46 protein-coding genes (2 of these 46 cut by a window edge) are annotated in these 57,671 nt (G+C 73.3%); 27 read left to right on the top strand and 19 right to left on the bottom strand.

The genetic code is table 11. The features are described 5' to 3' along the window. Together FHS22_RS07410 and FHS22_RS07405 are read right to left on the bottom strand one after the other, a co-directional pair. Positions 1-706 carry the 5' portion of a pentapeptide repeat-containing protein gene (locus FHS22_RS07410; RefSeq protein WP_184939548.1) on the bottom strand. 542 nt of this gene lie to the left of the window's left edge, so the window shows 706 of its 1,248 coding nt (coding positions 1-706); it begins with the start codon at positions 704-706; the stop codon falls past the left edge of the window. Between the two features lie 104 nt (positions 707-810). Then, on the bottom strand, positions 811-2,670 hold the full coding sequence (locus FHS22_RS07405) for a beta-galactosidase (protein ID WP_184939547.1): 1,860 nt from the start codon (positions 2,668-2,670) through the stop codon (positions 811-813). A 40-nt stretch (positions 2,671-2,710) separates the two neighbouring features. Between FHS22_RS07405 and FHS22_RS07400 the strand changes: the two genes are divergently transcribed. From FHS22_RS07400 to FHS22_RS07360, 9 genes are all read left to right on the top strand, one after another. After that, positions 2,711-5,035 carry a glycosyl hydrolase family 95 catalytic domain-containing protein gene (locus FHS22_RS07400; protein ID WP_184939545.1) on the top strand — a complete coding sequence of 775 codons (2,325 nt, stop codon included), beginning with the start codon at positions 2,711-2,713 and terminating at the stop codon, positions 5,033-5,035. 15 nt (positions 5,036-5,050) lie between these two features. Beyond that, on the top strand, positions 5,051-7,384 hold the full coding sequence (locus FHS22_RS07395) for a TIM-barrel domain-containing protein (protein ID WP_184939544.1): 2,334 nt from the start codon (positions 5,051-5,053) through the stop codon (positions 7,382-7,384). A gap of 75 nt (positions 7,385-7,459) precedes the next feature. After that, positions 7,460-8,776: an ABC transporter substrate-binding protein gene (locus FHS22_RS07390; protein WP_184939542.1), complete on the top strand. Its 1,317-nt coding sequence runs from the start codon at positions 7,460-7,462 to the stop codon at positions 8,774-8,776. Positions 8,777-8,792: 16 nt separating this feature from the next. Further along, positions 8,793-9,737 (top strand): carbohydrate ABC transporter permease, encoded by a 945-nt coding sequence (locus FHS22_RS07385; protein ID WP_184939540.1) that lies wholly within the window; start codon positions 8,793-8,795, stop codon positions 9,735-9,737. Between the two features lie 31 nt (positions 9,738-9,768). Next, positions 9,769-10,584, top strand: a complete 816-nt coding sequence (locus FHS22_RS07380) for a carbohydrate ABC transporter permease (protein WP_184939539.1) — start codon at positions 9,769-9,771, stop codon at positions 10,582-10,584. 149 nt (positions 10,585-10,733) lie between these two features. Next, on the top strand, positions 10,734-13,760 hold the full coding sequence (locus FHS22_RS07375) for a glycoside hydrolase family 3 protein (protein ID WP_184939537.1): 3,027 nt from the start codon (positions 10,734-10,736) through the stop codon (positions 13,758-13,760). 195 nt (positions 13,761-13,955) lie between these two features. Next, on the top strand, positions 13,956-14,399 hold the full coding sequence (locus FHS22_RS07370) for an Hsp20/alpha crystallin family protein (protein WP_184939536.1): 444 nt from the start codon (positions 13,956-13,958) through the stop codon (positions 14,397-14,399). A 70-nt stretch (positions 14,400-14,469) separates the two neighbouring features. Continuing rightward, the gene (locus FHS22_RS07365) at positions 14,470-14,775 is read left to right on the top strand and encodes a MerR family transcriptional regulator (protein WP_184939534.1); all 306 of its coding nucleotides are present in this window, start codon (positions 14,470-14,472) and stop codon (positions 14,773-14,775) included. A 131-nt stretch (positions 14,776-14,906) separates the two neighbouring features. Further along, entirely contained in the window at positions 14,907-16,448 is a 1,542-nt protein-coding gene (locus FHS22_RS07360) for an FG-GAP-like repeat-containing protein (RefSeq protein WP_184939532.1), read from the top strand. Here FHS22_RS07360 and FHS22_RS07355 read toward each other — a convergent pair. Then, positions 16,405-17,187 carry a TioE family transcriptional regulator gene (locus FHS22_RS07355; protein WP_260407728.1) on the bottom strand — a complete coding sequence of 261 codons (783 nt, stop codon included), beginning with the start codon at positions 17,185-17,187 and terminating at the stop codon, positions 16,405-16,407. The genes FHS22_RS07360 and FHS22_RS07355 overlap by 44 nt on opposite strands. 91 nt (positions 17,188-17,278) lie before the next feature. On the opposite strand from FHS22_RS07355, the gene FHS22_RS07350 reads away from it, so the two are divergent. Beyond that, positions 17,279-18,454 (top strand): erythromycin esterase family protein, encoded by a 1,176-nt coding sequence (locus FHS22_RS07350; RefSeq protein WP_184939531.1) that lies wholly within the window; start codon positions 17,279-17,281, stop codon positions 18,452-18,454. 15 nt (positions 18,455-18,469) lie between these two features. Here the strand turns inward: FHS22_RS07350 and FHS22_RS07345 are convergent, their stop codons facing one another. The 7 genes from FHS22_RS07345 to FHS22_RS07315 all read right to left on the bottom strand — a co-directional run bounded on the left by FHS22_RS07345 (position 18,470) and on the right by FHS22_RS07315 (position 26,085). Continuing rightward, a complete protein-coding gene (locus FHS22_RS07345; protein ID WP_221473312.1) occupies positions 18,470-20,707 on the bottom strand; it encodes an ATP-binding protein in 2,238 nt (745 codons plus the stop codon). Positions 20,708-20,801: 94 nt separating this feature from the next. Further along, positions 20,802-21,152 (bottom strand): DUF3703 domain-containing protein, encoded by a 351-nt coding sequence (locus FHS22_RS07340; protein WP_184939529.1) that lies wholly within the window; start codon positions 21,150-21,152, stop codon positions 20,802-20,804. Beyond that, positions 21,149-21,877, bottom strand: a complete 729-nt coding sequence (locus tag FHS22_RS07335; protein ID WP_184939527.1) for a cation efflux transmembrane domain-containing protein — start codon at positions 21,875-21,877, stop codon at positions 21,149-21,151. The genes FHS22_RS07340 and FHS22_RS07335 overlap by 4 nt, the downstream gene beginning before the upstream one ends. Continuing rightward, positions 21,874-22,272, bottom strand: a complete 399-nt coding sequence (locus FHS22_RS07330) for an ArsR/SmtB family transcription factor (protein ID WP_184939526.1) — start codon at positions 22,270-22,272, stop codon at positions 21,874-21,876. Before FHS22_RS07330 ends, FHS22_RS07335 begins: the two co-directional genes overlap by 4 nt. A gap of 162 nt (positions 22,273-22,434) precedes the next feature. Further along, positions 22,435-23,331, bottom strand: a complete 897-nt coding sequence (locus FHS22_RS07325) for a carbohydrate ABC transporter permease (RefSeq protein ID WP_184939524.1) — start codon at positions 23,329-23,331, stop codon at positions 22,435-22,437. After that, positions 23,328-24,377 (bottom strand): ABC transporter permease, encoded by a 1,050-nt coding sequence (locus FHS22_RS07320; RefSeq protein WP_260407758.1) that lies wholly within the window; start codon positions 24,375-24,377, stop codon positions 23,328-23,330. Before FHS22_RS07320 ends, FHS22_RS07325 begins: the two co-directional genes overlap by 4 nt. 31 nt (positions 24,378-24,408) lie before the next feature. Then, positions 24,409-26,085, bottom strand: a complete 1,677-nt coding sequence (locus FHS22_RS07315; protein ID WP_338047642.1) for a type 2 periplasmic-binding domain-containing protein — start codon at positions 26,083-26,085, stop codon at positions 24,409-24,411. A gap of 210 nt (positions 26,086-26,295) precedes the next feature. Between FHS22_RS07315 and FHS22_RS07310 the strand changes: the two genes are divergently transcribed. The 3 genes from FHS22_RS07310 (at position 26,296) to FHS22_RS07300 (ending at position 31,717) form a co-directional block, all read left to right on the top strand. After that, the gene (locus tag FHS22_RS07310; protein WP_184939520.1) at positions 26,296-27,501 is read left to right on the top strand and encodes an ROK family transcriptional regulator; all 1,206 of its coding nucleotides are present in this window, start codon (positions 26,296-26,298) and stop codon (positions 27,499-27,501) included. A 216-nt stretch (positions 27,502-27,717) separates the two neighbouring features. After that, positions 27,718-30,651 (top strand): glycoside hydrolase family 3 protein, encoded by a 2,934-nt coding sequence (locus tag FHS22_RS07305; RefSeq protein WP_184939518.1) that lies wholly within the window; start codon positions 27,718-27,720, stop codon positions 30,649-30,651. 46 nt (positions 30,652-30,697) lie between these two features. Further along, positions 30,698-31,717, top strand: coding sequence for a LacI family DNA-binding transcriptional regulator (locus FHS22_RS07300; protein WP_184939517.1), 1,020 nt, complete (start codon positions 30,698-30,700; stop codon positions 31,715-31,717). Positions 31,718-31,871: 154 nt separating this feature from the next. On the opposite strand, the gene FHS22_RS07295 is transcribed toward FHS22_RS07300, so the two are convergent. The 3 genes from FHS22_RS07295 to FHS22_RS07285 all read right to left on the bottom strand — a co-directional run bounded on the left by FHS22_RS07295 (position 31,872) and on the right by FHS22_RS07285 (position 36,006). Further along, positions 31,872-33,236, bottom strand: coding sequence for a hypothetical protein (locus FHS22_RS07295; RefSeq protein WP_184939515.1), 1,365 nt, complete (start codon positions 33,234-33,236; stop codon positions 31,872-31,874). Between the two features lie 148 nt (positions 33,237-33,384). Next, a complete protein-coding gene (locus FHS22_RS07290; protein WP_184939514.1) occupies positions 33,385-35,160 on the bottom strand; it encodes an acetyl/propionyl/methylcrotonyl-CoA carboxylase subunit alpha in 1,776 nt (591 codons plus the stop codon). A gap of 111 nt (positions 35,161-35,271) precedes the next feature. After that, positions 35,272-36,006, bottom strand: coding sequence for an SDR family NAD(P)-dependent oxidoreductase (locus FHS22_RS07285; protein WP_184939512.1), 735 nt, complete (start codon positions 36,004-36,006; stop codon positions 35,272-35,274). Between the two features lie 159 nt (positions 36,007-36,165). Here FHS22_RS07285 and FHS22_RS07280 point away from each other — a divergent pair, with 159 nt between their 5' ends. Continuing rightward, the gene (locus tag FHS22_RS07280; protein ID WP_184939510.1) at positions 36,166-36,435 is read left to right on the top strand and encodes a WXG100 family type VII secretion target; all 270 of its coding nucleotides are present in this window, start codon (positions 36,166-36,168) and stop codon (positions 36,433-36,435) included. A 67-nt stretch (positions 36,436-36,502) separates the two neighbouring features. Here the strand turns inward: FHS22_RS07280 and FHS22_RS07275 are convergent, their stop codons facing one another. Next, complete coding sequence (locus FHS22_RS07275) at positions 36,503-41,398, bottom strand: FtsK/SpoIIIE domain-containing protein (RefSeq protein ID WP_184939508.1); 4,896 nt, start codon at positions 41,396-41,398, stop codon at positions 36,503-36,505. A 241-nt stretch (positions 41,399-41,639) separates the two neighbouring features. Beyond that, positions 41,640-42,017, bottom strand: coding sequence for a hypothetical protein (locus FHS22_RS07270; protein ID WP_184939507.1), 378 nt, complete (start codon positions 42,015-42,017; stop codon positions 41,640-41,642). Positions 42,018-42,353: 336 nt separating this feature from the next. On the opposite strand from FHS22_RS07270, the gene FHS22_RS07265 reads away from it, so the two are divergent. From FHS22_RS07265 to FHS22_RS07205, 13 genes are all read left to right on the top strand, one after another. Continuing rightward, positions 42,354-43,058, top strand: a complete 705-nt coding sequence (locus FHS22_RS07265) for a hypothetical protein (RefSeq protein WP_260407727.1) — start codon at positions 42,354-42,356, stop codon at positions 43,056-43,058. Position 43,059: 1 nt separating this feature from the next. After that, positions 43,060-43,884 carry a CpaE/TadZ family protein gene (locus FHS22_RS07260; RefSeq protein ID WP_184939504.1) on the top strand — a complete coding sequence of 275 codons (825 nt, stop codon included), beginning with the start codon at positions 43,060-43,062 and terminating at the stop codon, positions 43,882-43,884. Between the two features lie 130 nt (positions 43,885-44,014). After that, on the top strand, positions 44,015-45,316 hold the full coding sequence (locus tag FHS22_RS07255; protein WP_184939502.1) for a TadA family conjugal transfer-associated ATPase: 1,302 nt from the start codon (positions 44,015-44,017) through the stop codon (positions 45,314-45,316). Then, positions 45,313-46,200, top strand: a complete 888-nt coding sequence (locus tag FHS22_RS07250) for a type II secretion system F family protein (RefSeq protein WP_184939501.1) — start codon at positions 45,313-45,315, stop codon at positions 46,198-46,200. The genes FHS22_RS07255 and FHS22_RS07250 overlap by 4 nt, the downstream gene beginning before the upstream one ends. Before the next feature lie 48 nt (positions 46,201-46,248). After that, positions 46,249-47,211: a type II secretion system protein gene (locus tag FHS22_RS07245; protein WP_184939499.1), complete on the top strand. Its 963-nt coding sequence runs from the start codon at positions 46,249-46,251 to the stop codon at positions 47,209-47,211. Between the two features lie 2 nt (positions 47,212-47,213). Next, the gene (locus FHS22_RS07240; RefSeq protein WP_184939497.1) at positions 47,214-47,465 is read left to right on the top strand and encodes a Flp family type IVb pilin; all 252 of its coding nucleotides are present in this window, start codon (positions 47,214-47,216) and stop codon (positions 47,463-47,465) included. Beyond that, positions 47,449-47,868, top strand: a complete 420-nt coding sequence (locus FHS22_RS07235) for a TadE/TadG family type IV pilus assembly protein (RefSeq protein ID WP_184939496.1) — start codon at positions 47,449-47,451, stop codon at positions 47,866-47,868. Before FHS22_RS07240 ends, FHS22_RS07235 begins: the two co-directional genes overlap by 17 nt. Continuing rightward, the gene (locus tag FHS22_RS07230; protein ID WP_184939494.1) at positions 47,859-48,320 is read left to right on the top strand and encodes a TadE/TadG family type IV pilus assembly protein; all 462 of its coding nucleotides are present in this window, start codon (positions 47,859-47,861) and stop codon (positions 48,318-48,320) included. Before FHS22_RS07235 ends, FHS22_RS07230 begins: the two co-directional genes overlap by 10 nt. 1 nt (position 48,321) lies before the next feature. Beyond that, the gene (locus tag FHS22_RS07225; RefSeq protein WP_260407726.1) at positions 48,322-48,765 is read left to right on the top strand and encodes a pilus assembly protein TadG-related protein; all 444 of its coding nucleotides are present in this window, start codon (positions 48,322-48,324) and stop codon (positions 48,763-48,765) included. 74 nt (positions 48,766-48,839) lie between these two features. Continuing rightward, positions 48,840-51,692: a BTAD domain-containing putative transcriptional regulator gene (locus tag FHS22_RS07220; protein WP_184939493.1), complete on the top strand. Its 2,853-nt coding sequence runs from the start codon at positions 48,840-48,842 to the stop codon at positions 51,690-51,692. A 176-nt stretch (positions 51,693-51,868) separates the two neighbouring features. Next, a complete protein-coding gene (locus FHS22_RS07215) occupies positions 51,869-52,540 on the top strand; it encodes a hypothetical protein (protein ID WP_184939491.1) in 672 nt (223 codons plus the stop codon). Beyond that, on the top strand, positions 52,537-53,463 hold the full coding sequence (locus FHS22_RS07210) for a hypothetical protein (protein WP_184939489.1): 927 nt from the start codon (positions 52,537-52,539) through the stop codon (positions 53,461-53,463). The genes FHS22_RS07215 and FHS22_RS07210 overlap by 4 nt, the downstream gene beginning before the upstream one ends. Before the next feature lie 115 nt (positions 53,464-53,578). Continuing rightward, positions 53,579-54,064: a VOC family protein gene (locus FHS22_RS07205; protein ID WP_338047641.1), complete on the top strand. Its 486-nt coding sequence runs from the start codon at positions 53,579-53,581 to the stop codon at positions 54,062-54,064. Between the two features lie 80 nt (positions 54,065-54,144). Here FHS22_RS07205 and FHS22_RS07200 read toward each other — a convergent pair whose 3' ends face one another. The 4 genes from FHS22_RS07200 to FHS22_RS39560 form a co-directional block, all read right to left on the bottom strand. Continuing rightward, positions 54,145-54,645 carry a methylated-DNA--[protein]-cysteine S-methyltransferase gene (locus FHS22_RS07200; RefSeq protein WP_184939488.1) on the bottom strand — a complete coding sequence of 167 codons (501 nt, stop codon included), beginning with the start codon at positions 54,643-54,645 and terminating at the stop codon, positions 54,145-54,147. Positions 54,646-54,773: 128 nt separating this feature from the next. Further along, positions 54,774-56,351 (bottom strand): Ada metal-binding domain-containing protein, encoded by a 1,578-nt coding sequence (locus FHS22_RS07195; protein WP_184939486.1) that lies wholly within the window; start codon positions 56,349-56,351, stop codon positions 54,774-54,776. Between the two features lie 162 nt (positions 56,352-56,513). Next, on the bottom strand, positions 56,514-57,455 hold the full coding sequence (locus FHS22_RS07190; protein WP_184939484.1) for an NYN domain-containing protein: 942 nt from the start codon (positions 57,453-57,455) through the stop codon (positions 56,514-56,516). Between the two features lie 101 nt (positions 57,456-57,556). Beyond that, a protein-coding gene (locus tag FHS22_RS39560) for an acyl-CoA carboxylase subunit epsilon (RefSeq protein WP_184939482.1) crosses the window boundary here: on the bottom strand, positions 57,557-57,671 show its 3' portion. 83 nt of this gene lie beyond the right edge of the window; only the last 115 of its 198 coding nucleotides appear in the window; its start codon lies beyond the right edge, outside the window — the gene reads right to left on this strand; the stop codon is at positions 57,557-57,559.

Raw genomic sequence — 57,671 nt, 5'->3', positions numbered from 1 at the left:
CCCCGGCCAGATCCGCCTGGGTGAACTCGGCCTCGGTCGCGTCGGCGTCCTTGAAGACGGCGTAGTTCAGGCGGGCCTGGCCGAACTTGGCCTCGCGGAGCTTGGCCCGGGTGAAGTCCGCCTTGCGTCCCTTGATCTGGCCGGGCGTGCTCTCGGTGAGGTCGGCGTCGACGAGCTTGGCGCTGGTGAAGTTGGCCTGGGTGAGCACGGCCCGGGTCAGGGTGGCGCCGGTCAGGTCCGCGTACGGGAACTCGGCCTGCCCCGCCTCGGCGTCGATCAGGATCGCGCCGCGCAGGTCGGCGTGGTCGGCGTGCATCTGGCCGAGGTCGGCCTCGGTGAAGTCGGCCTCGCGCATGTCGGCGTACTTCAGCGTGGCCTGGGTGAACCGGGTCCGCTTGAGCGAGGCCCCCCGCAGGATCGCCCCGGTCATGTCCTCCTGGACGAACTCGATGTCGTCCAGCTTGGCCCCGGTCAGGTCGGCGCAGCGCAGGTCGTCGGGGAGCTGGGCGCCGCCGGTGAAGTCGCGGCCCCGGAGGTTGAGGCGCTGGCCGGGCTTGCACGGCCCGGCCGAGCCCTGTCCGGCCGTCGCGTGCTGCCCGGCCGAGCCGGTCCCGGCATGGGCCGGCGAGGTGGCGAGCCCCGACAGCGCGAGAGTCGCGGCGGCAAGGGTCAGGGGGACGAGGGCCAGGGGAGCGGGACGACGCACGGGATGCCTCCTTCAAGACGGCCCCGAGCGTGCCAGCAGATCATTTCATCCTGCTGGACTTCTGCTTGAACCTCGGCTACAGCGTCGCGGCCGGGGCTCCCGGCTCAGGCCGGAGGCACCTTGGCCACCGCGTAGCCGCCGGGGGGCAGCAGCAGATTACCGGGGATCTCCCGTTCCCGGTCGCCGTGGTTGACGGCGAACAGCCACTCGCCGCGCCGTACCAGCTCGACGGGGGCGACGGGGCCGAGTCCGAGCAGGCGGGCGTAGGCCTCGTCGGACAGCCGGGTGGACAGATAGGTGACCCGGCCGGAGCGGGTGATCGCGGGAGTGCCGTCCGGGTAGCGGGCCAGCGCCCGGGCTCCGGCCAGGTGCACGTGCTCGGTCCAGACGGAGGCGCTCTCCCCGGTGTCCAGCGTCACAGGGGAGCCGATCGGATGGAACTCCTCGACCCGGACGCCGAGCAGGTCGCGCAGGGCGCCGGGATAGCCGCCGAGCCGGATCCGCGCGTGCTCGTCGGCGACGCCGCTGAGGAAGGAGACCAGGAGGGTGCCGCCGGTCTCGGCGTAGCGGCGCAGGCCGTCGGCGGCGTCGTCGGAGATCAGGTAGAGGCTGGGGACGATCACCAGTTCATATGCCGATAAATCAGCTGAAGGGTGGACGAAGTCGGCCGTGACGCCGTGCCGGTAGAGCACCCGGTGCGCCTGCCGTACCGCCTCCAGGTAGCCGATCTCGGTGGACGGCAGGCCCGGGGCCTGGAGCGCCCAGCCCGCCTCGGGGTCCCAGAGGATCGCGGCCGTCGCCTCGACCGGCGCCTCGCAGGCCTCGGCCAGAGCGGGCAGGAGCCCGCCGAGGTCGCGGATCTCGCGGAAGATCCGCGAGTCCGGCCCGGCGTGCGGGACCATCCCGCCGTGCCAGAGCTCGGACCCGCCCCGCGAGGCCCGCCACTGGAAGAACATCGCCCCCCGCGAGCCCCGGGCGATGTGGGACAGGCTCAGCCTGGCGATCTCCCCGGGCCGCTTGGCGGCCATGCGCGGCCCGGTGTAGGTCACCACCGCCTGCTCCATCAGCAGCCAGGGCCGCCCGCCCGCCCAGCCGCGCGCCAGGTCGGCGGCGAAGGCCGTCTCCTCCGGCGGGTTCTCCGCGGGGTAGTGGTCGATCGCGACCAGGTCCACCTCCTTCGCCCAGTCCCACTGGTTCACCGGGACCCAGTCGCCGAAGACGAAGTTCGTGGTGACCGGGACGTCCGGGGTGAGCTCCCGCAGGACCGCCTTCTGCTCGCGGAAGTGCGCGAGCATCTCGTCGGAGAGGAACCGGCGGAAGTCGAGGACTTGGGCCGGGTTGGGCAGGTACTGGGTGGCGCGGGGCGGCATGACCTGCTCCCACGCGGAGTAGTGCTGGCTCCAGAACGCGGTGGTCCAGGCGTCGTTGAGCGCCTCCAGGGTGCCGTGCCTGCCCCGCAGCCAGGTGCGGAAGGCGGCGGCGGCGTGGTCGCAGTGGCACCGGGTGCCGTACTCGTTGTGCACGTGCCACATGGCCAGCGCGGGGTGGCCCGCGTAGCGCTCGGCGAGCGCGCGGGCGATGCGGACGGAGGCCTCGCGGTACGGCGGGGCGGCCACGCAGTAGGTGTCGCGGCTGCCGTGGGTCAGCCGGGTCCCGTCGGCGGCGACGGCGAGCGCGTCCGGGTGGGCCAGGGAGAACCAGGGCGGCGGGGAGGCGGTGGGCGTGGCCAGGTTGACCCGCACCCCGCCCTCGTGGAGCAGGTCGAGGACCCGGTCCAGCCAGCCGAAGTCGTGGACCCCTTCGGCGGGTTCGAGCCGCGCCCAGGAGAACACGCCGACGCTGACCAGGTTGACCCCGGCCTGCCGCATCAGCGCGACGTCCTCCTCCCAGACCTTCTCGGGCCACTGCTCGGGGTTGTAGTCCCCGCCGTAGCACAGTCCCTCAAGACCTTTGGGCCAGCGCACTCTGGTTCCTTTGTTTGGATGACACCTAAACTAATTATCCATGGAGCATGGATTCGTCTCAAGGGTGGCGACCGCCGACTGGGAGCGGGCCCTGATCACGGGCAACGGCCGCCAGGGCGCCCTCGTGTACGGCGGGCCCTGCGGGCCGGCGGGGTCCGGCGGGCAGGACGGCGGCGGGGCGGGAGGACCGGGCGGCGCGGGCGGACCCGGCGACCTGAGGGTGACGCTCTCCCACGAACGCCTGTTCCTGCCGGTCACCGAGCCCCTGCCGCCCCCGTACACCGCCCCCGTCCTGCCGGAGCTGCGCGCTCTGCTGTACGGCGGGCGCCCCCGCGAGGCGGCCGGGAGGGTCGTCGCGCTCGCGGAGGAGGAGCATCCCGGCTACGCGGACACCCGCTGGATCGACCCCCTGGTCCCCTCCGCCACCCTGGCCTTCATCCCGGACTCCCCGGCCGGGGACCACCTCAGGAGCTGCGACTTCGCGACCGGCCTGGTGACGCAGGAGTGGGGCGGGACGCGGCAGGAGGTGTTCGTCTCCCGCCCGGCGGACGTGGTGGCGATCCGCTTCTCGGGGGCCCGGGGGCTGCTGAGGCTGGCCCCGATCGGGGAGGAGCCGCCGGTCCCCGTCCGGTTCGCCTCGGCCGCGGGGGCCGGCCGGCTGGTCCTGGACGCGGAGTTCTCCGCGCGGTGGCCGGGGGCGATCGAGGGGTACACGGTCGAGTGCCGGGTCGTCGGCCCGGCGGAGCCGCTCTCCGGCGGCCTCGCCGTGTCCGGCGACGTGCTCGTGCTCGCCCGCACCGTGATCCGCGGCGACCGGCCGGATCCGATCGAGGAACTCCCCGCCGACTTCGACCTCCTGCTCCGCGAGCACGCGACCGTCCACGGCGACCTGTTCGCCCGCTCCTCCGTCCGCCTCGGCCGCCGCGCGCAGGCGCCGCAGGAGCGGCAGGGCGGGGGGCCGGGGATCGAGCGGCTGTTCCAGGCGGGGCGGTACGCGGTGATCTCCAGCTCGGGAGGGCTCCCGCCGACCCTGCAGGGGGTGTGGAGCGGGACGTACGACCCGCCGTGGTGCAGCGGGTTCACCCTGGACGGGAACCTGGCCTCGGCGGTGGCGGGGCCGGCGGCCACCGGCACGCCGGAGCTCGTGCTCCCGGTGTTCGACCTGCTGGAGAGCATGATGGAGGACTTCAGGGAGAACGCCCGCAGGCTGTACGGCTGCCGCGGCATCCTGGTCCCCGCCCACATGTCGGCGCACGGCCTGCACAACCACTTCGGGCCGGTCTGGTGCCTGACCTTCTGGACGGCCGGGGCGGGCTGGCTGGCCAGGCTCTACCACGACCACTACGCGCACACCGGAGACCTGGCCTTCCTGCGGGAGCGGGCGTGGCCGTTCATGACCGAGGCGGCCCTGTTCTACGAGGACTTCCTCACCGGGAACGGCGACTTCGCGCCGTCCTACTCGCCGGAGAACACCCCCTCGGGCGGCGACTCCCAGGCGTGCGTCAACGCGACCATGGACGTCGCGGTCGCCCGGGACCTGCTGCGCAACCTCGTGCACGCCTGCGAGCGCCTCGGCCTCGACCCGGCCAGGTGGGAGCGGCTCCTGGAGCGCCTGCCCGGCTACCGGATCGCGCCGACCGGGGAGCTGGCCGAGTGGGTCGGCGCGGCGGACCCCCCGGACTTCCCGGACGCCCCGGGAGGGCCCGCGGGGGCGGGCGGGCCGGCGGCCGGGGGGATCCCGGTGGCGGACAACCACGCCCACCGGCACGCCTCGCACCTCTACCCGCTCTGGTACGAGCGGGACCCGGCCTTCGACGACCCCGCGCTGGAGGCGGCGGCCGTGCTCGCGGTCCGGCGGCGGCTGGCGTGGTGGCGGGGGGCCGGCAGCGACGAGATGGCGTTCGGCCTGGTCCAGCTCGGGCTGGCGGCGGCCGCGCTCGGGCTGGCGGAGGAGGCGCACGAGGCGCTCACGCTGCTGGCCGCGCGGTACTGGCGGGAGGAGAACCTGGTCTCCACCCACAACCGGGACGCGATCTTCAACGTGGACGTCTGCGGCGGGCTGCCCGCACTGGTGGCCGCCATGCTCGTGCGCTCCTCGCTGCCGCCCTCCGGATACGGCCGGGTGGACCTGCTGCCCGCGCTGCCGGGCGCGTGGCCGTACGGCGAGGCGCGCGGGCTGAGCGTGCGCGGGGGGACCGTCGACCGGCTGACCTGGGAGCCGGGCCGGGTGGAGGCCGTGGTGACCGCCTGGGCGCCGCTCCTGGTCATCTGCGGCCCGCAGCGGGCACGGGTGCTCCCCGGGGAGACGGTCCCATTGACGTTTGTTGGTTTGGACGTAAAACTAATTCCGGAACTGGAAGCCTGAAGCGCTGGAGCACCCATGCCCTACCGTCCCCCTCTGATCGCGCACGAGTACTTCGTCGCAGACCCGCCGGAGTTGCCCGTGCGCTCGCACGGCGAGGGCGGGCTGTCGGCGCTGACGGCGGCGGAGCCGGTGGCGGCCGACGAGGCCGGGGTCACCCTGAAGGCCTCGACCTCGGCCGGGGAGACCCTGGTGGTCCAGGTGGGTGCGGCGGGAGAGGGAGTGATCCGGGTACGGCTCGGCCAGGACGCCGACGCGCGGACCCGGTCGGCCCGGGCGATCTCCATGGTCACCCCGGGCACGTTCGCCGGGGCGCGGGTGGAGGGCCTCGGCACGGCCGGAGGGAGCGGCGAGGTGTCCGCCCGCGCGGGCGGCGCCGCCGGGGCCCCGGGTGGCGGCGGGCCGGAGGCGCCCGGGACGATCGTGGTCGACGCGGGCGCGGTCCGGGCGGAGATCACCCTCTCCCCGTGGCACCTGCGCTTCACCGACGCCGCCGGGCGGACCCTGCTGGAGCAGGACCCGGGCCACACCGACATCAGCGGCCGGCTGCGCACGCTCCCGTTCGGCCGCTCGCTCGCCGGCGGCGGGGTCGCCGGGTACCACGAGAGCTTCGCAGCCCCCGCCGACGAGGCGTTCACCGGCTTCGGCGAGTCGTTCACCCCGCTCGACAAGCGCGGCCAGCGGCCGGTCATGTGGAACTTCGACGCCTTCGGCGCGGAGTCCCAGCGCGCCTACAAGAACGTGCCGTTCTACCTGTCCAGCCGGGGGTACGGCGTGCTGGTCGACAGCGGCGCGCCGGTGGAGTTCGACGTGTGCCAGTCCACCCACAGCTGCGTGCAGATCGTCGTCCCGGACGACCTGATCGACTACTACGTGATCGCCGGGCCGACCCCGCCGGAGATCCTCGACCGCTTCGACAGGCTGACCTGCCGCCCGGCGCTCCCGCCGAAGTGGGCGTTCGGCACCTGGATCTCCTCGGGGTTCTTCGTGGACACCCAGGAGCGGGTGATGAACCGGGCCCGGACCATCCGCGAGCGCGGCATCCCGTGCGACGTGCTCCACCTGGACACCTACTGGCAGACCGACGGCCACTGGTCCGACCTGCGCTGGGACGAGGCCGGCTTCCCCGACCCCGCCGGGATGCTGGCGGAGCTGAAGGAGATGGGCTTCAAGGTCTGCCTCTGGATGAACCCGTACGTCTCCCACCTGAGCCCGGCCTTCCCCGCCGCCGCCGAAGCCGGATATTTCCTGAAAAAGCAGGATGGTGAGGTCTACGTCGCCGACTCCTGGCACGGCTCCTACCCGGCCTGCGGCATCGTCGACTTCACCAACCCCGCCGCCGTCGAGTGGTTCCGCGGGCTGCTCCGCCCGCTGCTGGAGCAGGGCGTGCAGGTCTTCAAGACCGACTTCGCCGAGGGCGTGCCGCACGACGCGGTCGCGGCCAACGGCATGACCGGGACCGACCTGCACAACGTCTACACGCTGCTCTTCAACGACGTGGTCTCCGAGGTGACCCGCGAGGCCACCGGGCACGGCATGGTCTGGGCGCGCTCGTCGTTCCTCGGCGGGCAGCGGCACTCGGCCCAGTGGAGCGGCGACACCTACACCGGCTACCCCGCGATGGGCAGCACCCTGCGCGGCGGCCTGGCCCACGGCCTGTCCGGCATCCCGTTCTGGAGCCACGACGCGGGCGGCTTCACCGGCCGCCCCACCGACGACCTCTACGTCCGCTGGACCCAGTTCGGCGCCTTCTCCCCGCTGCTGCGGCTGCACGGCACCACCAGCCGGGAGCCGTGGGAGTTCCCCGAGGTGGAGGCCGAGGCCGTGGCCGCGCTGAAACTGCGCTACCGGCTCATGCCGTACCTCTACACCGCCGCCGTCGAGGCCGCGCGGACCGGCGCGCCGATGATGCGGGCCCTGTGCGTGGACCACCCGGACGACCCGGTCGCCTGGCAGGCCGACCTGGAGTACCTGCTCGGCCGCGACCTGCTGGTGGCCCCGATGACCTCCCCGGACGGGACCCGGCGGGTCTACCTGCCGGCCGGGGACTGGGTGGACCACTGGACCGGCGAGGTGCACGCGGGCGGGCGGTACATCACGGTCTCGGCGCCGCTGGCCGAGATCCCGCTGTTCGTCCGGCACGGCGCGCTGATCCCCGTCCTCGCCGAGCCCGGCCAGGCGGTCGGCGACGGCCCGTTCGGGGAGATCACCCTCGTCGGGTACGGCACCGCGACCGGGACCGCGGTGATCTCCGACGTCGACGGCGACACCACCGTCACCGTGACCGCCGACGGGATCCGCGTGGACGGTCCCGCGCGGATCGCGGGCGCCGAGCAGGCCGCCGGCCGGTAGCCCGGCCGCGGGCGGACCGGGGCGCGGCGCCCGCCACCAGAGATCTCGGGGAACCCCCCACAGGAAGAGAGAACGATGTCCAAGGTGAGAACCGGCATCGCCGCGCTGGCCGCGGCGGCGATGCTCACGGCGCCGGCCGCCTGCGGGAGCGCCGAGCCGGAGGCGGGCAAGGCCGCCGCCTCCGACGGCCCCCGCGTGCTGAAGCTCTGGCACTACGAGAGCGCCGACGGCGCGATGGGCAAGGCCTGGGCCGAGGCGATCAAGCAGTTCGAGGCCTCGCACCCCGGGGTGAAGGTCCAGTTCGAGGAGAAGGCGTTCGAGCAGATCCGCCAGTCGGCGGGCATGATCCTCAACTCAGACGAGGCCCCGGACGTCATGGAGTACAACAAGGGCAACGCCACGGCCGGGCTGCTGTCCAAGCAGGGGCTGCTGACCGACCTGACCTCCGAGGCCGCCAAGCGGGGCTGGGACAAGCTGCTCAGCCCGTCCCTGCAGACCACCGCGAAGTACGACGAGCGCGGCGTCATGGGCGCGGGCAACTGGTACGGCGTGCCGAACTACGCCGAGTACGTGATGGTCTACTACAACAAGGACCTGTTCGCCAAGCACAAGGTCGAGGTGCCGAAGACCTTCGACGAGTTCACCGCGGCCATGGACGCCTTCGTCAAGGCGGACGTCACCCCGCTGGCGGTCGGCGGTGCCGAGTACCCGGCGCAGCAGATCTTCTACCAGCTCGCCCTCTCCAAGGCGCAGCGGCCGTGGGTCGACAACTTCCAGCTCTACAAGGGCAAGGTCGACTTCCACGGGCCGGAGTTCACCTACGCGGCCGAGACGATGGCCGACTGGGTGAAGAAGGGCTACATCGCCAAGGACTCGGCCGCCATCAAGGCCGAGGACATGGGCGTGTCGTTCATGGGCGGCAAGTACCCGATCGTGGTCACCGGCTCGTGGTGGTACGGGCGGTTCGCCGGCGAGATCAAGGACTTCGAGTGGGGCTCGTTCCTCTGGCCGGGCAACACCATGAGCGCCGGGTCGAGCGGGAACATCTGGGTCGTCCCGGAGAACGCCGAGAACAAGGACCTGGCCTACGACTTCATCGACATCACGATGAAGAAGGAGATCCAGAACCTGCTCGGCAACTCCGGCGGCGTCCCCGTCGCGGCCGACCCCGCCGCGATCACCGACCCCAAGAGCAAGGAACTGATCGAGAACTTCACCATGCTCTCGGGGAGCGACGGGCTCGCGTTCTATCCCGACTGGCCCGCGCCGGGCTACTACGACGTGCTGGTCGCCGGGGTGCAGAACCTGATCAACGGCAGCAAGACGCCCGCCGAGGTGCTCGACGAGCTCGCTGGGCCGTACGAGGAGAACCTCGCCGACATCGGCAACTGACCCCGGAAGAGGACAGATGGCAGTGCACGCTCCGGCCGCGCGGCCGAAGGCGGCCCGCGAGCCGGAGCCGCGCCCCCGGCGCCGGCGCAGCGGTGGCTACCGGGTGTTCCTGCTGCCCAGCGCAGTGCTGTTCACCGCGGTGATCGTGGTACCGCTCCTGATGAACATCGGGATCTCCTTCACCCGGTGGCAGGGGATCGGCGACCCGAGGTGGCTCGGGCTCGACAACTACACGCGGCTGCTGGCCGACGAGCGGTTCTGGTCGTCGTTCCGCAACAACGTCGCACTGATCGTGGCGATGGCGATCGTGCCCACGGTCGTCGGGCTGGTCCTGGCGGCGACGCTCTTCGACTACGTGGGCAAGAAGTTCGGCCCCCGTACGGCGAGCGTGCTGCGGGCCGCCTACTACCTGCCGCAGGTGCTCCCGGTCGCCATCGCCGGGATCGTCTGGGGGTGGATCATGCACCCCCGGTTCGGCGCGCTCAACGCCTTCCTCGGGCTGTTCGGCATGGAACCGCGGAGCTGGCTCGGCGACCCGGACTGGGCGCTGCCCAGCGTGATGCTGATCATGGTGTGGTTCCAGATCGGCTATCCGGTCGTCATCTTCATGGCGGGCCTGCAGCGGGTGGACCCCGCGCTGTACGAGGCCGCGGAGATGGACGGGGCCTCGTGGTGGCGGCGCTTCGCGCACATCACGATCCCGCAGATCAGACCGGAGATCTACGTCGTCCTGCTGACCTGCACGATCGCCGCGCTCAAGGTCTTCGGCCCGATCTTCGTGCTCACCCGGGGCGGCCCCGGCGGGGCCACGCTCGTGCCGTCGTACTTCAGCTACCAGAACTTCTTCGAGAAGGCCAACGTCGGGTACGGCGCCGCGATCGCCACCGTGCTCACCCTCGTGATCATCGTGGTCACGGTGTTCTTCCTGCGGGTGCAGGACAACGAGGAGCGGGACTCATGACCCCCTGCCCGCTGCTCCCGAGGAGCGTTCGATGATCCGGAAATACTCGGTCCTGGTCTCGCTGGCCGTACTGGCCGTCGTGATGCTGGTGCCGTTCGCCATCGTCGCCCTCAACGCGGTGCGGTCCCCGGAGGACTACGCCGCCAACGGGCCGCTGAGCCTGCCCGACGGCCTCTACCTCGACGGGATCGCCGAGTTCTGGAACCGGGTCGACTTCGGCGGGAAGCTCTGGAACAGCCTGCTGATCAGCGGCTCGGTGGCGGTGCTCGCGGTGGTGCTCTCGGTGCTCAACGCCTACGCGCTGGGCATCGGCCGGGTGCGGGGACGTGTCTGGATCATGGTCGTCTTCCTGGTGGCCAACACGCTGCCGCAGGAGGCGCTGGTCTACCCGCTGTACTACCTGGGCAAGCAGGCGGGCCTCTACGACACCCGGCTCGGAGTCATCATCATCTTCACGGTGATCCAGAGCGCGTTCGGGACCTACCTGCTCTCCTCGGTGCTCGGCCGCTTCCCGCACGAGATCCTGGAGGCCGCCGCGATCGACGGGGCCGGGAAGTGGCGGGCGCTCTGGCGGATCGTGGTCCCGGTCAGCCGTCCGACCCTCTCCGTGCTGCTGATCTTCTTCTTCATCTGGACCTGGAACGAGTTCTTCCTCCCGCTGGTCTTCCTCGTCTCCAACGAGAACCAGACCGTCCCCGTCGCGCTGGGCGTGCTGCAGGGCGACAAGATGATGGACGCGACCATGTCGAGCGCCTCGGCGCTGCTCGGCGTGCTCCCGGCCGTCGTCTTCTTCCTGATCTTCCAGCGCACCCTCACCCGCGGCGTGACCGTGGGAGCGATCAAGTAGGCCCCGGGACCGGCGGCCTGTCCATCGGGGGAGAGGCCGCCGGTCCCGGTAGCGAATCGAAGCGCTTCGACCCCCGACCTGGAGGCGCAGTGTCCCCCCGCACGTCCCCCCGCACGTCCCCCCGCACGTCCCCCCGCACTTCTCCCCTGATGTCCCCACCCGCGTTTTCGCGCAGGCCGTCCCGCGCCTCCTCGTGGAGAGCCCTCCGCAGGCCCGCGGCGGCGGCGGCCGTACTCGCCCTGGCCCTCGGGCTGGGCGCGGCCCCGGCGCAGGCGGGCGCCGAGTACCCCTTCCGCGACCCCGCGCTCCCGCTCCAGCAGCGGATCGACGACCTGCTCGGCCGGCTGACCCTGGCGGAGAAGGTCTCCTGGCTCCACCAGTACCAGCCCGCCGTGGACCGGCTCGGCATCGGCCTGTTCAAGACCGGAACCGAGGCCCTGCACGGCGTCGCCTGGTCCACCGACGTCGACGACGGCGGCAACGTCGTCACCGCCAGGGGTACGGTCTTCCCGCAGGCCGTCGGCCTGGCCAGTACCTGGAACCCGGACCTCGTCAGGCGGGTCGGCTCCGCCGTCGGCGACGAGGCCCGCGGCCACCACGCCGAGAACCCGCGTGTGTGGGGCCTGCAGCTCTGGGCGCCCGTGGTCAACCTGCTGCGCGACCCGCGCTGGGGCCGCAACGAGGAGGGCTACTCCGAGGACCCGCTGCTCACCGGGGCCATCTCCACCGCGTACGGCAGGGGCGTCCAGGGCGACGACCCCGACCACCTCAAGGCCGCCCCGGTGCTCAAGCACTTCATGGCCAACAACAACGAGATCCGCCGGGACACCGCCAACTCCAGCCTGCGCCCGAGGGTCATGCAGGAGTACGAGCTCCCGGCGTTCCGGGCCGCGATCTCGGCCGACGCCGCCACCGGAGTGATGACCTCCTACAACCTGGTCAACGGCCGCCCCGCCACGGTCACCGACCTCAACGCGAGCGTGCGGAGGTGGACGGACCGCGCCCTGTTCAACGTCTCCGACGCCGGCGGCCCGAACAACCTCACCGGCTCGCAGCGCTACTTCGCCACCCAGCCCGAGGCCGCCGCCGCGATGGTCAAGGCCGGGGTGGACAGCTTCACCGTGGACAACACCAACGGTGCCCCGACCGTCGCCTCGGTCAACGCGGCGCTGGAGCAGGGCCTGCTCACCGAGGCCGACATCGACCGGGCGGTGCGCAACATCCTCGGCGTGCGGTTCCGGCTGGGCGAGTTCGACCCGGACGGCGGGCCGTACGGGAAGATCACCAAGGCCGTGGTGGACAGCCCCGCGCACCGCGCGCTGAACCGTCGGGCCGCCACCGAGGCGACGGTCCTGCTCAAGAACTCCGGCCTGCTCGAGGACTCCGGCGGGGAGGACCCCGGGAGGGGCTCCGGGAAGTCCCGGGGGACGCTCCCGCTCGACCCCTCCGCGAAGGTCGCGGTCGTCGGCCCGCTCGCCAGGACCCTCTACACCGACTGGTACTCCGGCGCGCTGCCGTACCAGGTCACCCCGCTCGACGGGATCAGGGAGCGGGCCGCGGGCACGGTCGACACCGAGGGCGTCGACCGGATCGCGCTCAAGGCCGGCGGAAAGTACCTCACCGCCCCGACCGGCGCGGGCGGCGACCTGAGGCTCTCGGCGGCCGCGGCGGGCGAGACCGAGCAGTTCGACGTCTTCGACTGGGGCGAGGGCGTCGTGACCCTGCGCAGCGTCGCCAACGGCAAGTACGTCAGCCGCGCCAACTGGTCCACCCTCGCCAACACCCAGAACCAGCCCACCGGCTGGTTCGTGCAGGAGCAGTTCACGCTGGAGACCCGGGCCGACGGCTCCACGCTGCTGCGCTACGCCGGCTACGAGACCGCCGAGCCCTGGTTCGGGCCGAACGTCTACGTGAAGGCCGCCGCCGACGGCACGCTCTCGCTCACCACGGCCGAGAACGCCACCCCGTTCACGAAGGAGACCGTGCGCAGCGGGATCGACGAGGCCGTCGCGGCCGCGAAGAGCGCCGACGCGGCGGTCGTCGTGGTCGGCAGCATGCCGTTCATCAACGGCCGCGAGGCCCACGACCGCACCGACCTGAACCTCGCCGCCGGGCAGCAGGCCCTGGTCGAGGCCGTGCACGCGGCCAACCCCCGCACCGTGGTGGTCCTGGAGAACAGCTACCCGGCGACGATCGACCGGCTGGCGGAGAAGGTCCCGGCGATCCTGTGGACCACCCACGCGGGCGCCGAGACCGGCCACGCCCTCGCCGACGTCCTGTACGGCACCGCCAACCCGGCCGGCCGCCTCACCCAGACCTGGCCCCGCGCCGGGACCGGGCTGCCGGACATCCTCGACTACGACATCATCAAGACCGGCTCGACCTACCTCTACTCGAAGGAGAAGCCGCTCTACGCCTTCGGCCACGGGCTGAGCTACACCACGTTCGGGTACCAGGGGCTCCGCGCGGTGCGCGACGGCGACGGCCACCGGGTGAGCGTGAAGGTGACCAACACAGGATCGCGCGCCGGGGACGAGGTCGTGCAGCTCTACACCCACCAGCACGCCTCGCGGGTGGAGCAGCCGGTCAAGCAGCTGCGCGGGTTCGAGCGGGTGAGCCTCGCCCCGGGCGAGTCGAAGACGGTGACGTTCCGGGTGAAGACCGCCGACCTGGCGCTGTGGGACGTGACCCGCAACCGCTTCGCGGTCGAGGGGTCCACCCACGACGTGCTCGTCGGCTCCGCCTCCGACCGGATCCGCCAGCGCACGACGATCCGGGTGGACGGCGAGCGCATCCCCGCCCGCGACCTGACCCGGACGGTCCGGGCCGCCGACTTCGACGACTACGCCGGGGTGGAGCTGGTCGACGAGACCAAGGCGAGCGGAGACGCGGTCGAGGCGGCCTCCGGTGAGTGGATCGCCTTCGAGGACGCCGACCTCGGCCGGGGCGCCACCGGGATCACGCTGGGCGTCGCCGCGACCGCCGCCTCCTCCGTCGAAGTCCGCCGGGGCTCCCCGACCGGCAGGCTCCTGGGCACGGTCCAGGTCCCGGCCACCGGTGGGCTCTACCGGTGGGGCACGGCCGCCGCTCCGATCGCCGGGGCCTCCGGGAAGCAGGACCTCTACCTGGTCTTCCGGGGCGGCCTGCGGATCAGGGACCTCGTCCTGACCCGGTAGGCCCGTTCTCCGTACGGCCCGCGCCCGTGCTCCACGGGGCGCGGGCCGTACGCGCGTCCGGATCCGGCGAGCCGGGCGCAAAAAATCTTGAAGAGATCACTTGCATTCATGGCTACTGAAAACCTATAAATGAAGTGTGAGGTTTTCGGTAAGGCAGGCATGAGGAAACCTGCCTGCTCAACGGAGGTGAACACCATGCTGCTGACGTCGATCGACCCGTTCGTCCAGGAGTTCGACCGTCAGTTCGACAGGCTCGCACGCCAGGCCTTCGGCTGGGGCAACGGCGGCACGAGCGCGGTCATGCCCCTCGACGGCGTCCGCCGCAAGGACGACGTCCTGCTCAAGTTCGACCTGCCCGGCATCGACCCCGCCAGCATCGAGGTCACCGTCGACCGCGGGGTCCTGTCGGTGAGCGCCCGGCGCGAGGAGGAGTACGGGCAGGACGAGCGCCTGTTCGTCCGCGAGCGCCAGACGGGCACCTTCACCCGCCGGGTCTACCTCTCCGAGCACCTCGACAGCGAGAAGATCGACGCCGCCTACACCAACGGCGTCCTCGCGGTCCGCATCCCGGTGATCGAGAAGGCCAGGCCTCGCAAGATCGAGATTCAGCAGGCCGACCAGAAGTCCATCAAGGCCTGACGGGCGTGACCGGGGTGGGCGCCGATATCCTGGCGCCCACCCCGGTGCTTTCAGGGAGGGAAGGGCGGAGATGGCCAGGCTGCCGTTCGACGACGAGCACGCGCCGCTGTACTCCGTGGGCCAGGTGGCCGAGATGCTCCAGATCCAGCAGGCCTTCCTGCGCCGCCTCGACGAGCACGACGTCGTCCGGCCCTCCCGCTCCGCCGGCGGCCAGCGCCGCTACAGCCGCTACGAGATCACGGTCGTCCAGACCGTGATCGAGCTCGTCGACGAGGGCATGACCCTCGTCGCCGTCCGCCGCATCTTCGAGCTCGAACAGCAGGTCCGCGAGCTGAAGGCCGAGCTCGCCCGGGAACGCGCCGCCCGCGGGAGATAGCGCCGGCGACTCCGGGCCCCGCCGGCAGGGCGCCGGCCGCGCCGCCTCTCCGCAGGCCCCCGCGGGGCGCTGATCAGGCAGCCCTTCCAGCTCCAAGTGATCCGCAAGCGGCCGTGCCCACAGTGCAGACCATGCATGCCGAGAAAATCACGCGGGCGGCGGTCCTGCTCGCCCTGGTGGCGGCGCTGGGAGGCGCGGCCGTTCCGGCGCAGGCGGCCACCGCCGCCCCGCCGAACTCCGACTTCAACGGTGACGGCTACAACGACCTGGCCGTCGGCAGTCCCCACTACCCCGGTTACGCCGGAGGCGAGACCTCCGGCATGGTGGCCGTGCTGTACGGCGGCCCGAACGGGCTCAACGGCCGGCACATCCTGCGCCCCCAGGCCGGGTGCATAGGCGGGGACCACTACGGCCAGCCCCAGCCCTGCAGCTGGTGGGGAAGAAGCCTGGCCGCGGCCGACGTGGACGCCGACGGCAGGGCGGATCTGCTGCACGCGGGTCTCTACGACATGGAGGTCCGCTCCTGGAAGCCGCTGGGAATCACCGCGATCGAGCGCCGCACCCACATTCCCAACCACAGTGCCGGGCTCGCAGGCGGTCAGTTCGACGACCGGCCGGGAACCGACATCGTCATCGGGTCGAAGCCCGGCTACGGGGGGAGGATCGGCGGTTGGTACAACAGGTCGGCGTCCTACATCAGCCAGGCCATGGAGAACGGCAGCCACAGCCAGATCGAGGCGGCCGGGTTCGGTGACATCAACGGCGACGGCAGGATGGAGGCGGTGGTCGTCGCCGAGAAGTACATGATCGGTACCGGGGGGAAGGAGGCCTTCCTCTGGCTCCTGGAGGACCTGCACCGGTCTCCGCTGAAGCTCACCGAGCTGGGAGCGCAGGCCACCTGCACCCTGCCGCCCTCCTTCGGCCGGGGCTGCCCCATGCGCGACTCCAAGGTGGCGGTGGGCAACGTCAACGGCGACGGGCACCCCGACGTGGTGATGATCACCCCGGGTGCCGCCTCCCTGCAGGTCTGGTACGGCTCGGCCGCCGGCCTGCGTCGCGACCCCGGCTACACCGCCGACCTGTCATGGCTGGCCCCCGGCGCCGAGATCGGTCCCGGCCTGGCCGTGGGCGACGTCGACGGCGACGGCTTCGCCGAGATCGCCGTCGGCGCCTCCAAGGTCGCCGTCTCCGGGCACGACGAGGCCGGCGCCATCGCGGTGATCCCCGGCTCCGCGAACGGCCCGGTGCTCAAACACTCCAAGATCATTACTCAGGACGGCGTCGGTTCCACCGGTGACGGGATCCCCGGCACCCCGCCTCCGGCCGCGACGCCGGCCCCGGACCCCGGCCGGACCCCCGTTCCGGAGCCGACCTGGGACCCGCAGCCCACCGGCACCCCCGAGCCGGTCGCCGGCCCGCTTCCCGACCCGATCAGTGAGCAGTCCCAGGCCGGCGACCACTTCGGCGAGGCCGTCACGATCATCGACGTCACCGGGGACGGCAAGGGCGAGGTCATCGTCGGCGCTCCCGCCAAGAACGGCGGCGCCGGCATGCTGACCGTCCTGCGCGGCTCCGGCACCGGGGTGGCCACCGCCGACGCGCAGATCGTCCACCCGCGGCCGGTCGGTGTCACCTATCCCCAGGCGGCGTTCGGACTGGTCCTGCTGCGCTGAGACCCGAGCCGGGCCCGCCGACAGGCCCGGCTCCCGACGCGGACGCGGCCCGGCCCCGGGGTTCGCGGGCGCAGAGGTACGCGTCCAGGGCGGCGGCGCCCTCGAGCATGGCGCGGCCCCGGGCGGACAGGCGGGCCTGCCAGTCGCGCAGGGCCGACTCCAGCGGGGCGACGCCTCCGGCGGAGCGGACCTGGGAGATCAGCGGGGCGATCTGCTCCAGCAGGTAACCGCCCCGCCGGAGCTGGTGGGCCAGCCGGACGTCCCGCACGTCGGCCGCGCTGTAGACCCGGTACCCCGTCCGCGGGTCGCGGCGCGGCCGGACCAGCCCGGCGTCCTCCCATTTGCGCAGGGTGGCGGGGCGGACGCCGAGCCTCCTGGCCAGGGGGCCGATGAACGTGCCGCCGCGTTCCTGCGGCACGGGCGCCATGTCGCGGAGCGCAGCCTCGACGGCCTGGAGGGTGCGGCGGTCGTCGAGGAGCCGGCCGTGGCTCTCGTCGATGAGCCGCAGCGCCTCCTCGGTGGCGCCCCGGCCGACCGCCTGCATGATCGACGCGGCCGCCTGGTGGCCGTGCCCGGGGACGAGGGCGAGGAACGCGCGCAGGGCCTGCGCGTGCAGCGGCGTGTAGGTGCGGTAGCCGTGGACGGTGCGTCCGGCGGCGGGCAGGATGCCGGCGTCCTCGTAGTTCCTGACCGCCTGGGTGGACAGGCCGTGCTCGCGCGCCAGGTCCACCGGCCTCATGGATGCACCGCCGATTGAAGGTTTTCCGCGATCGGAATGAGGGTTCTCGCGGAAAAGTTTACACCGAGTGTTCAAAGATACCGTTGACGGTATGGACATCAAGGACACGGCCCGGCCGCTCGACGGCGCGGGCGTCTCGGCGTTCCTGCGGTCGCTTCCCGCCGAGCCCCTGCTGCTCGGCCTGGGCGAGGCCAGGCACTTCGTGGGGGAACTGGGCGAGGTGCGCAACGAGATCTTCCGCCATCTGGTCGAGCACGAGGGCTACCGGTCGTTCGCCATCGAGAGCGACTGCCTCATGGGCCTCGTGGTGGACGGCTACCTCGCGACGGGCGAGGGCACGCTCGACGACGTCATGGAACGCGGCTTCAGCCACGGCTTCGGGGCGTCCCCGGCCAACCGCGACCTCGTGCGCTGGATGCGGGCGTACAACGAGGAGCATGACGGGAAGCTCCGGTTCTTCGGCTTCGACGGACCTCTGGAGTACTGGGCGGCGAGCCCGCGCCAGGCGCTCACCGGCCTCTACGACCTCCTCGACGGCCCGCTCCCCCGGACGGTGGTGGCCAGGGAGACTCTCGACACGCTGCTCGGCCCGGACGACGGGTGGGCGAACGAGGCCGCGGCCATGGATCCGTCCCGGTCGATCGGCCGGTCAGCCGGTGCCCGGCGGCTGCGGCTGATCGCCGACGACCTGGTGGCGCTGCTCGACACGCAGGCACCGCAGCTGAGCGCGCAGGACAGGGAACGGGCGGAGCTGTACGGGCGCACCGCCACCGGCCTGCTCCGCTACCACTACTGGATGGCCGACGCGTCCCCGGCGCGGTGGACCCGGCTGTCGGCCCTGCGGGACGCGATGATGGCCGCCAATCTGCGTGCCGTCGCCGAGCACGGCCCGGCCCTGGTCTTCTCCGGCAACCTCCACCTGCAGCGGAACAAGAGCCTCATGCCGCTCGGCGACCAGCGGCTGGAGTGGTGGAGCGCGGGAGCGATCACCGCGACGCACCTGGGCGACCGGTACGCCTTCCTGGCCTCGGCCCTCGGCACGCTCGGCGACGACATCCCGGCCCCGGACACCGTCGAGGGCATCCTGTCCGCGCTCCCGTGGGACCGCTCCCTCGTCGACGCCCGCCGCCTGGCCGAGGCCGTCACGGAGCCCGCCGCGCGTGTCTCGCGCGATTTCGCCTATTTCCCGCTGGACCCGGCCCGGCTCGACACGATCGACGGCGTCGTCTTCCTCAGGCAGGCCGTCGACCTGGCGATGCCGGGTTGACGGGGCGCATACGCGTCAGGCGCCGTTCTGCGCGCCCGGGTCGTTCTGTGCGCCTGGGCCGTTCTGTGCGTCCGGGCCGTCCGCGGCGGGCAGGGTGAAGTGGAACCGCGCGCCCCCGCCGGGGTTGTCCTGCACGCCGATCGTGCCGCCGTGCCGCTCGACGATGCGTTTGCAGATGGCCAGGCCCAGGCCGCTGCCGGTGTAGGAGCCGCCCTCGTGCGCCCGGTGGAAGTTCTCGAAGATCGCCCCATGCTGTCCGGCCGGGATGCCGATGCCGCGGTCGGCGATCTCGGTCCGGATCCACCCCGGCCGCTCCGGTGCGGAGGTGACGGTGATCTCGGCCGGGACTCCGGGGGCGGTGTACTTGACCGCGTTGCCGATCAGGTTGTCCAGCAGTTGCCGTACCAGCGCCCTGTCGGCCCGGACCACGTCCAGATCGCCGATATGGAAGACGGGCGCCCGCACCTGCCCGCAATCCTGCGGGACGTCGCCGCGGGCGGCGGCGATCTCCCGCACCATCGGCCCGAGGTCGACCGGTACCGGGGTGAGCACCGCGTCCCGGGCGGTGGCGTGCGCCAGCAGGTCCTGGATCAGCTCCTGCATCCGGGCCGACGCCCGCTGGATGTGGGCGATGCTGTCGCCTGCCCCTCCTGCCCCTCCTGCCCCTCCTGCCCCGCCTGCCCCTCCTGCCCCGCCTGCCCCGTCCGGCGCGTCATCGCAGGCCGCGGCCTCCACGTCGTCGGCCAGGATCTGCAACCAGCCGTCGATGGTGGTCAGCGGGTTGAGCAGGTCGTGGGCCACCACCCCGGCGAAGGCGGCCAGCTCGTCGCGGTGCCGCCGCTCGGCGGTGACGTCGCGGAAGACCACGACCGCCGCGTCGCCGTCCGGCGGCAGACGGGTGGCGCTGACGTTGAGCATGCGCTCCTGGTTCAGGCCGGGGACCCGTACGAGCACGTCCATGCCGCGCACCTTCTGCCCGGCCAGGGCCAGCCGGTACGGCATCCGCTCCGCGCCGATGGGCGTCCCGTCCGGGTGGAACAGCCGGTGGTCGGCGACGCTGCCCGTGACACCGGCGACGCCGAGCAGGTGCTGGGCGGCCGGGTTGCTCATGAGGAACCGCCCGCCGGGGTCGAGGACGACCAGTCCGTCGTGCATCGACTCCACGATCGCCGACAGCATCCCGGCCTGCTCGGAGGCCTCCTTCTCGGCGGTGGCCAGCCGGTGCACGAGCCGCTCCCGCTCGTCGCGGTTGAGCGCCAGCGCCAGCCCGATCACCGTGACCATCCCGACGAAGACCTGTGACACCAGAACCCGGGGGGCGGGTGAGCCGATCACGGCGAACGGGCCGCTGCCGTACACCGTGAAGACGATCGCGACCGCGCCGGTGACCAGGCTGTGCAGGGCCACGACGGTGGTGCTGAACCGTACGGAGGCCCAGACCGTCACCGCGAGCAGCAGGAACGCCAGCGGCAGCTCGTGGCTGATGCCGAACGTCACGAGGTAGGCCGCCGCCGACGCCGTCAGCAGGGCGAAGGACTCGGCGATCCGCCAGCCGCCGGCCCGGTCCGCCGCCCGCCGCACCGCCTGCCACGGCGAGGCCCGCCGCCGGGCACGGGTCCACCGGTCGAACAGGCGCCCCAGGCACAGGCCCAGAGCGGTGATCACTATCATGCTGACGGTGTTGCGCGTCCACCACGCCGCGGAGCTCAGGACCGACCACCGGCCGGCGAGCGCTCCCAGAACGGCGGGGCCGATCAGCGCGCCGACCGCCGCTCCGGCGGCCGAGGCCGCCAGCAGCTCCCACAGGTGCCGCACCCGCTCGAACCCCTCCCACGGGCGGGAGGTCCACGGCTCCGGGCAGATCCGCGTGAGCACCTGCAGGAACACCACCATCTGCACCAGGTTCACCGCGGTGGTGGAGACGGCGACCGGCAGGGTCGCGTCGGTCAGCAGGTTGACGATGATGAAGATCGCCGTCATCGTCAGCACGTCCAGCCACCGGGACCGCTCGTGCCGCTGCACCAGCAGCCACAGCGCCCCCACCCCGGCCGCCGGCCACACCAGGCCGAAGACCTCGCCGCCGGCCAGCTCCATCCGCCCGGCGACCACCGCGGCCAGGTGCAGCACGGCGAACGCCGCGGTGCGGCGCAGGGCCGTGGTGCGGCCGGACCCCGGCGGGTCGTCCACGATTCCCGGCCCTGATCGGCGCGGACCGAAGACCGCCGCGTCGATGGCCGGATTCAACCTCGTCACAGGGGTTTCATCCCCCGCAGGCCGTACGCTACCCGGCCGCAGGACCACGGCACTGCCCAGGATCGGCAGGGGCGTCCCGCCTGCTCGCGCCCGGTCAGGCGGCGGCCAGCAGCGCGGCCAGGTCCTCGGGGACCGCCATCGGCCGGGTGAGACCGGCGCGGGTGCGGCCGGTGTTGCCGTGCGGGTAGCGGCCCAGCGCCGATCCGGGCGCGGCCACGATGATCCGCACCACCTGGCCGAACGCCTCGCGCCGGTCGCGCTGGGCGATCGCGAGGGCGAACATGGCCAGGTGGTTGGCCGTGTGCGGCCAGGGCCAGGGCTGGGACAGGATGTGGGCGCGTTCCAGATGGCGCCAGCGTGCCGCCGGGTCGGCGGCGGTGCGGGCGGCGCGCATCTCGGCGCGGTAGGCGGCGCGTACGGGGGCGGGCATCGGGCGTGTGATCATCGCTCGTCCTTCTGGGCGGTGGTGCAGCAGTCGTCGCCGCACCCGGTGGAGGCGGCGCCGGAACCGGTGGCCGGGGTCGGAGCGCCGGCGGGAACGGCGCAGCAGGCGTTCCCGCGCCAGGCCTCGCGGCCTTCCCTGACCGCGACCGCGGCGATGACCAGCGCGGCGACCGGGTCGGCCCACGACCAGCCGAAGGCGCTGTTGAGGGCCAGGCCGGCCAGGAGCACCGCCGACAGGTACGTGCACAGCAGCGTCTGTCTGGAGTCGGCCACCGCCGAGGCCGAGCCGAGTTCGCGGCCGGTGCGGCGCTGGGCGGCCGACAGGAACGGCATGACGACCAGGGACAGCGCGGCCAGGACCAGGCCGGGGGTGGAGTGCCCGGCCTCCCCGGCGTCCAGCAGGGCGCGTACGGCGTCGGCGGTGACGTAGGCGGCCAGGGCGAAGAAGGAGGCGGCGATGACGCGCAGCGCGGCCCGCTCGCGGCGTTCGTGGTCGGCGGCCGAGAACTGCCAGGCCACCGCGGCGGCCGAGGCGACCTCGATGACGGAGTCCAGGCCGAAACCGATCAGCGCGGACGAGGAGGCGAGGGTGCCCGCGGTGACGGCCACGACCGCCTCGATCACGTTGTAGGTGATCGTGGCGGCCACCAGCAGCCGGATGCGGCGGGCCAGGACCGCGCGCCGGGCGGGGGACGGGCCCGGGGGGGAGAGGTGGAGCGCGGTCATGCCTGCGTCCGCCGCGCCGGGGTCCGATCACCGGAGTTCCGGTCGTGCGCGGGGCGCAGCACGGCCGCGTGGCCGGTGGCGGTCAGCAACTGCTCGGCCGAGGCCAGCAGGTCCATCAGCTCGGGCCGGGTCAGGAAGTAGAACGACTGGCGGCCTTCGGCCCGGTAGTCGACCAGGCGGCAGTCACGCAGGCAGGCCAGGTGCTTGGAGACGGTGGACTGGGCCAGGCCCAGCTCGCCCACCAGGTCGACCACCCGGGCCTCGCCGCGGGCCAGGCGGGCCACGATGCGCAGCCGCGCCTGGTCGGACAGGGAGTGGAACAGCGCGGCCGCCGGCGGGATGCCGGCGGCGACGTCGGCGCTGACGCAGCGGCCGGCCTCGGAATCAATCGCCATAAAGCGATGATAACCCGATTTTGCTATATATCGGCAAGAGGTGCCGTGACGCGCACGCCGTGACGCGCACACCCTGGCCCGGACGCCTGGCCCGGACGCCGTCTCGCGTGGTCGCCGATCGCGTGGAGCGGGAACCTCGCGAAGACGGACGGGACCGGGCGGTCAGCCCTTGACGGCGCCGATGATGACGCCCTTGGTGAAGTGCTTCTGGACGAAGGGGTAGATGAACAGCACCGGGATCAGGGCGAGCACGACGATGGCCATCTGGATCGCCAGGTTGGGCGGGAGCGCGCCGGCGGACGCGGTGTCCGACGCCCCGTTGAGGGTGAGCGCCTGGCCCTGCTGGACGTACTGGCGCATCACCAGCTGGAGCGGCCACTTGGCGTTGTCGTTGATGTACAGGATCGCGTTGAAGAAGGCGTTCCAGTAGCCCACGGCGTAGAACAGGCCGACGACCGCGGTGACGCCCTTGGACATGGGCAGCACGATCCGGGTCAGGATGCGGAACTCGCTCGCCCCGTCGATGCGGGCGCTGTCGGGCACCTCCTCCGGGATGTTCATGAAGAAGGCCCGCATCACCACGAGGTTGAACGCGCTGATCGCGCCCGGCAGGATCAGCGACCAGTAGCTGTCGATCAGACCGAGCGACTTGACCAGCAGGTAGCTGGGGATCATGCCCGGCGTGAACAGGAACGTCAGCAGGATCATGAACAGCAGCGGCCGGTGGAACACCGAGCCCGGCCGGGACAGGCCGTAGGCCGCGAGCACCGTGCAGACCAGGCTCACCGCCGTGCCCACCGCGGTGACGCCGAGGCTCACCAGCACGGACCGGGTGACCACGCCGCCGGAGAACAGCTCGCGGTAGGCGGCGAGGGAGAACCCGTCGGGTACCACCACCAGGCCGCCGGCCTCGTTGACCGTCGCGGCGGGCGACAGGCTGGTGAGCATCACGATGTAGATCGGGAAGAGGACGATGAGTGCGATGACGGACAGGGTCAGGCCCTTGGTCAGCCTGCCGGGCAGGCTGGGCCGCTCTTCCCAGGCGGGGCGTGTACTCATGATTTCTTGTAGATTCCCTGTTCGCCGAACCGGTGGGCGACCTTGTTGGCCACGAGGATCAGGAGCAAGCCGACCACGCCCTTGACCAGGCCGGCCGCGGCGCCGTAGCTCCACTCCCCGGTGACGAGCGTGCGCCAGAAGATGAAGGTGTCCAGCACCTCGGCGGCCTCCCGGCCCACCGCGTCGCGCTGGAGGAAGAACTGCTCGAAGCCGACGTTGAGCGCGTCGCCGAGGCGGAGGATCAGCAGCAGGATGATGACCGGGCGCAGCCCGGGCAGGGTGATGTGCCAGATCCGCCGCCACCGCCCGGCGCCGTCCACCGCCGCCGCCTCGTAGAGGTTCTGGTTGATCGCCGCCAGCGCCGCCAGGAAGATGATCGTCCCCCAGCCGGCGTCCTTCCACACCGACTCCGCCGTCACCAGCAGCAGGAAGGTGTCCGGATTGGTCATGACGTCGATGCCGTCGTAGCCGTTGGCGCGCAGCAGCTGGGAGATCAGCCCCGCGCCGCCGAGGATCTGCTGGAAAAGCGTGACGACCAGCACCCAGGAGAAGAAGTGCGGCATGTAGACGATGCTCTGCACGAACAGCCGGACCCTGGGGTTCAGCACGCTGTCGAGCAGGACCGCCAGCAGGATCGGGATCGGGAAGTAGAACACCAGCTGGAACGCCGTGATGGTGAGGGTGTTCAGCGTGGCGTCCCAGAAGCTCTGGTCGGTGAGCAGCCACTGGAAGTTGGCGAAACCGATCCAGGGGCTCTCCGCGATCCCGACATGGGGCGAGTAGTCCTGGAAGGCGATCACGTTCCCGAGCATCGGGACGTAGTGGAACACCGCCAGCAGCCCGATCGCGGGCAGGGCCATCAGCAGCAGCTGCCAGTCGCGCCGCAGCCGGTCCCGCAGCGGATGGGGACGGGCCCCGCCGCCGGTACGGTCCCTGCCGCCGGTGCGGGCCCCGCCACCGGTACGGCGGGCGGCCGGACCGGGTGGCGCGGACGTCGTGAGGGGCGCGGGCGGAGCGGCGGTCCCGGACCCGGCGGGCGAGGTCAGGTCGCCCGCCGGGACGCTGTCGACGCGGTTCTCAGACACGGCCGTTGTCCTGCAGCACCTTCATGTAGAACTCCCGGCTCTCGTCGCCGCCGTCCTTGCGCCACTCGTCGACGACCTGCTTCAGCTCGCTGAACGGGCGGCGGCCGCGGACGACGTCCTGGATCTTGTCCTCGGTGGGCTGCTCCAGCGCGGCGTACGCGGCGGGCCGCTGGATCCGGATGCCCTCGTGCGGGTTGGGCGCCCAGTGCTTGGCCGCCTCGTTGTACCAGGTGGCCGCGGTCTCCACGTACCGGGGGAGCTCGCTCTCGGTGATCGCGTCGGGCCGGCCGCTGAGGAAGAAGTAGGTCGGCGGGGCCTCCTTGAGGCCGAGCTCGGTCTTCTTGGGGGCGCCGGCCTCGTTCTTGGTGAAGTGCTTGCCCTCGACCCCGTAGACGGACAGCATGTTCTCCTGCGTGCCGAACGGCGCGGCCAGGTAGTTCAGCAGGGACAGGATCTCCTCGGTCTTCTCCTTGCCCAGGCCCTTCTTGATGAAGGTGTACTGTCCCGGCTCCTCGCTCTTGTGGTAACCGGGGGCGCCCCCGTCATGGCCGAAGTGCGGCAGCGCCTCGATCCAGAAGTCGGGCTTGGTGGGGAGCATCTGCTCCAGCATCTCCTTCCAGCCGCCGAAGCCGTCCTGGGTGATGAGGACCTGGCCGGACTTGAACAGCTCCTTGCCGTTGGCGCCCTTGCTGCTGACGATGTCGGGGTGGATCAGCTTGCCCTCGTAGAGCTTGCGCATGAAGTCGACCGCCGCCTCGAACTCCGGCGTCTCGTACCGGTGGAGCAGCTTGCCTCCGGAGAGGATCCACTCCTTGGGGGCGCGGAAGATCTGGTAGGCCGAGAGCTTGATGTCGCCGAACGCCCAGCGCTTCTTCTTGGGGTCGTTGATCTCCTTGCCCAGCGCGAGCATCTCGTCGGCGGTCTTGGGGGCGGTCCAGCCGCCTGCGTCGAACAGGTCCTTGCGGTAGAGGAGCACCACGCCCATCGGGAAGGTGTAGCTGCCGGGGATGCCGGTCAGCTTGCCGTTGAAGACCCCCCACTTCCAGGCGTCGGTGGTGATGTTGGCCAGCAGCGGGTACTTCTTGGCGGCCTCGCCCTGCAGGTAGGGCGTGAGGTCCTCGAAGAGCTGGTTCACGGCCTCGCCGAACTGGGGGATCTGGTTGACGGTCCAGCTCGGGATCATCGTGATGTCGACGACGTCGCCGCCGGCGATGATCGCGTTCATCTTCTCGATGATCGTCATGCCGTCGAGGATGTTGAACTCGATGGTCGCGCCGAGGTCGGCGTTGACGGCCTCGAAGTAGGAGTTGTCGCCCAGCGGCGGCGGGAGCGGGCCCCACAGCGGGGTCATCGCCTTGTAGTGGCCGCCCTTGCCGGGTTTGGCGGTGACGGCGTCGACGAGAGTCGCGGGATACTTGGTGAAGCCGCCGGGCGCGCCGTTCTGCCCGACGATGTCGGGAGTGACGCCCGCGTAGGGGACGTGGGCCGGCGTCAGCGAGGTCAGCTTGTCGAGGGCGGCCGCGGTGGCGCCGCCGGAGCCGGGCCGGGGGCCGGCCGGGGTGGAGCAGGCGCTGAGCAGGCCGCCGCTCGCGACGGCGAGCGCGCTGAGCCCGACCAGGCCGAGGAAGCCCCGGCGGCTGGTGGTCGCGCCCTCAGGGGAGTTGTTCACGGCGCGTTCCCTTCGTAGGTCATGGATCGGGGGTGTCGGTCGAGGACGGCTCGCGATAGAGTTAGTTCGTCTTTCGACCAAACAAATTAGTCGAGGGCGACTCCCGCCACAAGAGTCCGGCGATCGCGGGCCCGGTGGCGGGTGGGGCATGATGGGGCCAGCCGGGGGCGTCCGCGGACATCACCTGGGCCGATCAGGACGGGACTGACCTTGATCACATCTACGACGAACCCGCAGCCGGCCGACTTCGCCGACGTGCGGGCCACCAACCTCGCCGTGGTGCTGAGGTTCGTGCGGGAGCACGCGCCGTGTTCCCGGGCGGACATCGCGGCCTCCACCGGGCTCAACAAGGCGACCGTGTCGAGCCTCGTCGCCGACCTCATCGACCGCCGCCTGGTACGGGAGACCGGCCTGACCGAGAACCGGGTCGGCCGGCCGGCCACGATGCTCGTGCTCGACGGCTCGCCGTACGCCGCGATCGGCGTCGAGATCAACGTCGACTACGTCACCGCGGTCGCGGTGGACCTGTCGGGGGAGCGGCTGCTCTCCTGGCGGCGCTCCTTCCCCGGCGCGACCAGCACGGTCAGCCAGGCCGTCGCGGCCGTCGCGGCGCTCGTGCGCCGGGTGGCGGGCCGGATGGCCAAGGAGGAGCGCCAGGTCCTCGGCCTGACCGTGGGCGTGCCCGGCCTGGTCGGCACGGACGGCACGGTGCTCATCGCGCCCAACCTCGGCTGGCGCGACGCGGACCTGGCCGGCGACCTCGCCAAGGCCCTGCGCGATCCGGGGTTCGGCGTCCAGATCGACAACGACGCCAACCTCGCGGCCCTGGCCGAGCACCGCTTCGGCTCCTGCGCCGGGACGGCCAACCTGGTCTACCTCACCGGTGAGATCGGGGTCGGCGCCGGGGTCGTCCTGGACGGGCGGCTGCGCCGGGGCGGGCGGGGCTACAGCGGCGAGATCGGCCACATCCAGCTCGACCCGCTCGGCGCCGAGTGCCGGTGCGGGCGGCTCGGCTGCCTGGAGGCCGTCGCCGGGATCGCCGCGGTGCTCCAGCATGCGGCGCTCTCCCCGGCCGAGGTCGAGATCGAGCTGGAGGAGGTGGTACGGCTGGCCCGCGCGGGCGATCGCCGTACCCTCGACCTGCTCGCCTCCGTCGGCCACCACCTGGGCAAGGGCGTCTCCGTCCTGGCCAACCTGCTCAACCCCGAGGTGGTCATCCTGGGCGGCTACTACGTGCCGCTCGCGCCGTGGCTGCTGCCGGCGGTCGCCGAGGAGATGCGCGGGCGCACCATCGCCCCGGAGGCCGGCGGCTGCCAGGTCGTGGCCTCCACCCTGGGGTACGGCGCGGCGGCTCTGGGCGGCGCGGCGCGGGTGCTCGACTCGGTCGACTCCGGCCGGCTGCCCAGCCTCTCCTGACCCGCGCCATTACCGGGAAAGCCCGAAACAGGCGACTTTTCCGGTCTCTCTTGACCTGAGCCTCACGGCCGGGCACCCTTCAGGGAAGCTCCGTTCGAAACCCGCGTGTAACGAGCGGAGTTTTTCTGGACCGATTATCGAAGCGCTTCGACGAGAGGCGCGCCGTCTCGCTCCGCTGTCGAAGCGCTTCGACGCTCACCAGAGGGTGGTCCCCCCATGAACGAACCGTTCCGCGATCCGGAGCTCCCGATCCCCGCCCGCCTCGCCGACCTGCTGGGCAGGCTCACGCTGGAGGAGAAGGTCGGACTGCTCCACCAGTACCAGGCCCCGGTCGAGCGCCTCGGCGTCGGCGTGTTCCGCACCGGCACAGAAGCCCTGCACGGACTGGCCTGGCTGGGTCCGGCCACGGTCTTCCCGCAGGCGGTCGGGCTGGCCAGCACCTGGGAGCCGGAGCTGGTCCGCCGGGTGGGCGGGGCGACGAGCGACGAGGTCCTGGCCTTCCACCACAAGGACCCGGCCGGGGCGGGGCGGAACGTCTGGGCGCCGGTGGTCAACCCGCTGCGCGACCCCCGCTGGGGGCGCAACGAGGAGGGCTACTCCGAGGACCCGTGGCTGACCGGCGTCATGGCGACGGCGTACGCCTCCGGTCTTCGTGGGAGCGATCCCACGGTTCTGAAGACGGCGCCGACCCTCAAGCACTTCCTCGGCTACAACAACGAGACCGACCGCTGCGTCACCTCCAGCAACCTGCCGCCCCGGGTGCTGCACGAGTACGAGCTGCCCGCCTACCGGCCCGCGCTGGAGCAGGGCGCGGCGGTGGCCGTGATGCCCTCCTACAACCTGGTCAACGGCCGTCCGGCGCACCTCAGCCCGCTGATCAACGAGGTGCTCCGGACGTGGGCCCCCGACGACGTGCTCGTGGTCAGCGACGCCTACGCGCCCGGCAACTTCACCGGCCTGCAGGCCTACTACGACGACCCGGCCGAGGCCTACGCCCACGCGATCAGGGCCGGGCTGGACAGCTTCACCCAGGACGACGAGCGCACCGAGGCGACGCTCGGCCACATCCGCGACGCCCTGGAGCGCGGCCTGCTCACCGAGGCCGACGTCGACGCGGCGGTGCGGCACGCGCTCTCCATCCGGTTCCGGCTCGGCGAGTTCGACCCCGCCACGCCGTACGACGACATCACCGAGGCGGTCGTCAACTGCCCCGAGCACCAGGAGCTGGCCCGCGAGGCCGCCCGCCGCTCGATCGTGCTCCTGGAGAACGACGGCATCCTGCCGCTCTCCGGAGTGGGGCGGGTCGCGGTCATCGGGCAGCTCGGCGACACCCTCATGGAGGACTGGTACTCCGGCACGCTGCCGTACGCCGTCACCGCCCGCGCCGGGATCGCCGAAAGGTGCGAGACCGTGTTCTGCGAGGCGGTGGACCGGATCGCGCTGACCATCGAGAACGGTCAGGCGAACGGGCAGGCGGGCGGGTACGTCGTGGCCGACCCCGGCGGAGGGCCGCTGGGGGCCGGTGCGGAGCCGGGCCTGTTCGACCTGTTCGACTGGGGCGGCGGGTCCTACGCCCTGCGCGCCGCGGCCACCGGGCGCTACCTGTCCGTCGGCGACGACGGCGTGCTGGTCAACGACCAGCCGGGACCGAACGGCTGGGAGGTGCGCCAGACCTTCCGGCTGGAGGACCGGCCCCGGGGCACGTTCGCGCTGCGGCACATCTCCACCGGGCGCTATGTCGGGCTGGACGGCGCGGCGGCGGGCCCCGGCGGGGGCGGCGCCGCGGAGGGTCCTTCGGAGGGCGCGGCGGGGAGCGCGGGAGACGGCCCGGGCGGCGCGGTCTTCCGGCTGGTGGACGACGCGGACGCGGCGGCCTGGCTGAGCATGGAGGTGGTCGTGAGCGGTGCGGAGACCGCCGCGGCCCTGGCCGCGACCGCGGACGTGGCGGTCGTCGTGGTCGGCGACCACCCGCTGGTCAACGGGCGCGAGACCGAGGACCGCCACGACCTCGCGCTGCCCCCGGCGCAGGAGGCCGTCGTCACCGCGGTGCGCGCGGCCAACCCGAGGACCGTCATGGTCATCAGCAGCGGCTACCCGGTGACCTGGTCGGCCGGGGACCTGCCCGCGGTGCTCTGGTCCTCGCACGGCGGGCAGGAGTACGGCCACGCCCTGGCCGAGGTGCTCTTCGGCGACGCCGATCCCGAGGGCCGCCTCACCCAGACGTGGTACCGCTCGGCGTGCGAGCTGCCCGACCTGCTCGACTACGACATCATCGCCGCCGACGCCACCTACCAGTACTACCGGGGCGCCCCGCTGTACCCCTTCGGCCACGGCCTGTCCTACACGACCTTCGACTACTCCGACCTGACCGTCGCAGTGGAGGGCGGCCCAGTGGAGGGCGGCCCAGGGGAGGGTGGCACGGTCACCGCCTCGGCCACCGTGACCAACACCGGCTCCCGGCCCGGGACGGAGGTCGTGCAGTTCTACACCCACCAGCGGCGCTCCCGGGTCAAGCAGCCCCTGCGCCGCCTGCGCGGGTTCGCCAAGGTACGGCTGGCGCCCGGCGAGAGCCGTACCGTCACCTGGACCCTGGACGCCCGCGAGCTGGCCTTCTGGGACGTGACCCGGGACCGGTTCGTGGTCGAGGACGCGCCGCACAAGGCCATGGTCGGCCGCTCCGCGCGCGACATCCGGCTCTGCGCGCCGTTCCACGTCGAGGGCGAGCGCATCCCGCCGCGTGACGTCCTCGCCGGGCCGGTCTCCGCGGCCGGTCACGACGAGTACGACGCGGTGACGCTGGTGGACGCCTCCAAGCCCTCCGGCGACGCCGTGCGGTCGGACGCCGAGGGCGCGTGGATCCTCTTCCGCGAGGTCGACTTCGGCGCCGGAGCGGCCGCCTGCGCGGTCGAGGCCACCAGCACCGAGGGCGGCGTGCTCACCCTCCGGCTGGACGACCCCCTGTACGGCCCGGCCGCCGCGACCCTCCCCGTCCCCCGCGCCGGCCGGTACGACCTCGACCGTGTCCGCGCCGTGCTTGCGGAGGCCCGGGGCGTCCACGATCTTTATCTGGTGTTCGAGAACGCCGGGATCACCGTCTCCCGCCTCGCCTTCGAGCCCGCCGGGGCCGCCGGGGCCGCGGAGGGCGCATGAGCGCGCCCGCCGGAGCGGACCGCGGGTTCCCGGGTAAGGAGAGGGCATGAGTGGCCGGGCCGTGACGATCACCGAGGTCGCCCGGCACGCCGGGGTGGCGGTGAGCACGGTCTCGTACGTGCTCAGCGGGAAACGGGCGATCTCCGCCGACACCCGGCGGCGGGTGCTCGACAGCGTGCGCAAGCTGGGCTACCACCCCAACGCCGGGGCCAGGGCGCTGGCCAGCCGGCGGGCGAACGTGATCGCGCTGGTGCTGCCGCTCCGGGCCGGGATGCACGTCCCGGTGCTGATGCAGTTCGCCACCTCCGTGGTCACCGCCGCCCGGCAGTACGACCACGACGTGCTGCTGCTCACCGCCGACGAGGGGCCCGACGGGATCCGCAGGGCCGCCGCCAGCGCGCTGGTGGACGGGCTGGTCCTCATGGACGTGGAGCTCCACGATTCCCGGGTCCCGCTGCTGCGCGAGCTGGCCGAGCCGAGCGTGCTCATCGGCTTCCCCGCCGACACGGCCGGGCTGACCTGCGTGGACCTCGACTTCGCCCGGGCCGGAGCGCTCTGCGTGGAGCACCTGGCCGAGCGCGGCCACCGGGAGGTGGCGCTGCTCGGCGCCCCCGCCGTGGTCTACGAGCGGGGCACCGGGTTCGCCCGCCGGACCAGGGAGGGCTTCACCGAGGCGGTGGCCCGGCACGGCCTGACCGGGGTCGCGCTGCCCTGCGAGGAGACCTTCGAGCAGGTGGCGGCGGCCGTGGGGGAGCTGCTCGCCGCGCGGCCGGGCCTGACGGGGCTGGTCGTGCACAACGAGGCCGCGGTCAACCACGTGCTGGGGGCGCTGCGCCAGCACGGCAGGAGGGTGCCGCAGGACGTCGCCGTGGTCGCGATCTGCCCCGACGACATCGCGGAACGCTCCAGCCCGGCGCTCACCTCGGTGCTCATCCCGGCCGAGGAGGTCGCCCGCCAGGCCGTACGGCTGCTGATGGACAAGCTCGAAGGCCACGCCGTGCCGGAGGGCACGCTCCTGGAGCCCCGGCTGACCGTCCGCGACAGCACCGCGGCCGACCGGGACTGACAGACGCGACCGTCCGGGGCGGAGACGGGTCGGGCGCGCGAGGCGGAGACGGGTCGGGCGCGCGAGGCGGAGACGGGTCGGGCGCGCTCCCCGGAGGGAACGCGCCCGCCGCCCGGTCCCGGGCCGCGACCCCCGTCGCGACCGGTCGCAGCCGCTACCAGTCTCCGCCGCCGAAGTCGCCGCCCCCGAAGTCACCGCCGCCGAAGTCGCCCCAGCCGCCGCCGAAGTCGCCGCCGCCCATGCCCGCGTCGCCGCCGGCGTCGGAGGCGCCCTCCTGGTAGCCGGCGCCGTAGCCCATGCCGTAGCCGCCCATGCCCCAGCCGCCCATCATGCCGCCGAGCATCGTGCCGACGAGCATGCCGGTCATGACGTCGCCGAAGCCGCCGTAGTAGCCGTAGGCGTAGGGCTGGTAGGCCGGGCCCGCCTCGTAGTAGGGGCGGTAGCCGCCGTTGACCATGACCTGGCGCGTCTGCGGCTCGAAGCCGCGCTCGACCGCCTCGGCGTCGGCCGCGCAGGCCGGGACGTCGCGCGGCGCGCCGCCGGGCGGGGCCCAGCGCACGTCGCGGACCGAGGGGCCGTGCTGCGGGTTGAAGAAGCAGGGCGAGCGCCGCTCGGGGAGCGGTTCGTGGTTGACGCGCGCCTTCACGCAGGCGAGGGCGTAGCGGCCCTCCTCCAGCGCGGTGGTCACACCGCGCAGCCCGTCGGGGTGCTTGACCGCCGCGAGCTCGGTCTTGGCGCGCTCGTAGGAGTCGAGGGCGCGGGTCCAGTCCTCCTGGTGGTCGCCGCCGTCGGCCAGCAGCTTGACGTCGGTGTCCAGCGCGGTGATCTCCTCGCCGAACTTGGTGACGTCCTCGTCCACGGTCTGCTTGACCGCGGCCAGCTCGGCGGCCTCGCGGGCCTCGCGCTCCTTCTTCTTCTTGCGGGAGTAGAGGAACAGGCCCCCGCCGCCGGCCAGGGCCAGCACGAGGATGCCGACCAGCACGCCGAGACCGGAGCCGCCCGAGGAGCCGGACTCGGGGGCCGCCGCGCCGCCGGGGTTCTCGACGGCGGCGTCGGCCAGCCGCACGAAGTTGACGACACCCTCGGTCGCGCCGCTCGACTCCTGTCTGGCCTGCTGGAAGACCCGGTCCAGGTTCAGGCCGGGGACGTCGGTGCTGTAGAGCAACTGGGTTCCGTTGGCCACCGCGACGACGTCCTCACCGCCGATCTCGCGGTTCAGCCCCTTGAGGAAGGTCTTGGCCTCCGACTCGTTCTTGATCGACTGGCTGGGAAGCACCACGACGTAGACGTTGGACGTCTTCTGGACCGCCGAGCGCATGGCGTCCAGCGAGGCGGCGGGCACATCGGCGGCCGGATCCTGGTAGAAACGGCCGCCGCTCTCCAACTGTGAGGCGATCGTGGCGGGATCGGGGGCCGCGGCGTGGGCGGCAGGCGTGATCATCAAGACGGCCAGCACCCCGGCGAGCATCGCGATGACCGCGGCACCGAGACGACCTGGCATGGTTTGGGTGGAAGTCACGGCAGATAGCCTCCTTCGTCCTTTTAGGACGAATGAGTGGACATCAGAGTTCCCTACTATCCGACCGTATCCCCTTCACTCCTCATCTGCTGCCGAGCTGGGTCATCGTGGAGGAACATTCCATGAAATGCTCCACTTACGGCATAAATCAGGCGTCCTTGATGTCGCAGATCACGGCGCCCGAGGTGACGCTCTGCCCCACGGCCGCCGCCAGCCCGGTCACCGTGCCCGCCTTGTGCGCGGTCAGCGGCTGCTCCATCTTCATCGCCTCCAGCACGACCACCACGTCCCCGGCCGCGACGGTGTCCCCGTCGGCGGCGACGACCTTCACGATCGTCCCCTGCATCGGGCTGACCAGCGCGTCCCCGCTCGCCACCGCCTTCTTCGCCGTCCCGCCGCGCCGCCGGACGGCCGCCGACTGGGAGGTACGGCCCGCGCCCGCGGCGCCCGGACCGGCGGCGAGACCGGCCGGGAGCACGACCTCCAGCCGTTTGCCGCCCACCTCGACCACGACCCGCTCGCGCTCGGCGGGCTCCTGCTCCGGGCCCGCCTGCCCGTCGTAGGGCGCGATCGTGTTGTCGAACTCGGTCTCGATCCACCGCGTGTGCACGGAGAACGGCTCGTTCTCCCCGTCCGGGGCGAAGGCCGGGTCGGCGACGACCGCCCGGTGGAAGGGCAGCACGGTCGGCATGCCGTCGATCTCGAACTCGGCCAGCGCCCGGCGGGCACGCTGCAGGGCCTGCCGGCGGGTGGCGCCGGTCACCACGAGCTTGGCCACCAGCGAGTCGAACGCCTGCGGCACGGTCATCCCGGCCTCGTACCCGGCGTCCAGCCGCACGCCCGGCCCCGAGGGCGTGGTCATGCGGGTGATGGTCCCGGGTGCGGGCAGGAAGCCGCGGCCGGCGTCCTCGGCGTTGATCCGGAACTCGATGGAGTGGCCGCGCAGCGCCGGGTCGCCGTAGCCGAGCTCCTCGCCGGCGGCGATCCGGAACATCTCGCGGACCAGGTCGATCCCGGCGACCTCCTCGGTGACCGGGTGCTCGACCTGCAGCCGGGTGTTGACCTCCAGGAAGGAGATCGTGCCGTCCTGGCCGACGAGGAACTCGCAGGTGCCCGCGCCGACGTAGCCGGCCTCCTTGAGGATCGCCTTGGAGCTGCTGTAGAGCAGTTCCAGCTGGGCCGGGGACAGGAACGGGGCGGGGGCCTCCTCGACCAGTTTCTGGTGGCGGCGCTGCAGGGAGCAGTCGCGGGTGGAGACCACGACCACGGTGCCGTGGGCGTCGGCCAGGCACTGGGTCTCCACGTGCCGGGGCCGGTCCAGGTAGCGCTCGACGAAGCACTCGCCCCGGCCGAAGGCGGTGACGGCCTCGCGCACGGCCGATTCGTACAGGTCGGGGATCTCCTGCATGGTGCGGGCGACCTTGAGGCCGCGTCCGCCGCCGCCGTAGGCCGCCTTGATCGCGATGGGCAGGCCGTGCTCGGCGGCGAAGGCGACGACCTCCTCTGCGCCCGTGACCGGATCCTTGGTGCCGGCGACCAGCGGCGCGCCGACCTTCTGCGCGATGTGGCGAGCCTGGACCTTGTCGCCGAGCGCGGTGATGGCGTTCGGCGGGGGGCCGATCCAGGTCAGGCCCGCGTCGATCACGGCCTGGGCGAAGGCGGCGTTCTCGGCGAGGAAGCCGTAGCCGGGGTGGACCGCGTCGGCTCCGGAGGCGGCGGCCGCGGCCAGGAGTTTGGCGATGTCGAGGTAGGTCTCGGCGGGGCTCTGCCCGGCCAGGGCGTGGGCCTCGTCGGCGACGCGGACGTGCAGGGCGTCCAGGTCCTGGTCGGAGTAGACGGCGACGCTGGCCAGCCCGGCGTCCTTGCATGCGCGGGCGATCCGCACGGCGATCTCACCACGGTTGGCGATCAGGACCTTCTGCACCGACGTGGATCCCTTCAGTACGGCGAACAGGGGGCTGGCGGGCCTCCAACGGAGTGTAAGCGCCTTCTGATCGCCGGTTCCCGCGGGGGTCTCAGGAACTGAGACGCGGGACTACCTGCCGAGGTAGGCGCCGCCGTTGACGTGGACGACCTGCCCCGTGAGGTGCCGCGCCTGCGGGGAGGCGACGAACCTCACCGTCTGCGCCACGTCCTCGGGCGTGCCGGCACGCCCGTTCCTGGTGCCCTCCACCCGGCGCCGCACACCTTCCTCGGTGAGGCGGCCCCGGAAGAACTCGGTGTCCACGACCAGGCCGGGGGAGACCACGTTGGCGGTGATCCCGCGCGGGCCCAGCTCGGCCGCCAGATCGGCGGTCCAGGCCTCCACGGCCGCCTTGGCGGCGCCGTACGAGCCCGAGCCCGTGCCGCGCGCGGCGATCGAGCCGATGGTCACGATCCTGCCGTGGTCGGCCAGCCGGGGGACCAGTGCGGCCGTGACCAGCACGGCCGACATCAGATTGGCGTTGAGATTGGCCCACCAGCTCTCGGCCACGTCCATGAGATCGTCGTCGGCGGCCGTGCGGTCCAGGTTGGTGTTGCCGCCCGCGTTGTTGACCAGCACGTCCACCCGGGCGGGCAGCCTGCCCAGCGCCTCGCCCACGGCGACCGGGTTGGCCGCGTTGAACGCCGCGCAACCCACCCGGTCCGGGCCGCCCAGCCGGTCGGCCGCCTCCTTGAGCACGTGCTCTCTCCGGCCGGTGATGGTGACCCGGTCCCCCTCGGCGACGAACGCCGCCGCGACGGCGTAGCCGATTCCGGTGCCGCCGCCGGTCACCACGATCTCGCGCATTGCCGTTAACCCTTCATATACAGATAAGCCGATAAAAAAATCCACGATATCTAGCGGAGACCATAGCCGATAGGTATAACGCTGATAGCGAGTGAACCATGCGCGTACCGTGAGTTCGTTTGGTGACCCCTCTGACACCGATCCCCCGAAGGAGACGGCATGAGTAACTTGCTCGGCGGCAACCCGGTGGAAATGCGGCAGATGGCCTCGCAGTTCGACCGGCGGGCCGTGGAGGTGGAGGAAATCGTCGCCGCGCTGAACGCCGAGGCAGCCAAGATCGGAACCGCCTGGACCGGCCCGGGGGCCGTGCGGTTCGGGGAGGCGTGGCAGACCTACCGCACCGCCTTCCAGAACATGGCCAAAGAGCTCCACGAGGCGTCGCGGGTCATCAACACCTACAGCAGCAACATCGAGTCGGCCACGAACTGACCCGGTCGTCATGGCGCCGTTCCGCGATGAGACGCGGAACGGCGCCATGACGGCTGCCCGGAGACGGTCACCCGGGTAGGGCGGCCTGGACCGGGGTGACCTTGCCCAGGGTGATCAGGAGACCGCGGCCCGGAGGGCCGCCGACCGCCCCGCGCGGCAGCCGTACGGTGAACAGGTCGCCGTCGGCGGGGCTCTGCACCGACAGCAGGAGGCCGGTGCGGGATTTTCGGCTCTCGGCGACGAACCCCCGGTAGGCGGTGGTCAGGTCGCCGGTGGCGCCGCCGATGATGAGGCCGTGCTCGCCGTCGCGGCCGGTCCGCAGCACCCGTTCCAGCGCCGTGCCGAGCGGGGAGTCGGCGGAGACCAGTTCGGCGTCGTCGACGATCACGACATAGCGCTCCTGCCCCGCGAGGGCCTCGTCCAGGTCGCCGCCCGCGTCCAGCACGGCCAGCACCCCGGGCTCGTCGACCAGCGTGCAGAGCGGGCTGCGCCGCGGGGTGACCAGGGCGACCGGGGTCCCCCGGGCGAGCAGGGAGTGGGCGGCGGTCAGCAGGGCCGAGGACCGGCCCGACCGGGGCGGTCCCGCGACGACCGCGCCGGGGCCCTGGGCGAGCAGGTCGACGCCGAGCGGGGCCAGCGCGTCACCTCCGGCGCCGAGCAGCGCCCACAGCGGCGAGGGCGGCTCGAACGACGGCGCCAGGTCCATGGTCTGGGCCGCGGTGATCCGCATCGGCAGCGCGTCCACCCGGAGCGGAGGCTCCCCGGCCCAGATCCATCCGGCGGCCTCCTCGCCCACCGGGACCGAGCCGGTGCCGGGGAAGCGGGCGGGCACCGTACGGGCCAGGGACTGCAGCGCCGCGACCTGGGCGGGGCCCGCGGGGTCGTCGTCGAGCAGGGCGATCTGGTTCTCGGTCAGGCCGTTCTCCCCGAGGGAGAGCGCCCGCCCGGGGACGAGGACGGCGGGCAGCTCCTTGGCGGGGATCCCCGCCAGCCCGTAGTCGGCCGGGTCGGCCAGGCGCAGGATCAGCCGGTCGTCGAAGACCGTGGAGATCTGCCCGAGCAGCGCGGAGCGGTCGCCGGTCACCACGGCGCGGAGCCCGACCGCCGGGCCTTCCCGCAGGAGCTGCATCATCGAGTCGATCAGCCGCCCGTAGTCGTAGCCCTCGAACGCGGAGACGAACCCCTCCCACCGGTCGAGCATCAGCACCAGCCACGGCGGCCGCGGCTCCGCCTCCGGGGTTCCCGCGGCCCCGGTCCCGGAGGCGGCCGGACTGCCCGGGACTCCGGGGGGGTCCGAGGCCCGCGGGGCGTCCGAGGCGCGCAACTCGGCCAGGGAGGCGTATCCGGCCTCGGCCAGCAGCTGCTGGCGCCGTCCCACCTCGGCCCGGAGGCGGGCCAGCAGGCGCTCCACCCGGTCGAGCTGGTCGCGGGTGACGACGGCGCCGCAGTGGGGCATCGCCATCAGGGGAAGCAGCGCCCCCGACCCGCAGTCGATCGCGTGCAGGTGCACGTCCTCGGGGGACGCGCCCGCCGCGATCGCCCCCGCCAGGGTGCGCAGCGCGGTGGAGCGCCCGGTCCGCGCGGTCCCGGCCAGCAGCAGGTGCCCGCCGCGCGCCAGATCCAGCGCCAGCGCCCGCCGGTCCTGCGCCCACGGCAGGTCGGTCACCCCGAACACCAGCGGCGGCACCTCCCGGCTCCCCGCCGTGCGGGGAGCCGCACCGTTCCCCGCCGTGCGGGGAGCCGCACCGTTCCCGCCCGGGGACCGGTCCGCCCGCTCCGGCGCCGGACCGGCGGGGCCTCCCCGCGAGGAGAGCGGGAGGCCGGGGGCGACCACGAGGTCGGGGAGCGGGTCGAGCCAGGGGCTGGGCTGGGCGGGGATCCCGGCGGCGCGGGCCGCCTCGGCCAGGGCGTCGGCGAGCAGGGACAGGTCGGTGACGGGAGAGCCGTCCATCCCCGGCTCCGGCGCGGTCACCGGGTGCCCCAGGGCCCGCCAGCCGACCTCGGTCACCCGCGCCCTGGTCTCGCCCCGGCCGCCGGGCGGCCCCGCCTGCCTGCCGGCCGGCTGCCCCGCCGGGCTCCGCCCGCCGATCCGCGCGGCCTGCACGGCCGTCGCCGCGCCCGCTCCCGACTTCACATAGCACCGGCCGGGAGTGGACTTGGGGATGTGGGCGGCGTCCGGCCGGCCGATGACGTCGGTGGACTCCGAGGTCTCGGTGACCCGCAGCGCGATCCGCAGCGACGTGTTGGCCTGGATGTCGGCCGTGACCACGCCGCCGGGCCGCTGGGTGGCCAGGATCAGGTGGATGCCCAGCGAGCGGCCCCGGCGGGCGATGTCCACCAGGCCGGTCATGAAGTCGGGCAGCTCGCTGACCATCGCCGCGAACTCGTCGATCACCAGCACCAGCCGGGGCAGCGGCGCCGGCTCCGCGCCCCGCCCCCGCAGCGGTGCGACCCGCGCCTGGCCTCCCGCGACCAGCAGGTCCCTGGAGGCGCGGGCCCGCTGGGCGTCGCGCAGGGCGTGGTAGTCCTCGACGTCCTTGGCCCCGGCCGCCAGCAGCAGCCGCTCCCGGCGCCGGATCTCGGCGGCCAGGGAGGCCAGGGCCCGCCGGGTGAGGTGGCCGTCCAGGTCGCTGACCATCCCGACCGTGTGCGGGAGCCGTACGCACTCCTTGAAGGCCGCCCCGCCCTTGTAGTCGATCAGCACGAACGTCATCTCGTCCGGCCGGTTGGCCACCGCGAGGGAGCAGATCAGCGTCTGCAGCAGCTCGGACTTGCCCGCGCCGGTGGTGCCCGCGATGAGCGCGTGCGGTCCGTCGGCGCGCAGGTCGACGGAGAACGGCCCGTCGGGCCCGGCCCCGATCACGGCCGCGGTGGACCGGCCCCACCGCGCGGCCAGGGCCGTGCCCGAGACCGCGCCCGACCCGGGAGGGAGCCCGAGCAGGTCGAGCAGCCGGGCGGAGCCGGGCAGCGCGAGGCCCGGATCGTCGCGGCTGACATCGCGGATGGGCGCCAGGGAACGGGCCAGCCGGTCGGACCAGGAGGTCGTGACCTGGTCGGCCAGGATCTCGCCCAGGCCGTCCAGCCCGCCGCCGCGCAGCCGCAGCCGGCCGTCCGCGGAGACCTGGACGACGGTGGCGCACTCCTCCGGAAGCAGCCGCTGGTCGTCGTCCAGCGCCAGGGTGTAGACCCCCGCGCGGGGCCCCTGACGCAGGACCTGGGGCATGCCGGGCAGCGCGCGCAGGACCTGGGCGCCGTCCAGGACCACCAGCACGTCGTGGGGGCGCTCGTCGTAGAGGGGGGTGAACTCCCCGGCGGCGCCCCCGGGGGCCGGGCCGTCCCAGCCGACCGCGCCGCCCAGGTCGCCCCAGCCGGCGGGGGCGCGCCCCGCGCCGGGCGGGGAACCGTCCTCGCCCAGGCGCTCCCCGATCAGGGCCGTCAGCTCGGCGACCCGGCGGGCCGCGGCCTCCGGGTCGGCGCCGACCAGCGCCACGCAGTCCTCGCCGCCGTGCGGGGCGCAGTGCGGCAGCCAGCGGACCCAGTTCCAGCGCTCCGCGCCGTCACCGTGCGCGGACAGCACCACGATCGCCAGGTCCCGCGGGCTGTGCAGGGCGGCGGCCTGGCCGACCAGCCAGCGGGCCAGGCCCGCGGTGCTCTGCCGGGGGCCGGTCAGGCCGGCCACCCCGAGCCGCCGCATCGCCAGCGCCACCGGCACCGCCCGGCAGACCGGCGGCTCGGGCAGCGGGGCGTTCGCCGGGGCGCCGCGCTCGGGGACGAGCTCCAGGCCGGCGGGGAGGTCGGCGAGGCCGACGCGGAGGCGGAGGGCGTCGGGGTCGTGGTCGCGGCGCTCCCAGAGCCGCCGCCGGGGGCCCGTCGCGGTGAGCAGGACCTCGGCGGGGTCGGGCGCGGCGGCCCGGCGCGCGGCCTCGTCGGCGGTGCGGGCCCGCTCCAGGGCGGTGTCGAAGGCCGCCATGCGTTCGCGGTACTCCTTCAGCAGCAGGCGGTGGCGCTTGCGGCCGTGCCGGCGGTCGCCCCACCACTGGCCGAACATGATCAAGGGGCTCATCAGCGCGAACAACAGGAAGTACCACGTCTGGAGGAACCAGGCCAGGGCCAGCCCGACCCCTGCGGGCAGGAGCGCGGCCAGCAACTGCAGCCGCATGGTCTCGGCCCGGACCGGCTCGGCCGGGACCTCGAGCCGCCGGCGGCTCTCCGGCGGCCGGAGCCGCGGCGGCCGGTTGTAGGAGAGCCCGCCGTCGGGCTGGGCGTCCAGATGGGCGTCCGGCGGCTCCACCGCCCGCAACGTCAGCACCGAGGACCCGCAGGTCAGCAGGGCGTGCTCGGGCCAGTCCACGGCGGCCTCCAGCGGCTCGCCGTCCAGCTCGGGCGCGGCCTCGCCCACGGGCCCGGGTCGGTCCGGCCCCGTGGGCCCCTTCTTCTCCGGCCCCAGCCGGCCCACGGCCGGTACGGAGACCGCCGCGGGCTCGACGGTGATGGCGTCGGGAGTGAGCCGGACAACGGCGGCCTCGGCCGGAAGGAGGGGGTCGTGGAGCGCCACCGTGCACGCGGGGCCGGAGCCGACGACGTGGACGCCGAGGCTGAGCCGGTGCACCGACCCGGCGGCGGGGCCGCCGACCACCCGGACCTCCACGATGCCCCCGGGCTCCTCGGCGAGCGTCGCGGCGGCCAGGCGGCGGTCCAGGGTCACCAGGTCGCCGTCGCGCAGGAGGCCGAGCACCGGTGCGCCGGGGGGGAGCTCGCGCCCGTCCCGCCAGAGAGGCGGGGTCCCGGCGGTCTCGCCCAGGCCGTAGGGGGCCTTGCTGCGGGTCAGCCGCACCACGTTGCTCGGCCGCTCGCCCTGCCCTGCGAGCGCCTCCGCCAGGCGCGCCACCGTGGTCGTCTCGTCTCCCTCGACCATGACATCGCGGTCGGCGTGCTCGCTGAGCACGGTGAGCATGATCCGCATCGCCGCTCTCCTCGGGGGGTCGGGCACCCTGATCCAACGTAGCGACCTGAGGCCGCCTGGGAAGAGATGTTCGCGGCAAAGGCGGGGGACCGGGGCCGATCCGGGGCGGCATGTGGAAAACGGGTATGCCTGTGGATAACCGCCTTCCCGCCTTGGCCTGTTATGCCGACTTACGCAGGGATATACGGTGATTGCCGTTCTTCTGGGCGGCTGGGGATTATCCGGAGAACCTGTGGAAAACTCAGCCGGAGTCCGCGGATCCCCGCAGCCTCCGGGTTCTCGCCCGCAGCTCGCCGGTCTTCTCCTCCAGGAGTCCCGCGTAGGCGCTCACCTCGGAGGTGGCCTCGGCCAGCCCCGTCGCCGCCCGGTGCAGGCCCTCGACGACCCTCTCGGTGGCCGGGGCGGCGGCGAGGCGCTCGGCGCCCCGGCGGCGCAGGCGTTCGACGGCCGCGCGGAAGAACCGGGCGCGCCGTCCTCGCGGGCCGCATTCTTCGGGGCCGCGGGCTTCGGGGCGGGATCGTCCGGGACGGGGTTCTTCCGGGCGGCGCTCCTGCGGGCCGCGCTCTTGCGAAGCGCGCTCCTCCGGGTCCGCCGCGGGAGGTCTGAACCACATGGCCATGAGATCAAGGATGGCACATTTTGAACGGGTTCAGGGTGAAGTGCCGCGGATGTTCGCCCGTCGGGGGGTGAAGAAGGGGCGCCGGAAACCATGAATGGCATCTGAAAACGATGTGACGGTTGGTGCGGAAGTTTATTTCTGTCCTTATCACCCAGATAAGTCATGTGTCACCTACCCGAACCGTAAGCTCTCGGTAGATCGGCATTGACAGATGTGTTGCTACCAAACGAGCATTGGACCTCGCTTTTCTCCGGCATCCAGTCGGCAGGGTGCACATAATGGCGTAAATTCGTCCGTAATCCCCAAAATATGATCACTCTGGGAGAGCCCCCGCCCATGAGGACCAGCGAGAAGCCAACGGGCCGTGTCCCGGTCAACGCCGAGCGGCCGGGTCCGGCGAGCACCCTGTCGGGACCGGCCTCACGCAAACTCCCCGTCTCCCCCCGCGAGCGGAAGCCCGCGCTCGCCGCGCTCGCCCTCCTGCTCATCCTGGGCGGAGCCCTCACCACCACCCTGCTGGTCCTGCGCAGCGGCGACCGGGTCTCCGCGATCCAGATCGTCCGGCAGGTCGGCTCCGGCCAGAAGGTCCCCCCGGAGGCGGTGCGCGAGGTGCAGATCGCCGACACCGGCATCGACTACGTCCCCTTCTCCCAGCACCGGAGCCTCACCGACAAGGACAACGACCACTACGCCATGGTCACCCTGCTGCCGGGCACCCTGCTGATCGAGGGCATGATCGTCTCCTCCGACAGGATGAACTCCGGCAAGGCGCAGGTGGGCCTGTCGCTCAAACCCGGCCAGACGCCGGGGACCCTGGAGGTGGGAGACCGGGTCCAGGTCATCCACGTACCGGGCCGGAGCGCCGGGGACCAGGGCCGGGTGCTGGCGGAGAACGCGCAGGTCGACCGGGTCGGGGGCGGCGGCCGTACCGGATCGTCCGGCCAGGTCACGGTTCTCGTGGACAGCTCGATCGCGCCGACGGTCGCCGCCTACGCCTCCAACGGCGAGATCGCGCTGACCGAGCTGCCGGGAGCGCGCTGAGGTGGCGCTCATCGTGCTGGCCGCCGACAAGGGCGCGCCCGGCGTGACCACGGCGGCCACGGCGCTCGGCGCGATCTGGCCGCGCCCGGTCCTGCTGGCGGAGTGCGACCCCGCCGGGGGCGACCTCGCCTACCGGCTCCCCGCCGCCGACGGGGGTGTGCTCAACCCCGGCAAGGGCCTGCTCACCCTCGGGGCGACGGCCCGCCGGGGGCTGAGCCCGGCGCTGGTCCACGAGCACACCCAGAAGATCGTCGGCGGGCTGGACGTGCTGGCCGGGCTCACCCACGGGGAGCAGGCCGCCGGGCTGACCTGGCTCTGGGGCCCCCTCGGCCGGACGCTGGCCGCGCTGCCCCACGCCGACGTGCTGGCCGACTGCGGGCGCCTGGGCGGCCACCCGGCACTGGGCGAGCTGGTCGCGGAGGCGGAGCTGACGGTCCTGTTCACCAGGGCGAGCCTGGATCACGTCGCCCACCTGCGCGAGCGGCTCCAGGTGATGCCCGCCGGGCCGCGGGTCGCGGTGGTGGTCATCTCCGACCCCCGCCAGTACCGCGGCACGATCGACGAGGTCCGCCGGATCGTCGCCGCCACCGGCCGGCAGGTCGCGTTCGTGGCCGGGCTCGCGCACGACCCGAGGGGCGCCGAGCTGCTGCGCGGCCAGTGGGGCGGGCGGCTGGACCGCTCGCTGCTGATCCGCACCGCCCGCGAGCTCGCCGGCCGCCTGGCCGCCCAGGTCGCCCCCGGCCGCCTGGCCGCCCAGGTCGCCCCCGGCCGCCGGGACCTCCCCGCGCCGGGCCGTACGGTGACCGCGCCGGAGGCGAGACCGTGAGTGAGCGGAGCGAGCGGGCCATGGGCGCAGCAGCGTTGCGAACGCGGGCGGCGGAGGAGGCCGTGAGTGAGCGGAGCGAGCGAGCCATGGGCGCAGCAGCGTTGCGAACGCGGGCGACGGAGGAGGCCGCGTGAGCATCGACCACTCCCTCGTGAAGAGGTTCCGGCAGGAGGTCGGCGACCGGCTGGCCCACCAGCGCCGCCTGGACCAGGCCTCCGGCCTGGTCCCGATGACCGGCGAGGACGAGCGCCAGTTCGCCCGCGCGCTGATCGCGCAGGTGCTGGAGGAGTTCGCGCGCGGCGAGATCGGGGTCGGCCGCACCCCGCCCACCGCCGAGGAGGAGGAGGCGCTCGCCGCCGGCATCCACGCGGCGCTGTTCGGCGTCGGCCGGCTGCAGCCGCTGCTGGACGACCCCGAGGTCGAGAACATCGACATCAACGGCTGCGACCGCGTCTTCGTCGGCTACGCCGACGGCCAGGAGCTCATGCGCGAGCCGGTCGCCGACTCCGACGAGGAGCTGGTCGAGCTGATCCAGGTCCTCGCCGCCTACAGCGGCCTGTCCAGCAGGCCCTTCGACACCGCCAACCCCCAGCTCGACCTGCGCCTGCCGGACGGCTCCCGGCTCTCGGCGGTCATGGACGTCACGGTCCGCCCGGCGGTCTCCATCCGCCGGTCCCGGCTGGGCAAGGTCTTCCTCAGCGACCTGGTGGGCAACGGCACGCTCTCCGCCGAGCTGGGCCGCTTCCTCTCGGCCGCCGTGGCCGCCAGGAAGAACATCATGATCGCCGGCTCCACCAACGCGGGGAAGACGACCCTGCTGCGCGCGCTGGCCAATGAGATCCCGCCGTCCGAACGGCTGATCACCGTGGAGCGGGCCCTGGAGCTCGGTCTCGACCAGTTCCCCGAGCTCCACCCCAACGTGGTCGCCTTCGAGCAGCGCCTGCCCAACTCCGAGGGCCAGGGCGAGATCTCCATGGCCGAGCTGGTCCGCCGCTCCCTGCGCATGAACCCGTCCCGTGTGATCGTGGGCGAGGTCCTCGGCGACGAGATCGTCACCATGCTCAACGCGATGACCCAGGGCAACGACGGCTCGCTCTCCACGATCCACGCCAACTCCTCGATGGAGGTCTTCAATCGGATCGCCACCTACGCCCTCCAGGCGGGCGAGCGCCTGCCGGTCGAGGCGACCCACATGCTGATCGCGGGCGCGATCGACTTCGTGGTCTTCATCGAGAAGCGCAACGACTACGCGGTGGGCGGCACGCTGCGCCGCTTCGTGTCGAGTGTGCGCGAGGTGGCCGGAGTCGACGGCAGGGTCCTGTCCTCCGAGGTCTTCGCCATGGCCCCGGACGGGCGCGTCCTGCCGCACGCCCCCCTGTCCTGCCTGGAGGAGCTCGCCCACCACGGCTACGACCCCGGGGGGTGGGCATGACCTTCCTCCCTCCCGGACTGCTCGACCCGCTGGTCCTGCTCGCGGGGGCGGCGGTCGGCGGCGGCCTGTTCCTGCTGGGGCTCGCCCTGTACGGCGTGCGCCCCCGCCCCGCCGTCCCCGGCCGGAAGGCGGGCCGGCGCGAGGTGCTCCGGGCACTGTCCACCCGGTCCGGGGTGGGGGTGGTCGCCGGGGTGCTCGTGCTGCTGGTGACGCAGTGGCCGGTCATGGCGGCCGGCGCCGTACTGCTGGCGCTGGGCTGGCGCGGCCTGGCCGGCGGTGCGGCCGAGGAGCGTACGGCGATGCGGCGGCTGGAGGGCCTGGCCGCCTGGACCGAGTCGCTCCGCGACACCATCGCCGGGGCCTCGGGCCTGGAGCAGGCGATCCCGTCCTCGATCCGCGCGGCCTCCCCGATGCTCCGGCCGCATCTGCGCGCGCTGGTGGACCGGTTGCACACCCGCATGCCGCTGCCCGACGCGCTCCGGCTCTTCGCCGACGAGCTCGACGACCCCTCGGCGGACCTGGTCGTCGCGGCACTGATCCTCAACTCGCGGCTGCGCGGCCCCGGCCTGCGCGACGTGCTCGGCGCGCTCGCCGTCTCGGCCCGGGAGGAGCTCGACATGCGCCGCCGCGTCGAGGCCGAGCGCCGCTCCACCCGGCGCAGCGTGCAGATCGTGGTCGGGGCGGCCGTCTCCTTCGCGGCGGTGCTGGTCGTGTTCAACCCCGACTACGTGGCCGAGTACGACGACGCCCTCGGCCAGGCCGTCCTGGTGGTGGTCGCCGGTTTCTTCGGCGCCGGGTTCGCCTGGATGCGCCGCCTGGCCCGGTTCGACAAGCCCGCCCGGCTGCTGGGCCCGTCCCAGGGAGGCGAGGCCCGTGACGGCTGAGGCGGGGCACGTGACGGCCGGGGCGCGGCCCGGAGGAGGCGGAGGACGATGACCGAGGCGCTGCTCGCCGGAGGCGGGCTCGGACTGGGGCTGTTCCTGCTGCTTCGGGCGGTCTTCCCGGCCAGGCCCGGCCTGGTGACACGGCTGCTGGCCCTGGACGCGGCCAGGGAGGGCGACGGGGTCCCGCGTCCGCAGCTCATCCTGCCGGACGAGGAGGTCAGCGCCTTCCGGCGCGGACTGGGCGAGCGGATGGCCCGCCTGTACGCGGCCCGGGGCTGGGAGGTCCGCTCGGCCCGGGCGGACCTCGCACTGCTCGGCAGGTCGTTCGAGGGCTTCCTGGCGACCAAGGTCCTGCTGGCCGTCTCCGGGCTGCTCGCCTTCCCGCTGCTGATCGGCTGGCTGGCGGTGATGGGCTGGGGCGTCTCGCCGACGATTCCGTTCTGGGCGGCGCTCGGCTTCGCCGCGGTCTTCTTCTTCCTGCCCGACCTGCAGATCAGGCGGGACGCCGCACGGATGCGCCGCGACTTCAGGCACGCGGTCGGGGCCTTCCTCGACCTGGTGGCGATGAACCTCGCCGGCGGGCGCGGCGTGCCGGAGGCGCTGATGATGGCGGTCTCCGTGGGCACGTCGGGTACGGCGGGCACGGCGGGTACGGCCGGGTCCGACGACGAGGGGTCCAACTGGGCGATGTCCCGGATCCGCGAGGCGCTCGGCAACGCCAGGATCGTCGGCATCACCCCCTGGCAGGCGCTCGGCCAGCTCGGCGACGAGATCGACGTGGACGAGCTGCGCGACCTGTCCGCCGCGCTCGGCCTGGTCGCCGACGACGGCGCCAAGGTCCGCGCCTCCCTGACGGCCCGCGCCGCCACCCTGCGGCGGCGCGAGCTCGCCGAGGTGGAGGGGCAGGCGGGAGAGCGGTCCCAGTCGATGCTCGTCGCCCAGCTCCTGCTCTGCGCGGGATTTGTGATCTTCCTGAGTTTCCCGGCCGCTATGAAGATGTTGGGGTCCTGACCATGCTGAACCATCCGTGGATCGTCTACGCGACCGCCCTGCTGAGCGTGCGGATCGACCGGGCGCGCAACGCCCCGACCCGGGGCGCCTCGGCCGTCGAGTGGGTCATCATCACCGCCATCATCGCCGGCGTGGCCCTCGGCCTCGCCACGTTGATCAGAACCCTGGTCCAGGACAAGCAGACGGAGATCTCCGACCAGTTCGGCGGAGGCGGCGGTGGCGGCGGAGGTGACGGCGGTGGCGGGGAACCGTGACCGGGAGCGGGGCGCCACCGCCGTCGAGCTCGCGATGATCACACCGGTGGTGCTGGTCGTCGTCCTGCTCGTCGTGCAGTTCACCCTGTGGTTCCACGGCCGCCAGGTGGCCGACGCCGCCGCGCGGGAGGGCGCCCGGCTGGCCAGGCTCGACACCGAGTCCTGGCGGCAGGACGCCGAGTCGCGGGCCGGCGAGGTGCTGCGGGCCGTCGGCCCGAAGCTCCTGGACGGGGCCGCCGTCACGGCCTGGGAGGAGGACGGCAGGCGCGGCGTCGAGGTCACGGCCACCGCGGTCCAGGTCGTCCCGCTGCTCCCGGCCACCACGTTCACCGTCACCGCGCGCTCCGGCGGCCCCGTCGAGTGCTTCCGCCCCGACGACGGAGGGGAGGGGGAATGCGAGTAGGCCGCCGCGTCCCCTCTTCCGGCCCGGCCCGGCCGGGCGGCGCCCGGTCCCGGCCGGGAGCCGCGGGCGGGGCCGAGAGAGGGTCGCTCTCGGCGGAGACCGTGCTGCTCGCCCCGGTCTTCCTGCTGTTCCTGCTCTTCCTGGTCGGCGCCGGGCGGGTCGTGGAGGCCCACGGCGAGGTCAACGGCGCGGCCAGGGACGCGGCGCGGGCCGCCTCGGTCGAGCGCGTCCGGTCGGACGCCGAGGCGGCGGCCGCCGAGGCGGCGCGTGACTCCCTGTCGGGCGGGTGCGAGCCGCAGGTCAGCCTCTCCGGTACGGACTGGCGGGAGGGCGGCCAGGTCAGGGTCGAGGTGACCTGCTCCCTGGACCTGGGCTTCCTCGGGTTCGGCGCGGTGAAGGAGATCAGGGGCGACTCGGTGGTCCCGCTTGAGCAGTTCCGGAGGGTCGACTGACATGCGTTCCCCGAGCCCCCGCCCCGCGGCGGCCCCCGACCGGGGGTCGATGTCGGTCTTCACCGTGCTCTTCTCGGTGGTGGTCTTCCTGCTGGCGGGACTCCTGGTGGACGGCGGGGCCGCGATCAACGCCCGGCTGCGGGCCGCCGACATCGCCGAGCAGTCGGCCCGGGCCGCCGCGGACCAGATCGACGTGGAGCACCTGCGCGAGACCGGCCGGGTCCGGCTGCTGGAGGGCGGCGCCGCCTGCGGCAAGGCGGAGGAGATCGTCGGGGCGCACGCCGCCGGTGACGTCTCGCTCACCGGATGCGAGCGCCGCGAGGAGGAGGTGGAGGTCGCCGTCTCCGTCCGCTGGGAGGCGTTCTTCCTCGCGGCGCTCGGGTTCCCGGGCTCCGCGATGGAGGCCACGGCCGTCGCCGGGCCGGACACCGGGGAGGAGGCCTGACCACCCGGACCGATCGCGGCGAACCGCTGGCCCAGCGGGTGACGGACGAGCAACCTGGACACGGAGGGAGACGCATGCCGACGCGACAGCCCATGCGGATCAAGCCCAGGCGCACCCCCGGCGACCTTCTCGCCGGCGCCGGCGCCCTGGCCATGCTGGTCGCGCTCGTCGGAGGGGTTCCCTACGCGCTGCTCCGGCTCGCCGGACCGCCGCTCCCGCCCGAGCTGCTCGACCTCGACCTGCTCAACAGCCAGGTCGGCACCGGCACGATCGTCGCCATCCTCGTGCTGCTGGTCTGGCTCGCCTGGCTCCAGCTCGTCGTCTGCGTGGTCGTCGAGCTCTACGCGGGGATCCGCCGGGTCGGAATGCCCGCCAGGGTGCCCCTCTCCGGCGGGACCCAGGCCCTGGCCAACCGGCTGGTCTCGGCGGCCCTGCTGCTGTTCACCGTCTCGGCGGTGGCGGTGCCCATGATGAAACCGGCCGGCCCGCCCGCGCGGCCCGCCCCTGTCTCCGCCACGCTGGCCGTGCCGCAGGTCGTCGCCGAGCGGGCGGAGCTGGCGCCGGTGGAGAAGGCCAAGAAGGTCTACGTGGTCCAGCCGCCGCACGGGCGGCACCACGAGAGCCTGTGGGAGATCGCCGAGAAGTGCCTCGGCGACGGCCGCCGCTACCCGGAGATCTACCGGCTCAACCAGCACAAGGAGCAGCCCGACGGCAGCCGCCTCCACATGGCGGACCTGATCAGGCCCGGCTGGGTGCTCGACATGCCGGACGACGCGAGGAACGTCCACATCGTCCCCGCCGCCCAGCCGCGCGCCGCCACTCTCGGGGAGCACCCGGGGAAGCCCGCCGAACTCGACGGGCGCACGCAGACCGTCACCCCGGGCGGGACCGTCCCGCCACAGGAGTCGCCGGACAGACCCGGCCTGCGGGGGGAGTCACCGGGCCTGGACACCTCCGTCCTGCCCGGCCGGGAGGCGGACGCCGCCCCGGCAGGTCCGGCCGTACCCGACCGGCGGACCTCCGGTGCCGAGGCGGACGGCGGAGGCGCGGACGGCGGCGCGCATGGTGCGGGCGGTCCCGCAGAGGACGCGGAGCGGGACTCCGGGCTCGGGATGCTCGACTACCTGGCGGGCGCCTCGCTCACGGCGGCCGGCCTGCTGGTGGCACTCGGGCGCAGGCGCAGGGAGCAGCTCTGGCACCGGGCGTTCGGGCGCAGGATCACGCGGCCGAGGGACGACGCGGCCCAGGCCGAGCTCGCGCTCAGACTGGGCGCCGACACGCCGGGCAGCCGGATGCTCGACCTCGGCCTCCGGCTCCTCGGCCGCTCCCTCGCGGCCGCCGGGCGGATCCCGCCCACGGTCTACGCCGCCCACCTGTCGCCGCGCCATCTCGACCTGTGGATCCACCCCCCGGACCCGGGGGCCCCCGAGCCGTGGGAGGCGCACGACGGCGGCCAGGTCTGGCGGCTCCCCGCCCACGAGGGCAGGATGATCGACGAGCGGGCGCTGGCCGACGCGCCCGCGCCGTACCCCGGCCTGGTCTCCCTCGGCTCCAACGGAGAGGGCCGGGTGCTCGTCGACCTGGAGGCGGCCCACGGGCTGATCGGCGTCAGGGGCGTCCGGACCACCGCCGCGCTGGCCGCTTTCGCCGTCGAGCTGGCCACCAACCGCTGGTCGGACCGGATGCGCGTCACGCTCGTCGGCTTCGGCGAGGAACTGGCCGAGATCGCCCCCGACCGGATCCGGTGCGCGGGCAGCCTGGCCGAGGTCCTGCCCGGTCTGGAGGCCGAGGCGGCGGTGGAGGGGTACGGCGCCGGGGTGCTCACCGGGCGGGTCGGCGGACGCGCCGCCGACCCCGTCTGGTCGCCGCACTACCTGCTCTCGGCCATCGCCCCGGACGCCGGGGAGGCGCGGCGGCTGGCGGTGCTCGCCAGGAAGGGCGTGCGGACCGCCGCCGGGTACGTGATCGCGGGCGACGTCCCGCACGCCACCTGGACCGTGGAGATCACCGAGGACGGCAGGGCCGCGGTGGACGCGCTCGGCTTCGAGGTGGACGCGCACCTGCTGCCCCGGCGGCAGTACCGGGCGCTGGCCGAGCTGTTCCGCACGGCCGGGCGGTTGGAGGGCGAGCCCCTGCCCGACGAGCCCGAGCCCGTCACCCGGACCCCCTCGGTGGAGGTGCGGATCCTCGGCCCGGTCGAGATCGCCGGGCCGCCGCCGATGGAGGAGGGTCGGGCCGCGCTCGCCGTCGAGATGGTCGTCTACCTGGCCACCCACCCCGGCGGCGTGCATCCGGTCGTGCTCGGCGGCGTCCTGTGGCCGCGCGGGGTGCAGGCCGTGGTCAGGGACGCCACCATCGCCCGCGTCGGCGCCTGGCTCGGCACCGACTCCGCCGGGCGGCCCAACCTCGCCGCCGACGACTCGGGACGGCTCCGGCTCGGCCCGGAGGTGCGGACCGACTGGATGCTCTTCCGCGACCTCGTCCGCCAGTCCCACGCGGACGTCGCCGCGCGCGCCGTCCTGCTGGAGCGGGCCCTCGGTCTGGTGCGCGGCCCGCTGCTGAACGGCCGCCCGCGCGGCCGGTACTCCTGGCTCGCCGCCGACGACCTGGAGTACGACGTGGCGGCGAGCGTCGCGGACGCGGCCCACCGGCTCTGCGAGGTACGGCTGGCGCACGGCGAGGCCGACCAGGCGGTGGCCGCGGTACGGGCCGGGCTGCTGCTGGCCGCCGACGACGAGGGGCTCTGGCGGGACCTGCTGCGGGCCACCCAGCTGACCGGTGACCCGGCCCGGCTGCGGGCCGTGGCCGACGCGCTGCACCGGCGGGCCGCCTCCCACCCGTACGGCGGCGGGATGGCGCCGGAGACCGAGGCGCTCATCGACGAGCTGCTGCCCACCTGGCGGATGCGCTCGGCGCCGTCGGCATGAGCGGACCGATGGGAGACACGGCCGTGAACGGGCCGACGAGAGAGGAGCGTCCGGTGGACTCCGGGACGAGCGGCGGGGACGGGAGCGGGCGGTCGGCCATGCCGATCGGGCAGGCGGCCATGCCGATCCGTGCATACCGATGGCCCCGCACGGCGGGCGCTTCTAGCGTGGCCGGTGTGGGTGCGGTGGTCGCGCTGGCGCTGGCCGGGCTGACGGGGTGCTCCCCGTCGGCCGCCGAGCCGTTCGTCCCGGCCGGCCGGCCACCGGAGACGGCCGCTACGTCCGGTCCCGGCGCCGTGCCGGGGCCGGACGGTGCGACCGGCCCGGCCGCCTCCCCGGCGCCGGCCGCGCCGGGGGCGGAGACGGTCCAGGCCGCGCCGGGCGTGCGGGTGGTGGTCGAGCCGCCCGCCGCGTCCGGTCCGGACACCGCCGACATGGTCGGGGCCTTCCGCGACTACTACGTCGGGTCCCTGCGGGCGATCGCCACGGGCGGGGCCGACGACGACTACCTCGCGGTGCTCAGCAGGGACGCCAGCCGCCAGGGCTACGAATGGGTCCACGGGTACGTGGAGGAGGGCCACCGGCTGCGCGGGACCCTGCGCCTGTACGGGTTCTCCGTCAGCTCGGTCAGGGGCCGCGGGTCGCAGCTCGACGTGTGCATCGACATGTCGGGGATGCGCGAGGTGGACGCCCGGACCGGCGAGGAGGCCGGGGAGCGGGAGAGCTGGATGAGGAGGCCCTTCCTCCAGTCCGCGGGGATGCGCAAGGACGACGACGGCGTGCGGCGGCTCACGACCATCGGCTACGTCCTGCCCTCCGGTGACGAGGCGAAGAGGTGTGCCAGATGATCGTGAAACTGCTCGCCGCCGGAGTCCTGGCGCTCGGGCTGGTGGAGGACCCCCCGTCGGGCGCCGAGAAGATCCAGGAGGGCAACAAGGTCGGCGTCCGCCTGCAGAACTCCCAGATCGTCATCACCGGGACCGGGCTCAGGGGAGGCAGGAGCGACGGCTACCGGATCAAGCGCCCCTGCTGGTACGAGCCGGGCAGGAACGCCGCCGACATGCTGAAGACGCAGGAGGACGTGCGGGCCTGGTGGTTCCGCTTCACGCCGAACCCCACCGAGGAGAAGTTCCAGAAGTTCCTGGAGCAGTTCAGGGACAAGCTCGGCAAGGAGGGCCGGTGGTGGGCGCCCGCCTACAACTCGGCCGATCCCGAGGGCGCGTCCTGCGTGAGCGAGCTCAACCCCTTCATGTGGGTGCCGCCCGGCACCACCCCGCCCGCCGGGATCACCATGGCGGAGCTCGTCGAGATCGCCCGCGCCGCGCTGACCGTGCCCGAGCCGAAGATCAAGCTCAACCCGGACGCCACCAGCTACGTCAACCTGCCGACCTGGGTCTGGCTGGACGGCGTCGGGCAGACCACCCGCTCGGTGACGGCCACGATCCCGGGCTTCATGAGCGCGACCGTGACCGCGACCATGGAGGACATCCGGATCGACCCGGGCACGACCGCCGACCGGGCCGAGGTGAAGGAGGAGTGCGGTCCCGGCGGCAGGCCGTACGCCAGGGGGGCCGAGTTCACCTGCGGGGTGCGCTACCTGCGGGCCTCGGCCGACCAGCCCCGCGAGGTCTACGAGCTGACGGTGACGACCGTCTGGCCCGTCGAGGTCGAGGACGACGTGGTGCCCTTCGCCTACGACCCCGTCGAGGTCGGCGCCACCCGCGACGTCCCGGTGGGCGAGGTGCAGAGCACCGTCACGGGCGACGGTTGATCCCGCGTCATCCGGGCGGGACCGCGTCGGCGGTTGACCTGAAGCAAACTTGAGCTTCTAGGTTTCCTCCCAGGACCGCCGGACCGGCCGGCGGTGCTTCCCGAGGAGGTTCGCCGTGACCGAGAGCCCGACCCGCACCGAGATCCCCGACCGCTACCGCTACGCCGTGGTTCCGCACATCATGGTCGACGACGCCGCGGCGGCGATCGACTTCTACCGGCGGGCGTTCGGCGCCCGCGAGGACTTCAGGCTCGACGCCCCCGGCGGCGGGGTGCTGCACGCCGAGATCACCATCGGGGGGTCGGTCCTGATGCTGGGCGACGCCAGCGTGGAGGAGGCGGAGGCAGGATCCTTCGCCGCGCCGGCCGCGCTCGGCGGAGGCACGTCCGTCACGCTGCACGTCTTCGTGCCGGACGTCGACGGCCTCGCGGAGCGCGCGGAGGCCGCCGGGGCCGAGATCCTCCAGCCGCCGAAGGACATGTTCCACGGTGACCGCACCGTCATCCTCAAGGATCCTTCGGGGCACATCTGGGTGTTCCTGACCCATCTGGAAGACGTCTCGGAGGAGGAGCTGCGCCGCCGCATGGCCGCCGCCGGGTGACCGGCCGGCACCGTGGCGCCGCAGGCCTGCGCCGTGACGGGGCGCGAGACCTCCGACCGGACGGGACACCGGCGGCCGGGTCAGCGGGCGCCGGCCTCATGGGACAGCAGCCACTGCTTGACCGGGGTGCCGTAGTAGTAGCCGCCGAGGCCGCCGGTGGACGGCAGGACGCGGTGGCACGGTACGAACGGCGCGATCAGGTTCTGCGCGCAGGCCCCGCCCGCCGCCCTGGCCGCCGTCCTGGGCATGCCCGCGCGCTCGGCCAGCTCGGCGTAGTGGATCGTGGTCCCCGGCGGGACCTCGCGCAGGGCCGCCAGCAGGCGCTGCCGCCTGGGCGTGCCGGGCTGGCTCACCGGTACCGCGTCCAGCGCCTTCAGGTCGCCGTCCAGGTAGTCCCGTACGGCCTGCGCCGCGTGGCCGAGGTCGTCGACCCGCTCCAGCCCGCAGGCCCTGAGCGCGGGCGAGAGCCGTACGAACATGTCGTGGGGGTCGGCGGTGAAGCCGGCCGCGACGAGGACGCCCTCGTGGGAGAGGAGCGCCAGCGGGCCGGTCGGGGTGGGGAGGATCTGCGCCTCGATCATCGTCGTGTCTCCTTGTCGTGAAGTCGTGAAGTCGTCGGCGGGCCCCGGTCCGGGGGTCCGCGGGTGGCGGGAGCGCCGGGTCGCGGAGGCGGTTGCGGGCGCGGGGCGGGAGCGCCGGGTCGCGGTGGTCACTGCGAGTTCCACAGGTGGAGGGCCGCGTACGCCCGCCAGGGGCGCCACCGCTCGGTGTGGTCGGCGGGGATGCCGAGGCACGCCATGGCCCGGCGGAGCACGAGGTCGCCCTCCGGCCACGCGTCCGGGTCCCGCAGCGCCCGCAGCGCGACGTAGCCGGCCGTCCACGGCCCGATCCCCGGCACCTCCAGCAGCCGGGCCACGGTCTCGGCGGGCTCCTGCGCCCCGTCCAGGTCGATCTCGCCGCCGGCGACCCGCTCGGCGAGCGCCTGCAGGGTGGCGACCCGCCGCCCGGTCAGCCCGAGCCCGTCCAGGTCGGCCTCCAGCAGGTCCTCCGGAGTGGGGAACAGGCGCACGACCTCACCCGCCCCCTCCGGCCCCGCCCCCTCCGGCCGCGTTCCTTCCGGCCCGGCGGCGGGCGCGGCGGGGCGGCCGGCGCGGGCGGCGATGCGGCCCAGGAGGGTACGGGCCCCGGCGACGGAGATCTGCTGGCCGACCACGGCGCGGACGGCCAGCTCGAAGCCGTCCCACGCACCGGGGACCCGCAGACCGGGGCGGGCCTCGACGAGCGGGCCCAGCGCGGTCTCGCCGAGGGCCGAGGCGATCGCCTCGGGGTCGGCGTCGAGGTCGAGCAGGCGGCGGCAGCGCGCGACGACCCGGGCCAGGTGGCGGGTGTCGGTCAGGTGCACGTCCAGGCGGACGTGCCCGGGAAGGGGCGTCAGGGTGACCACGCCGCCGGGCACGGCGCGGGTGTAGCTCCAGCCGCCCGCGGCGGCGGTCCCGGATCCGTCACCGCCGCCGGGATCGGCGGCCGTGCGGTCCCGTCCGCCGGGGTCGGCGGCCGTGCGGTCCCGTCCGTCCGGGGCGGGGGCGGCGCCCTGCGGGCCGTCGACCCGTTCCAGGCCCGGGATCGCCCGGCCGCGCAGGAAGCGCATCAGGCTCTCCGCGTCGTACGGCTCCCGCCGGTGCAGCCGGAGCGTCAGCGCGTCGCCGGTGACGGCCCGGCCCGCGGTGGCCCGGAGTTCGCCGGGCGTGAAGCCGTACGTCTCCTTCATGGTCGCGTTGAACTGCCGCACGCTCCCGAAGCCGGAGGCGAAGGCGACGTCCGTGATCGGCAGGCCGGTCTCGGTCAGCAGCTGCTTGGCCAGCAGCAGGCGCTTGGTCCTGGCCACGGCCAGCGGTCCCGCGCCGAGCTCGGCGGTGAACAGCCGGTGCAGGTGGCGCTCGGTGATGTGCAGCCGCCCGGCCAGCCCGGTGATCCCGGCGTCGTCGGCCACGCCTTCGTCGATCAGCCGCAGCGCCCGGCCGACCAGGTCGCCGCGGTGGTCCCAGCCGGGGTCGCCGGGGCTGAGCTCGGGGCGGCAGCGCTTGCAGGGCCGGAAGCCGGCCGCCTCGGCGGAGGCGGCGTGCCGGTAGAAGCGCACGTTGCGCGAGGCGGGCGTGCGAGCCGGGCAGATCGGCCGGCAGTAGATGCGGGTGGAGGTGACCGCCGTGTAGAACCGCCCGTCGAACCGGGCGTCCCGCGCGGCCACCGCGCGGTAACAGGAGTCGAAGTCGAGCTTTCCGGCGAACATGTGAACAACGCTATCCGCAGCCCACCGGCTGTGACTCGCGGAAATCGGACGTGACCGTCACGATCCGGTCCGCGGGGCGGGGGCGGGCGCATGAGCGCCCGGCGCCCCGGACGGGACGGTCCCGCCGGCCGTGGCGGTCACGCGGGACCGCCCGCCCGGCGGTCACTTGGAGGAGATGCCGACCCCCAGGTCGAACTCGCGGTAGACCCGGGCCCAGAAGCCGTCGCGGAGCCAGACGCGGGCCTCGGGGAACGGGCGCAGGGAGTGGCCGAGCTCCTTCTCCGCCTCGATCAGGAGCTCGGTGTCGATGACCGTGGGCAGGATCGGGCCCGGCAGCAGGTCGCGGATGTTGTCGCGGCCGCGGGTGAGGATCCACTTCTGGGCGACGTGCTCGCCGACCTCCTCGACGCGGGGGCGGCTGGGGCCGAGCTTGGTGACCTGGCCGGCCGGAATCTTGGGTTTGATCGCGGCGGGGGTCCGCCCGGCGAAGACCTGGGCGGGGGAGGGGGCGGCCGGAGGGACCGGGACGGGCTGGGGGGCGCGGCTGAAGAAGTCGCGCAGGAAGTCGGCGCTGAGGATCTCGACGGTGTCGGACTCCCAGACCAGGCGCTCGGCCTGGTTGGTGCCGTACGGCGGCTCGACGCCCCACAGGTGGATCCGCACGCCGTACGCCTGGGCCGCCTCCACCGCCGGGACCATGTCCTCGTCGCCGGCCAGCAGGATCGTGTCGCTCACCGCGTGGTGCCTGGCCAGTGCCTCCAGGTCGCTCCTGATCTGGGCGTCCACGCCCTTCTGCTGGCCGCGCGCGTTGAGGTTGCCCAGGCGGACCTTGACCCAGGGGAGCTGGGCGATGACGCGCTGGTCCACGGTCGGCACGCGGTCGCGGGCGGCGTCGTACCAGTAGATGCGGAGCAGCTCGCCGTGGATGCGCGCCTCGGCGTGCTTCTGCAGCGCCTGGATCAGCTCGTCGGCGGCGACGCGGTACTCCTTGCGCTCCTTGGCGCCGAGCAGCACCTCGCCCGCCGCGGCGTAGAGGTAGCCCACGTCGACCAGGACGGCGTACTTCGCGGCGACGGGGTGAGCGGTGAGGTCAAGGATGGCCATGTCGTCCTCCAGGCCTCGTGACTAGCTGATCGGCTGACTATATGCGCCCATTTCTTAGATGGTCCCAACTCTCGCGCAACTTGACACCATGTTCTTGGGATCTATCTTGGCAGCCCGCTCGATCGCCATGCTCCTTGTCCGATTGGGATGGACTTTCGCATGCGATATGAGGGGTTACGCCAATTTTCCTGCGTTTGTACGGCTTTCGCCTGCGGA

Source organism: Thiemannella venezuelensis (assembly GCF_014203605.1).
Taxonomy (GTDB): domain Bacteria; phylum Actinomycetota; class Actinomycetes; order Streptosporangiales; family Streptosporangiaceae; genus Planomonospora_A; species Planomonospora_A venezuelensis.
The sequence above is the reverse complement of the archived record's forward strand: the minus strand, read 5'-3'. Positions and strand labels throughout refer to the sequence as shown.

Bases quoted from the DNA above. Each gene is read 5' to 3' on its own strand.
- FHS22_RS07305 (WP_184939518.1), top strand. From the start codon at position 27,718: ATGAACGAACCGTTCCGCGATCCGGAGCTCCCGATCCCCGCCCGCCTC.
- FHS22_RS07400 (WP_184939545.1), top strand. From the start codon at position 2,711: ATGGAGCATGGATTCGTCTCAAGGGTGGCGACCGCCGACTGGGAGCGG.
- FHS22_RS07200 (WP_184939488.1), bottom strand. From the start codon at position 54,645: ATGATCGAGGCGCAGATCCTCCCCACCCCGACCGGCCCGCTGGCGCTC.
- FHS22_RS07190 (WP_184939484.1), bottom strand. From the start codon at position 57,455: ATGGCCATCCTTGACCTCACCGCTCACCCCGTCGCCGCGAAGTACGCC.
- FHS22_RS07355 (WP_260407728.1), bottom strand. From the start codon at position 17,187: ATGAGGCCGGTGGACCTGGCGCGCGAGCACGGCCTGTCCACCCAGGCG.
- FHS22_RS07385 (WP_184939540.1), top strand. From the start codon at position 8,793: ATGGCAGTGCACGCTCCGGCCGCGCGGCCGAAGGCGGCCCGCGAGCCG.
- FHS22_RS07270 (WP_184939507.1), bottom strand. From the start codon at position 42,017: ATGGCCATGTGGTTCAGACCTCCCGCGGCGGACCCGGAGGAGCGCGCT.
- FHS22_RS07225 (WP_260407726.1), top strand. From the start codon at position 48,322: ATGCGTTCCCCGAGCCCCCGCCCCGCGGCGGCCCCCGACCGGGGGTCG.
- FHS22_RS07380 (WP_184939539.1), top strand. From the start codon at position 9,769: ATGATCCGGAAATACTCGGTCCTGGTCTCGCTGGCCGTACTGGCCGTC.
- FHS22_RS07230 (WP_184939494.1), top strand. From the start codon at position 47,859: ATGCGAGTAGGCCGCCGCGTCCCCTCTTCCGGCCCGGCCCGGCCGGGC.
- FHS22_RS07335 (WP_184939527.1), bottom strand. From the start codon at position 21,877: ATGACCGCGCTCCACCTCTCCCCCCCGGGCCCGTCCCCCGCCCGGCGC.
- FHS22_RS07390 (WP_184939542.1), top strand. From the start codon at position 7,460: ATGTCCAAGGTGAGAACCGGCATCGCCGCGCTGGCCGCGGCGGCGATG.
- FHS22_RS07195 (WP_184939486.1), bottom strand. From the start codon at position 56,351: ATGTTCGCCGGAAAGCTCGACTTCGACTCCTGTTACCGCGCGGTGGCC.
- FHS22_RS07280 (WP_184939510.1), top strand. From the start codon at position 36,166: ATGAGTAACTTGCTCGGCGGCAACCCGGTGGAAATGCGGCAGATGGCC.
- FHS22_RS07285 (WP_184939512.1), bottom strand. From the start codon at position 36,006: ATGCGCGAGATCGTGGTGACCGGCGGCGGCACCGGAATCGGCTACGCC.
- FHS22_RS07275 (WP_184939508.1), bottom strand. From the start codon at position 41,398: ATGCGGATCATGCTCACCGTGCTCAGCGAGCACGCCGACCGCGATGTC.
- FHS22_RS07360 (WP_184939532.1), top strand. From the start codon at position 14,907: ATGCATGCCGAGAAAATCACGCGGGCGGCGGTCCTGCTCGCCCTGGTG.
- FHS22_RS07330 (WP_184939526.1), bottom strand. From the start codon at position 22,272: ATGGCGATTGATTCCGAGGCCGGCCGCTGCGTCAGCGCCGACGTCGCC.
- FHS22_RS07300 (WP_184939517.1), top strand. From the start codon at position 30,698: ATGAGTGGCCGGGCCGTGACGATCACCGAGGTCGCCCGGCACGCCGGG.
- FHS22_RS07210 (WP_184939489.1), top strand. From the start codon at position 52,537: ATGATCGTGAAACTGCTCGCCGCCGGAGTCCTGGCGCTCGGGCTGGTG.
- FHS22_RS07240 (WP_184939497.1), top strand. From the start codon at position 47,214: ATGCTGAACCATCCGTGGATCGTCTACGCGACCGCCCTGCTGAGCGTG.
- FHS22_RS07365 (WP_184939534.1), top strand. From the start codon at position 14,470: ATGGCCAGGCTGCCGTTCGACGACGAGCACGCGCCGCTGTACTCCGTG.
- FHS22_RS07325 (WP_184939524.1), bottom strand. From the start codon at position 23,331: ATGAGTACACGCCCCGCCTGGGAAGAGCGGCCCAGCCTGCCCGGCAGG.
- FHS22_RS07340 (WP_184939529.1), bottom strand. From the start codon at position 21,152: ATGATCACACGCCCGATGCCCGCCCCCGTACGCGCCGCCTACCGCGCC.
- FHS22_RS07265 (WP_260407727.1), top strand. From the start codon at position 42,354: ATGAGGACCAGCGAGAAGCCAACGGGCCGTGTCCCGGTCAACGCCGAG.
- FHS22_RS07250 (WP_184939501.1), top strand. From the start codon at position 45,313: ATGACCTTCCTCCCTCCCGGACTGCTCGACCCGCTGGTCCTGCTCGCG.
- FHS22_RS07370 (WP_184939536.1), top strand. From the start codon at position 13,956: ATGCTGCTGACGTCGATCGACCCGTTCGTCCAGGAGTTCGACCGTCAG.
- FHS22_RS07220 (WP_184939493.1), top strand. From the start codon at position 48,840: ATGCCGACGCGACAGCCCATGCGGATCAAGCCCAGGCGCACCCCCGGC.
- FHS22_RS07375 (WP_184939537.1), top strand. From the start codon at position 10,734: ATGTCCCCACCCGCGTTTTCGCGCAGGCCGTCCCGCGCCTCCTCGTGG.
- FHS22_RS07350 (WP_184939531.1), top strand. From the start codon at position 17,279: ATGGACATCAAGGACACGGCCCGGCCGCTCGACGGCGCGGGCGTCTCG.
- FHS22_RS07395 (WP_184939544.1), top strand. From the start codon at position 5,051: ATGCCCTACCGTCCCCCTCTGATCGCGCACGAGTACTTCGTCGCAGAC.
- FHS22_RS07245 (WP_184939499.1), top strand. From the start codon at position 46,249: ATGACCGAGGCGCTGCTCGCCGGAGGCGGGCTCGGACTGGGGCTGTTC.